We start from the raw sequence: 57,671 nt of genomic DNA, 5'->3' as shown, positions 1-57,671 counted from the left end.
CCGCATCACCTAAGTGATACCCGTAGCTTCGGTGTATGGTTTGAGCCCCGTTACATCTTCCGCGCAGGCCGACTCGACTAGTGAGCTATTACGCTTTCTTTAAAGGGTGGCTGCTTCTAAGCCAACCTCCTAGCTGTCTAAGCCTTCCCACATCGTTTCCCACTTAACCATAACTTTGGGACCTTAGCTGACGGTCTGGGTTGTTTCCCTTTTCACGACGGACGTTAGCACCCGCCGTGTGTCTCCCATGCTCGGCACTTGTAGGTATTCGGAGTTTGCATCGGTTTGGTAAGTCGGGATGACCCCCTAGCCGAAACAGTGCTCTACCCCCTACAGTGATACATGAGGCGCTACCTAAATAGCTTTCGAGGAGAACCAGCTATCTCCGAGCTTGATTAGCCTTTCACTCCGATCCACAGGTCATCCGCTAACTTTTCAACGGTAGTCGGTTCGGTCCTCCAGTCAGTGTTACCTAACCTTCAACCTGCCCATGGATAGATCGCCCGGTTTCGGGTCTATTCCCAGCGACTAGACGCCCTATTAAGACTCGCTTTCGCTACGCCTCCCCTATTCGGTTAAGCTCGCCACTGAAAATAAGTCGCTGACCCATTATACAAAAGGTACGCAGTCACCCAACAAAGTGGGCTCCCACTGCTTGTACGCATACGGTTTCAGGATCTATTTCACTCCCCTCTCCGGGGTTCTTTTCGCCTTTCCCTCACGGTACTAGTTCACTATCGGTCAGTCAGTAGTATTTAGCCTTGGAGGATGGTCCCCCCATATTCAGACAAAGTTTCTCGTGCTCCGTCCTACTCGATTTCATGGCCAAGAGATTTTCGCGTACAGGGCTATCACCCACTATGGCCGCACTTTCCAGAGCGTTCCGCTAATCTCAAAGCCACTTAAGGGCTAGTCCCCGTTCGCTCGCCACTACTAAGGGAATCTCGGTTGATTTCTTTTCCTCAGGGTACTTAGATGTTTCAGTTCCCCTGGTTCGCTTCTTAAGCCTATGTATTCAGCTTAAGATAACCATCTTATGATGGCTGGGTTCCCCCATTCAGACATCTCCGGATCAAAGTCTGTTTGCCGACTCCCCGAAGCTTTTCGCAGGCTACCACGTCTTTCATCGCCTCTGACTGCCAAGGCATCCACCGTATGCGCTTCTTCACTTGACCATATAACCCCAAGCAATCTGGTTATACTGTGAAGACGACATTCGCCGAAAATTCGCGATTAAACTCACAAATTTTACCTTAGCCTGATCCGTTACCAGTGAAAATAACGTTCAGTCTATCTTTCTATCACATACCCAAATTTTTAAAGAACGATCTAATCCAAAGACTAGAAATCAACATTCACCATCATCACGATGGAATGCTCATTTCTAAGCTTTCAACAAACAGAAGCAGTAGTGGTGGAGCCAAACGGGATCGAACCGTTGACCTCCTGCGTGCAAGGCAGGCGCTCTCCCAGCTGAGCTATGGCCCCGTATTTCTACAGGCGTTTCCCACACAAGCAAAATTGGTGGGTCTGGGCAGATTCGAACTGCCGACCTCACCCTTATCAGGGGTGCGCTCTAACCAACTGAGCTACAGACCCAATTTCGAGCTACTCAGGCCGACCTCACCCTGCTCTTTACACAAAGCATGGGGTGCGCTCTAACCAACTCAGCTACAACCTGATACAGGCTGCTTCTTTATCGTCTTCTTCAATGAATCAAGCAATTCGTGTGGGAGCTCATGCAGCAGCTGATGTCGTCGATTAAGGAGGTGATCCAGCCGCAGGTTCCCCTACGGCTACCTTGTTACGACTTCACCCCAGTCATGAATCACACCGTGGTAACCGTCCCCCCGAAGGTTAGACTAGCTACTTCTGGTGCAACCCACTCCCATGGTGTGACGGGCGGTGTGTACAAGGCCCGGGAACGTATTCACCGCGACATTCTGATTCGCGATTACTAGCGATTCCGACTTCACGCAGTCGAGTTGCAGACTGCGATCCGGACTACGATCGGTTTTATGGGATTAGCTCCACCTCGCGGCTTGGCAACCCTCTGTACCGACCATTGTAGCACGTGTGTAGCCCAGGCCGTAAGGGCCATGATGACTTGACGTCATCCCCACCTTCCTCCGGTTTGTCACCGGCAGTCTCCTTAGAGTGCCCACCATGACGTGCTGGTAACTAAGGACAAGGGTTGCGCTCGTTACGGGACTTAACCCAACATCTCACGACACGAGCTGACGACAGCCATGCAGCACCTGTCTCAATGTTCCCGAAGGCACCAATCCATCTCTGGAAAGTTCATTGGATGTCAAGGCCTGGTAAGGTTCTTCGCGTTGCTTCGAATTAAACCACATGCTCCACCGCTTGTGCGGGCCCCCGTCAATTCATTTGAGTTTTAACCTTGCGGCCGTACTCCCCAGGCGGTCAACTTAATGCGTTAGCTGCGCCACTAAGAGCTCAAGGCTCCCAACGGCTAGTTGACATCGTTTACGGCGTGGACTACCAGGGTATCTAATCCTGTTTGCTCCCCACGCTTTCGCACCTCAGTGTCAGTATCAGTCCAGGTGGTCGCCTTCGCCACTGGTGTTCCTTCCTATATCTACGCATTTCACCGCTACACAGGAAATTCCACCACCCTCTACCATACTCTAGCTCGACAGTTTTGAATGCAGTTCCCAGGTTGAGCCCGGGGATTTCACATCCAACTTAACGAACCACCTACGCGCGCTTTACGCCCAGTAATTCCGATTAACGCTTGCACCCTCTGTATTACCGCGGCTGCTGGCACAGAGTTAGCCGGTGCTTATTCTGTCGGTAACGTCAAAACAATTACGTATTAGGTAACTGCCCTTCCTCCCAACTTAAAGTGCTTTACAATCCGAAGACCTTCTTCACACACGCGGCATGGCTGGATCAGGCTTTCGCCCATTGTCCAATATTCCCCACTGCTGCCTCCCGTAGGAGTCTGGACCGTGTCTCAGTTCCAGTGTGACTGATCATCCTCTCAGACCAGTTACGGATCGTCGCCTTGGTGAGCCATTACCTCACCAACTAGCTAATCCGACCTAGGCTCATCTGATAGCGCAAGGCCCGAAGGTCCCCTGCTTTCTCCCGTAGGACGTATGCGGTATTAGCGTCCGTTTCCGAGCGTTATCCCCCACTACCAGGCAGATTCCTAGGCATTACTCACCCGTCCGCCGCTCGCCACCAGGTACAAGTACCCGTGCTGCCGCTCGACTTGCATGTGTTAGGCCTGCCGCCAGCGTTCAATCTGAGCCATGATCAAACTCTTCAGTTCAAACATCTTTGGGTTTTTAAGAAACCCTAAACTTGGCTCAGCAATCGTTGGTTACATCTTTGATTTCTCGCGGAGTAACTTGTGATGCTGATAATCTTGTTGACTATCAGTCTGACTCCACAAGCACCCACACGAATTGCTTGATTCAGCTGTTAAAGAGCGGTTGGTTAAGATCTTTCGTCTCAACCGAGGCGCGCATTCTACAGCAGCGCTTGTTACTGTCAAGTGATTATTTTCAGAAGTTTTCAAAGTTTCGCTTGGAAATCTTTAACAACTTCAACCACTTGCGCTTCCGATCTCTCGTTAGCGGGAGGCGAATTCTACAGCGTTACTCGCTGCTGTCAACACCTGTTTTTCACCGCTTTCGACCGAGACGATCGAACCGTCAAAAGAGCCAAACAACACCGCCCTTTCAACTCCTTCGGGCCTCGATGAACTGAAGCGTAACCGCTGTCGAAAACTGCGTAACTCTTTGTTTACCAAGGAGTTTTCCGTTTCGACTGCGCCGGAAGTGGGGCGAATTATAGACGTACAGAATCTGCCGTCAACCCTTAATTTGGCTTTTCTATCAGGACGTTCATAATCCCTGCGTATATATAGACGCGCTCACAACGAATGCGCAGTATATTGCCCAACTACAGAATAATACTCTCGCTTCCTACCTCGGACGATGCCACGCAATGAATGACCACCCCCGCAGCCTCGCCTCGATCCTGTTCTCGGTCGGCCTGCTTTTGATAGCCATGGCATCGATCCAGTCCGGAGCCTCCCTGGCCAAAAGCATGTTCCCTGTTATCGGCGCTCAAGGGACGACCACCCTTCGACTGATCTTCGCCAGTGTGATCATGCTGCTGCTATTGCGACCATGGCGAGCAAAGCTCACCGCAAAATCCCTGCGCACCGTTATCGTCTACGGCATGGCGCTGGGCGGCATGAACTTCCTTTTCTATATGTCCTTGCGCACTGTCCCCCTGGGTATTGCGGTAGCTCTGGAATTCACCGGTCCACTGGCAGTCGCCATTTATGCCTCACGTCGGGCGATCGACTTTCTCTGGATCGCTCTGGCGGCCATCGGTTTACTGCTGTTGATTCCGACCGGCGCCACAAGTGCAGGAATTGATCTGATCGGTGCAGGTTATGCCCTTGGTGCTGGCATCTGCTGGGCGCTGTACATTCTGTTCGGGCAGAAGGCCGGCGCCGACAACGGTGTGCAGACCGCAGCATTGGGCGTAATGATTGCTGCATTGTTCGTAGCCCCCATCGGCATTGTCCACGCTGGCGCTGCACTGCTGACACCCTCGCTGATTCCTGTGGCAATCGGAGTCGCCATTCTGTCCACCGCCCTGCCCTATACACTGGAAATGGTTGCCCTCACTCGGATACCGGCGCGGACCTTCGGCACATTGATGAGTATCGAACCTGCGTTCGGCGCGCTGTCCGGCCTGTTGTTCCTCCATGAATACCTTTCACTGTCACAGTGGATGGCTATCCTGTGCATCATTCTGGCTTCCGTCGGCGCGACCATGACCATGGGAAGTACCGCCAAGCCCGCGGTCGCAGCGGATTGAAACGAGATTTGACGAAAGTCTGGTATTTGCCGCTCAATTAGGCCATGTTTAGACCACGTAACTCAGTGTCAGACATGGATTTTTTCAGATAGGGATATCAGAACGCTTCAAGCGAAAGCGAATGCAGGCAGACCCGGGCACAAGATCCGGGGCCTCTATAAGGACAGCAATGAAACGAATTTTGATACTGATCGCCGTACTTGCAGTTGCGGGCTGCGCGGCGACCTCGAAATCCCAGATCAAACACGGCAAGAAAGGGCTGCATATCAACTGTTCGGGACTGTCGTCCTCCTGGGACAAGTGTTACACCAGCGCCGCCAACTCATGTGCGCCCAAGGGCTACAAAGTGATCGCCAAGTCGGGGGATGCGGTGGAAGAACCCGGTGATTATCCGTTCGGCCTCAACCCGGCCGGCTATACCAGCCGCAGCATGATCGTCATCTGCAAGTAACCCTCCCCTCTATCGGGTTTGCGTAGCCCGATAGGCGCTTCAGCCGGATGCTGCTAACGTTCGTCAATCAATGACCGTTCAGCAAAGGGCGATATCCATGACCACCGCCATCAATAACAAGAAAGTCGTATTGGTCGTCGGCGCAGGCGATGCCACCGGCGGCGCCATCGCCAAGCGTTTTGCCCAGGAGGGTTTCGTCGCTTGCGTCACGCGTCGCAGCGCAGACAAACTTCAGTCACTGGTAGACGCTATCGAGGCGAGTGGCGGCGAGGCTCATGGTTTTGCCTGCGATGCGCGCAAGGAAGAGGACGTGATAGCGCTCATCGAGCAGATCGAAACCGGGATCGGCCCCATCGAAGCGTTCGTTTTCAATATCGGCGCCAATGTGCCGTGCAGCATCCTCGAAGAAACCGCTCGCAAGTATTTCAAGATTTGGGAAATGGCCTGTTTCTCAGGGTTTCTCAACGCCCGTGAAGTGGCCAAGCGCATGGTCACCCGCCAACGGGGCACGATCCTGTTCACCGGCGCCACTGCCGGCTTGCGCGGAGCCGCGGGTTTCGCCGCCTTTGCCGGCGCCAAGCATGGGATTCGCGCCTTGGCCCAAAGCATGGCCCGAGAACTGGGACCGCTGAACATCCACGTCGCTCATGTCGTAGTCGATGGCGCCATCGACACCGACTTTATCCGCGATAATTTTGCGCAGAAGTACGCGACCAAGGATCAGGACGGCATCCTCAATCCCGAGCACATTGCTGAAAACTATTGGCACCTGCACAGCCAGCCACGGGATGCCTGGACCTTCGAGCTGGACCTGCGCCCCTGGAACGAACGCTGGTAAGCCCTCCCCAACAACAATAAGAAGAGCACATCGACCATGAGCAAAACCGTGGAGTTCTTTTTCGACCTCGGCAGCCCGGCCACTTACCTGGCTTATACCCAACTGCCGAAGATCTGCGAGCAGACCGATAGTCAGCTGATCTACAGACCGATGCTGCTGGGTGGCGTCTTCAAAGCTACTGGCAATGCTTCTCCCATCACCGTACCGGCCAAGGGTCGCTACATGTTTCAGGACCTGGACCGCTATGCCAAACGCTATGGCGTACCGCTGAAGTTCAACCCGCACTTTCCCATCAATACCCTGATGCTGATGCGCGCTGTCACGGGTATGCAACTGCGTCACCCCGAACGCTTTCAGGCGTTTATCAATTGCCTGTTTCACGCTCTTTGGGTTGAAGGACGCAGCCTCGATGATCCAGCGACCGTCGCCGCCGTATTGACACAAAACGGTTTTGATCCGAACGAAGTGCTGGCGCTGACCGCCGATGAGGACGTCAAGGCAGCCCTCAAGGAAAACACCGAGGAAGCGGTTCAACGCGGTGTATTCGGTGCGCCGAGCATGTTTGTCGAGGGTCAGCTGTTCTTCGGTCAGGATCGGCTGGACTTCGTCCTTGAAGCCCTGCGTGCGCAATAGCCAGGCATGACCCAGGCGCTGGAAACAGCGCCTGGGCTCAAGCCGATCAAATAGCCGCAGTCCGTGTGTTCAACCACTCAAGGGCTGCGCCATCGAGCAACGGGCTCAGGCGCTCGCGCACTTCGGCGTGGTAACCGTTGAACCATTGCTTCTCGTCTTCGCTCAGCAGCGATGGTTCCAAGCAGCGGGTGTCGATCGGGCATAGGGTGAGGGTTTCGAATTTCAGGAATTCACCGAATTCGCTCTTGCCCGCTTCGCGGTTCAATACCAGGTTCTCGATTCGCACACCCCAGCGACCCGGACGGTAAGTGCCCGGTTCGATGGACGTGATCATGCCCGGCTGCATCGCGGTTTGCGGTGCAGCCGCGGCCTGGTAGGCGATGACTTGCGGGCCCTCATGGACGTTGAGGAAGTAGCCGACGCCGTGACCGGTGCCATGACCATAGTCGACGCTTTCGGCCCAGATCGGCGCGCGGGCGATGGCGTCCAGCAACGGCGACAGGATGCCTCGTGGAAACTGTGCCCGGGAGAGTGCAATCACGCCTTTGAGTACTCGGGTGCAATCGCGCTTCTGCTCATCAGTCGGCGTTCCGACCGGAACCATTCGAGTGATATCGGTGGTGCCACCCAGGTATTGGCCGCCGGAATCGATCAGCAACAGGCCGTCACCCTCGATCACCGCATGCTCTTCTTCGGTGGCGTGGTAATGCGGCATCGCGCCGTTGGCGTTAAACGCGGCGATGGTATTGAAACTCAACGACACATAATCCGGTCGCCGGGTACGGGCCGCGGTCAGGTGTTCGTCGATGGTCAGCTCAGTGATGCGCTCACGACCCCATGCTGCTTCCAGCCAGGCGAAAAATTCGCACAGCGCCGCGCCATCCTGCTCCATGGCGCGACGAATGTGCTCGGCATCGGCCAGGCTTTTCTGCGACTTGGCCAGGGTGGTCGGGTTCAAACCTTCGAGCAGTTTCACATCGCTGTTCAGGTTATCCAGCAGACCCGCGGTAACCCGCGCCGGATCGACTTGCAGGCTCGCGCCACTCGGTACGGCGCGCAAGGCGTCAGCCACTTCGCTGTAGTCGCGCAGGGTCACGCCGTCTTGTTCGAGAATGGCGCGCAGCTCGGCGCTCACTTTGCTCAGGGCCACGAACAAGGTGGCCTGCTGTTGATTGATCAGGGCGAAGGATACGAACACCGGGTTGAATGACACGTCACCGCCGCGCAGGTTGAACAACCAGGCGATGTCATCGAGGGTGGCGATGAAATGCCAGTCGGCCCCCCGCTCTTTCAGCACTTCACGCAGCTGGGCGAGCTTTTCACCACGGCTGACGGTCGCCTGAGGCGGCAAGTGTTGATAGATCGGTTCGTTCGGCAGGCTCGGGCGGGCGCTCCAGACTTCGTTCAGCAGATCAATATCGGTGCGCAGACGTGCACCACGCTCTTCGAGTTTGCTACTCAAGGTACGTGCCGAAGCCACGGCCATCACCGCGCCATCGACCGCGACGACACCGCCTTCAGGGGTTTGCTCGGCCAGCCAATCGAGCGGGCCGGGTTGGCCCGGTTGCAGCTTGACCAGTTCGATGCCGCTACCCTTGAGTTCCTTGCTCGCTTGTTCCCAATAGCGGCTGTCGGCCCATACACCGGCAAAATCCGGTGTGACGATCAGCGTGCCCACCGAGCCATGAAAACCCGACAGCCACTGCCGCCCCTGCCAATATCCCGGCAGGTATTCCGACAGGTGCGGGTCGGCCGACGGCACCAGCAGAGCATGAATGCCCTCCCGGCTCATCAGTTCGCGGGTTTGCGCCAGGCGCTGGGGTACCAATCCATTGGTCAAAGGCTGTGTACTCATCGTGTCTCCTGCTAACCACTCATCATTATTATTCGGTGCCGATCGGAGTCGGCGCTTAAGGACCTGTCACCCAGAATGCCGGAGCGCTGGCGCAAGCTGCTTTAATCAGTTGTACCGCTTGATCGATATCCTGCTCGGTGGTGAAGCGCCCCAGGCTCAAGCGAATGGTGCGACTGGCCGAACGCGCGTCATGCCCCAGGGCCAGCAGCACATGGGACGGCGCATTGCTGGCGGAATTACAGGCCGAGGTCGCGGAAAATGCGATCGAGGTACTCAATGCCGCAGAACTGAACTCGCCTTCGTTGAAAGTCAGGCTCAGGGTATGGGGAATGCGCTGGGTCGGGCTGCCATTGAGACGCACGCCGGGAATGCTCAGCAGCGGCTCGAGCAAGCGTTCACGCAGACGCGTGATGGTGGCTTTTTCTTCATCGAACGAGGTGGCCGCCAACGCGAAGGCTGCACCCATTGCGACAATCTGGTGCGTCGCCAGAGTGCCGGAACGCAACCCGCCTTCGTGACCGCCGCCGTGGATCTGCGCCTGCAGGCGCTGTTGCGCCCGAGGACCGACATACAGCGCGCCGATACCTTTGGGGCCGTAGACCTTGTGCGCCGAGAACGACATCAAATCCACCGGCCACCGGGCCAGGTCGATTGCCACTTTACCCGCGCCCTGAGCCGCATCGACGTGGAACAACGCATCGCGATCACGCACCACTTGCCCGATGGCAGGAATGTCGTTGACGGTGCCCAGTTCGTTGTTGACCAGCATCAGCGACACCAGAAAGGTGTCCTCGCGCATCGCCTCGCTGACTGCTTGTGGGGTAATCAGGCCTTCGGCATCGGGCACCAGATACGTCACCGCAACGCCTGCGTCCTGCAATTGTTTTGCAGTGTCGAGAATCGCTTTGTGTTCGATCTGGCTGGTGATGATATGGCCGCCGGATACACCGCGGGCCTGGGCCACGCCCTTGAGGGCAAGGTTGTTGGATTCGGTGGCGCCGGAGGTCCAGACAATCTGCTCCGCCTGGGCGCCTACCAATTCGGCGACCTGGCGCCGTGCTTGCTCAACCGATTGCCGGGCCTGTTGGCCGAAGGCGTGGGAACTTGACGCCGGGTTGCCGAAGTTACCTGTGAAACCCAGACACTCGACCATGACCTTGATGACCCGCTCATCCACCGGCGTGGTGGCGGCGTAGTCAAAATACAACGGACGTTTATTCATAAAAGACTCGCAGAGCGTGTTCCGGGATCAGGAAGCTCGTCACTGGAAGTTTCAAAGCGCCGCCTCATGAGCGACGCCGAATTTTCAGAACGACAGCAATACCTGATCGGAGGCCATTAAAGAAGAACAACTTCATTTAAAAGTGCGTAGGAACGCTCCTGAAGTCGAGCTTAACAGGCATCGGGCCACCGGATGAAGCAATGCGTCAGCTAAAACTGTCGAGCAACAACGGATACATCGAAGCCACCAACAATAAGGCCATACCCCAGTTGAACAGCCGCAACCAGCGGCGATCGCGCAGCACATTGCGCAACAGCGTACCGCAGCCGGCCCACACCCCGACGCTTGGCAGGTTGATCAAGGCGAAGACCGCGGCAATCACAATCACATTGGTGAAATAGCCCTGCATCGGCGTGTAGGTGCTAATGGCACCGATGGCCATGATCCAGGCCTTGGGATTGACCCATTGAAACGCTGCCGCGCCCAAATAACTGATCGGCTTGCCCTCGCCTTGTTCACCCTCGGCTACCGGCCCGGAATGAGCAATCTTCCACGCCAGATACAGCAAATACGCCGCGCCGACATAGCGCAATACGGTGTATAGCACCGGATAAGTTTGAAACACCGCGCCCAGGCCGAAACCGACGGCGACCACCAGCACGAAAAAACCGCAGGTGATGCCCAGCATGTGGGGAATGGTGCGGTTAAAGCCGAAATTCACTCCCGATGCCAGCAACATGGTGTTGTTCGGACCTGGAGTGATCGAGGTGACAAGGGCAAACAGGGCAAAGCCCATCAGCAGGTCGAGCGAGAGTGTCATGGTGGCAGTCCATCAGGGTCAGTCAGGTATTGACCCTATCGCACGCCTTGAGGGAAACCCACGGACAGTTGCGTGAAAGTTCGAGCAGTACAGTCGTCGTTCAGCTTGGACGACCGTGGAGCTGTACCGTGCGTTCTGCGTTCATCTCGCCTTGTTTGTCGAAACTGAACGATTTTGCCGGCTGGCCAAGCAATTCGGCTTTCTTGGCGTGGTACTCGTCGAAAGACAAGCCGCGACGATTCAGGGCCTCCAGCGCCAGCTCCCGGGTTTCTTCGGCGGTATAAGGCCGCAGTTCCGGTGAAACATGGCTGGCACATCCGGCGAGAACGGAGACCGCGAGCAGCAAGAAAGTGGCGAGTAGAGGTTTCATTTCGGGTGTCCTGACATCTGTGTTCGGGGCAATGAACACAGGCTACCCGTACCGTTCGAAGGGCAGAAATCAACGCTCTCGATAGTGGGTATCAGGATCAAAAAGGATTGCAGTCTTTGGCAGCGCTACTGCTCGTCGGGCCCTCGGCCGTTGCGAAGGGGCTGACCTATAGTTATTCGACCGGAAATCGGCGAAGGAACACCTTAACCCCACAACAAAAGGAGAACCGTCATGAGCGTAAAACCTATTCCAGAGGGTTATCACAGCATCACCCCTTATCTGGGCATTCAGAAAGCTGCCGAAGCCATCGACTTCTACAAGAAAGCCTTTGGTGCCACCGAAGTCATGCGCCTGGCCATGCCCGATGGCGGCATCGGGCATGCCGAACTGCGTATCGGCGACTGCCCGATCATGCTTGGCACACCCTGCGACCAGGGTCCATTGAGCAACCCGGACAAGTCGCCGTCCGTTGGCCTGCACCTGTATGTGAACGATGTGGACAAGTCCTTTAAACAGGCCATCGATGCCGGTGCCACGCAGGTGTCCGAGGTCAAGGATCAGTTTTATGGCGACCGCTCGGGGACGTTGAAGGATCCCTACGGGCATCTGTGGTTTCTGGCCACGCGCAAGGAGGATTTGACTCAGGAACAGATTGAACAGCGGGCGAAGGAGATGTTTAAGCAGGGTTGAGATCTTCGGTGCCCGATCTGGCCCCATCGCCAGGCTCGCGATGGGGCCATCACATTCAACATCAATATTGACTGCTCACAGAAACACGAAACATTTACTTTCATATCCCCTTTCGGGATTTTCGATGCTCATACGTCTTATTTAGATGCAGTCGGTCGCGTAGGCAAAAGCCACGGCCGGACTTTTCATGGGCCGTAATGCTGGGAAGCCCGCAGCAGAGGTCCTCTCATCGAAACAAGACCTTTAATCATGTCGAAGAAATCCCGCTCAAAACTCTGGTTTCTGGTCCATGGCTGGCTGGCGCTGCCCATCTGGTTCTTTGTACTGATCGTTTGTGTGACCGGCACGCTGGCGGTGGTCAGTCAGGAAATCGTCTGGCTGGCCAACCCGCAAATGCGTGCCAGCCCGCCTTCGGACGATGCGCCGCTGCTCAACTATGACCAGATCGTCGCCGCCATCAAACAGGCCGAACCCCAAACGCTGGTTCAGAGCATCAGCCGTCCCGACGAGTCGCATTTCGCCCTCGATGTGGACGTCAGTTACCCGGACGGACGCTCGGTGACGGTCTATGTAAACCCCTACAGCGGGGTGATTCAGGGCACTGCACCGCAATTCAATTTCAAGGCGTTCACCCGCGCACTGCATGGTTGGTGGCTGGTGCCGTTCACCAACGGCTATAGCTGGGGCTGGTATCTGGTGTCGTTCCTCGGGCTACCGATGCTGGCATCGCTGGTGACCGGGCTGGTGGTCTACAAACGGTTCTGGAAGGGCTTCTTCCGACCGACCCTGCGCATTCGTCATGGCGCACGGATTTTCTGGGGCGACTTTCACCGGCTCAGCGGCATCTGGTCGATCTGGTTCATCGCGGTGATCTCGATCACCGGTACCTGGTTTCTGATCAAGGCGATTCTGTTCGATAACCAGATTTCGATTACCACCGAACCGGTGGTGTCGGTCGTCTCACGCGAAAGCGTGCCGTTGACCAGCACCGGTAAACCGGCCGCGATGATCAGCCTGGAACAGGCGATTAAGGTCGCTCAGGAACAAATCCCCGGACTTGAAGCGAGTTTCGTCAGCCTGCCGGGCAACGCCTACAGCCACCTCTCGGTGGGCGGAAGAAGCTGGTATCCGCTGATGTTCCAGACGGCCGAGGTCAACCCGTACAACGGCGATATTGCCAGCACACGGCTGCTGTCCGATCGCTCCAGCCTGGAATTCGTGACCGAGTCGATGCGTCCGTTGCACACCGGTGACTTTGGCGGGATCTGGATCAAGCAGATCTGGTTTTTCTTCGGTTTGCTCCTGAGCATGATGGTACTCAGCGGATTGCTGATCTGGACCAAACGCACCGCCCTGGCCACTGCCAATGCGTTCAAGCGCAGCAACAAGGTCGCGCGCCCGGTGTCGAGGCCGCAAACGGTCATGAGCAACCAGACTCCGGAGGGCAACCTGTGAGCAAGACGATCACCGCACCGCAGTCTTCGCCCGCGAGCCGGCTCTGGCGCAAATGGCGTTACCACCTCAACATTTTATTGCTGCTGATCCCTTTGGGCTTTATGCCCAAATACCTTGCGGACGCGTCACTGTTTCGCGGCGACAGCGGACTGGGGCAGCGGGAGATCGGTGAAATCCAGGTCGGTCCCTGGAGCCTGCGACTGGCCGAACTGCGCAATGAGGCGCCCCTGTTGACCGGTCCCGCCGGCTACATGAAAGGCTTCAATGCAGCGCTGTGCGAGCGCTGTCGCGATGAGGTCAAGGCGACGTACCTGCGCATCGGCAAACCCCGCAGCCTGCGCGCGGCCGGGGTGATTTTCTTTGGTACGCCCTACCGCATGGGCGCTTCGCTGCCGGTGCCTGAAAAGACCAAGACCGACGCCGAGCTGTGGATCACCATGGAAGGTTGGGACGGCGCCATGCATCAAGCGTCCATCCCCCTGAGCCAGGCATCCCCGGCCACCCTCGCCTGGCTGAACAAACAAGGAGGCAAACCATGATCAACGCTTTTCGCCCTCTAATAAGTGCCGCGCTATTGGTGCTTTGCGCCGGTTTCAGCGTCAGCGTCCTGGCCCATAACCCGATGTGCGAATGCAAGGCCATCGATGCCGAACAGATCCAGTGCACCGGCGGCTTCTCCGACGGCAGCGGCGCGCCGGGTGTGACCCTGGACGTGATCGGCTACGACGAAACCATTCTGGTGCCGGGCAAGCTCGGCGCCGATTCGACCCTGACATTCAAGAAGCCCGGTGCCGAGTTCTACGTGCTGTTCGACGCCGGTCCCGGCCACGTCGTCGAGATCGACCAAGCGGACATCCAGGCCCCATGACTACACCAACCACGCACATCGTCCGCCCGGCCGGTGCCGGCCATGAAACCCTCTATGTGTTGCTGTTGTGCCTGATGATCCTGGCGGTTGCCGGCTCGGTGGTCGCCTGGCGCGGCGAGACTCAGGAAGTGAGCAGCGTTGGCAGCCATCAACTGGATGCCCGTCGCGACCTGAGCGCCTCCGAGCAAGGCATCTATGCCGACCTACGGGTCACGTTGGATGAAATCCATCTGTTGCGTCTGGAACAGCAGGCGTTGCCCACGCCCGCCACCCTCGCCGATGAAGGTTTTGCGCCGTTTGCCCAAGACGCCAGTTCCGTCAGCCGCGGTGGCCATGCCTGGCAGTTGCTGAACACCAAGGCCTACTTCGGCCAGAGCCAGGCCCCTACCGTGGCCGGTTCGTTTCTGATGCGCTTGACCGCTGAAGACGACACCGCGCCGGACATCTGGCTCAACCGCGGCAGCGCCCTCACCGCCCCGAACGATCTCACCGACGCTGCGCTCAACGGCGCCGGCTGGCAGCAGATCGTCGCCCAATTCGATGCCGGCGTGACTCGCCAGCATCGGCATTGAACCCTCGCCTTCACTCGAGAGAAGACCGCTTGCCCATGCCTAGCTCATCTCAACGTCATTCCTTTTTGCGCTTGCTGCTGGTCGGCCTGTTTGCCTGCCTGCTGACACCTCTGGCTAATGCCGACTCAGCCAAACGCCTGCGCATCGGCATCACCCTGCACCCTTATTACAGCTACGTGGCCAACATCGTCGGCGACAAGGCCGAAGTGGTGCCGCTGATTCCGGCCGGTTTCAACCCGCATGCCTACGAGCCGCGGGCCGAAGACATCAAACGCATCAGCGGGCTGGACGTGATCGTGCTCAACGGCGTGGGCCATGACGACTTCGCCGACCGCATGATCGCCGCCAGCGAAACCCCGAACGTCAAGGTGATCGAAGCCAACGAAAACGTGCCCCTGCTGGCCGCCACCGGTGTTGCTGCCCGCGGTGCCGGCAAGGTAGTCAATCCGCACACGTTCCTGTCGATCAGCGCCTCCATTGCCCAGGTCAACAACATCGCCCGGGAACTGGGCAAGCTTGACCCGAGCAACGCCAAAACCTACACCCAAAACGCCCGCGCCTACGGCAAACGCCTGCGGCAGATGCGCGCCGATGCCCTGGCCAAACTGACCCAGGCGCCGAACGCGGAGTTGCGCGTGGCCACGGTGCATGCCGCCTACGACTATTTGCTGCGCGAGTTTGGCCTGGAAGTGACTGCCGTGGTCGAGCCGGCCCACGGCATCGAACCGAGCCCCAGCCAGCTGAAAAAGACCATCGATCAACTGCGGGAACTGGACGTGAAAGTGATCTTCTCGGAGATGGATTTCCCGTCCACTTACGTCGAGACCATCCAGCGTGAATCCGGGGTGAAGCTGTACCCGCTGTCGCACATTTCCTATGGCGAATACACCGCCGACAAGTACGAAAAAGAAATGACCGGCAACCTCAATACCGTGGTTCGGGCGATTCAGGAGTCTGGTGCATGACGGCTCAAGAAACCCTGACAACCGGGCCGACGCTGGATTTCGCCGAGGTCAGCCTGACGCTGGGGCGCACGACGATCCTCGACAAGGTGACCTTTGAGGTCCGGCCCGGCAGCGTGCATTCCCTGGTCGGCCCCAACGGTGGCGGCAAGAGTTCGCTGATCAAGACTTTGCTCGGGCAAATGCCGCATCAGGGTCGCTTGAGCCTGCAATGGCCCGGCGAACCGGGGACCATCGGCTACGTGCCTCAAGCGTTGGAGTTCGATCGCGGTTTACCGATGACCGTCGACGACTTCATGGCCGCCATGTGCCAGCGGCGTCCGGCGTTCCTCGGGCTGAGCAGGCATTACGCCGTGGCGATTGGCGAGGCCCTGGAGCGGGTCGGCATGCAGGACAAACGCAAGCGGCGCATGGGCGCATTGTCCGGCGGTGAGCGTCAGCGTGTTTTGTTGGCACAAGGGCTGATTCCGGCGCCGCAATTGCTGGTGCTCGATGAGCCGATGTCGGCGCTCGATGAGGCCGGCATTCAGGTGTTCGAACGGCTGCTGGGCGACTGGCGCCAGAGCGGCATCACCGTGCTGTGGATCGAGCATGATCTGGAAGCGGTCGGGCGCCTGGCGGACCGGGTCACCGGGCTCAATCGCCGGGTGCTGTTCGATGCCACGCCGAAACAGGCACTGACCCCGGAGCGACTGCTGACCTTGTTCTCGACCCATCCCCGGAGCACTGCCTGATGAGTTACGAAACCTTTCGTTTGATGGTCCAGGGCTGGGCCTCGTCGGGTTACCTGCCGGAAGCGCTGGCCTATGGATTTGTGGTCAATGCCCTGCTCGCCGGCCTGTTGATCGGCCCGGTGCTGGGCGGTTTGGGTACGCTGGTGGTGGTCAAGCGCTTCGCGTTTTTCTCCGAAGCAGTGGGCCATGCCGCACTGACCGGGGTGGCCATCGGCATTCTGCTCGGTGAACCCTACACAGGGCCTTATGGCAGCCTGTTCGGTTACTGCCTGCTGTTTGGCATTTTGCTCAACTACCTGCGTAACCGCACGGGGCTGGCGCCGGATACTTTGATCGGTGTGTTCCTTTCGGTGTCGTTGGCCCTGGGCGCCAGCCTGTTGTTGATTCTGGCGGGCAAGATCAACGTGCACATTCTGGAAAACGTGCTGTTCGGTTCGGTGCTGACGGTCAACGGCAACGACCTGCTGGTATTGGCCATCGTCGGTTCGCTGGTGATGGCGCTGGCCTTGCCGCTGTACAACCGCATCATGCTCGCCAGTTTCAATCCGCAATTGGCGGCGGTGCGCGGTGTGGCGGTGAAGACCCTGGATTACCTGTTCGTGATCCTGGTGACCCTGATCACGGTGGCGGCGGTGAAAGTCATCGGCGCGATTCTGGTCGGCGCCCTGCTGGTGATTCCAGCGGCGGCTGCGCGTTTGCTCAGCCAGTCGCTGAAGGGGTTCTTCTGGTGTTCGGTGCTGATCGCCACGGTCAGCACGTTGTGCGGAATCCTCGCGCCGATTGTTTTTGACCTGCCCATCCCGTCCGGCGCCGCGATCATCCTGGTGGCTGGTATCGCTTTCGCCCTGGCCGCCATCGCTCGCGGCATCGTCCCCAGTCTGAAAGGGAACCTCGGATAAATGTCTTTTTCTCTGCGTCAACTGACCCTGGCATTGACCTTCACATTGCCCCTGTGTGGGCTGGTAAACACACCGCTGCTCGCGGCTGACAGCGCCAAACCGTTGCGAGTGCTTGCCTCCCTGCCCATCACCTATGGCCTGGGCGAAGTCCTGCTCAAAGGCACCGATGTCAGCCTCGAGCGCGCCGCGCCGGCCAACCTGCCCGGCAGTCGGCAGACCGCTTACTTCACCGGCCGTGGCGCCCCGGCACTGAACAAACTGGCGATCGACGCCGATGCGGTGATCGGCTTGCGCTCGCTGTGGCCAGATGATCCGCTGTACCCGAACGCCCGTCGCAGCAACATCCGCATCATTGAAATCGACGCCGCCCGCCCGGTGGACGGCGCCCTGCCCGGCATCGCCGTACAGCCTGGCAGCAAGGTCGACGGTTTGAACAGTCAGCCTTGGCTGGCCAGCAACAACATGGGCCGCATGGCGGATGTCATGGCGGCGGATCTGGTACGCCTGGCGCCAGCGGCCAAACCGAAGATCGATGCCAACCTGGCCACGCTCAAGCAGCGCCTGCTCAAGCTCAGCGCCGACAGTGAGTCACGCCTGGCCAACGCCGACAACCTGAGTGTGATGAGCCTGAGCGATCATTTCGGCTACCTAATCGGCGGCCTTAATCTGGAGCTGATTGACCTCGATGCACGGCCGGACGCCGAGTGGACGCCCGAAGCCCTGACGCAATTGGGCGCAACGCTCAAAAACAATGATGTGGCGGTGGTGTTGCATCATCGGCAGCCGTCGGACGCGGTGAGAGCGGTGATTGACGAGGCTGGCAGTCGGTTGGTGGTGCTGAGCGTCGATGCGGCGGATCCGGTGGCCGAGTTGGAAGGGAATGTGGATTTGGTGATCAAAGGATTGAGTGGCGCGTAATTCTGGATGACCGCGTTATCGCTCATCGCGAGCAGGCGGCCTGACAGGCAACACAGAATCCAGACCAAGAAAAAACCCGCTGAGCCGGTAAGGTCAGCGGGCCTCTTTTTGCGCGGTGACTCAGTGAGCCACAGCCGCCTGCTCTGCCATTTTCTGGCGCAGGCTCAGTGGACGCATGTCGGTCCAGACTTCTTCGATGTAGGCCAGGCATTCCTTTTTCAGACCGCTCTTGCCCACGGTACGCCAGCCTTGTGGCACGGCTTTGTAGTCGGGCCAGATCGAGTATTGCTCTTCGTGGTTGACCACGACCTGAAAGAGGATGTCCTCGCGGTCGAATACTGACGTCATGCTGTCTCTCCATCGCTGTAGGGTGGGCTGCACAGTGGGTGCTGCCGTTATGTAGAAGGAACGTTCGAAGTGCCGAAAAATTTAGAGGCTGGCGGTGGCGGCGGCCATGGCCCTGCCGAAAATGTCGGCCACCCGATCGATTTCCGTGGCCGTGATCACCAGCGGCGGCAGGAAACGCACGACACCGCCGTGACGCCCGCCCAGCTCGAGGATCAACCCGCGCTTGAGGCATTCGCGCTGTACCAGCGGCGTCAGACGAGAAAATATCGGTGGATGACCTTGAGCGTCCGGCGCGCCGGTCGGATCGACCAGCTCGACGCCCAGCATCAAGCCGCGTCCGCGAATGTCGCCCAGTTGCGGGAAGTCTCGTTGCAGGATGCGCAAGTGTTCGCTCAAGCGTTCGCCCATGGCGGCCGCGTGCTCGCACACCTTGTGTTCGCTCAGGTAACGCATCACCGCAGAACCCGCGGCCATGGCCATCTGATTGCCCCGGAAGGTCCCGGCGTGGGCGCCCGGCAGCCAGGTGTCTAGCCATTCGCGATAGACCACCACTGCCAGCGGCAAGCTGCCGCCGATGGCTTTGGACATCACCACCACATCCGGAATGATCCCGGCGTGTTCGAAGGCGAACATCTTGCCGGTGCGGGCAAAGCCGCTCTGGATTTCATCGACGATCAGTGCAACGCCGGCCTTCTCGGTGATGCGACGCAAGCCGCGCAGCCAGTCGAGATCGGCTGGAATCACCCCGCCTTCGCCCTGCACCGCTTCAACGATCACGGCAGCAGGCAATTGCACGCCGGCCTCTGGATCATTCAACAGGTTTTCCAGGTAATTGAGATTGACCTGCACCCCCTGCGCGCCGCCGAGGCCGAACGGGCAACGATAATCGTAGGGATAGGGCATGAACTGCACGCCGCTGCTGAGCAACGCACCCAACGGTTTTTTCGGCCCCAGGCTGCCCATCAGGCTCAGCGCACCCTGGCTCATGCCGTGATAACCACCCTGAAATGACAACACGGTGCTGCGGCCGGTGGCGGTGCGCACCAGTTTCAGCGCAGCTTCCACGGCGTCGGTGCCCGTCGGGCCACAGAACTGGATTTTGGCTTCAGCGGCCAATGCCTGTGGCAACAGACCGAACAGGTCCTGGACAAACTGATCCTTGACCGGCGTGGTCAGGTCGAGGGTGTGCAACGGCAATTCATCGGTCAGCACTTGCTGGATCGCTTCGATCACCACCGGGTGGTTGTGCCCCAGGGCCAGGGTTCCGGCACCGGCCAGACAATCGATGAAACTACGGCCTTCAACGTCCTCGACATAAATGCCCTTGGCACGCTTGAGTGCCAGGGGAATGCGCCGCGGATAGCTGCGGGCATTGGATTCCTGCTGGCTCTGACGGGCCAGCAGCGGCGATTCGTTGAACTGATAAAGCGTCTCGGCAGGCGTCGGGACGGTCCGGGCCGGCTGATCTTCGATAAGGCTGGTAGCGACTGACATCTTTCGACCCCTCAATACGCTGTTGATAGTGACCAAAACTGCACACCGGGCAGGTGCGGTTCCCGTCACGGGGCGCACTTGCAGGTTTTCCTGTTCTGGAAACGCATCAGCACTTCAAGGATTTAGCCCCTCGATCAGCCTTTCTATAGGGGCGACGACAACACCTTGTGCATGGGAATGGCAAGGAGTCCCGCCACGGTGAAGGTTTCAGCACAAGCCCGGTACCCCAAACGGCGATAAAACGCTTCACCGGTACGGGTGCTGTTGAGCCGCGCCTGATGCAAACCCTGAGCGATCAACCACGTCTCGAGATCGTCCACCAGCGCCTGCCCGGCACCTCGCCGAAACCATTCCGGCTGCACGTAACAAAACGCGACCTTGCCACTGATCGCGGCCATGGCAACGCCGATTGGTTTGTCCTGCAGCAAGGCGATGTTCAGGTACAACCGCGGGTCGGCCAGCCACGGCTGTACGTGTTCGATGGTCTTGTTGTGGGTCCAGGTGGCAACGGTTCGCGGATCGTTGCGGTGGTCCAGCGCGCAGCCGACGCGGATGGAGCGCTCGACGATCCGGCTGATGATGCCGGCGTCGGCAGATGTTGCCTTGCAGATATGTATCGATGCATCCATGGCGCTGTTACCTCAATCCATTGAGTCAAAGCTGCCGGGGACGATAACGCTGTGGGGGGCGGGTGGCTAATTGGAGAGACGTTACATTTGGTGTGCGACACAGAACAAATGCAGGAGCTGTCGAAGGGGGTTTTGTATTGGTTAGACCGGTTGCAACGGCATCGTCAATTCAACCCGCAAGCCATCCGGCCGGCTGTCGAAATGCAAGGTGCAGCCGCAACGCTGGACGATGGCCTGGACAATCGCCAGGCCGAGGCCGCAACCGGTACTCTGGGCGTTGCGCCAGAAGCGTTGGGTCAGGTGTTGCAGGTCGTCTTCGGCAATTCCCGGGCCGTGGTCGCGCACCAAGAAGCGTACGCGATTGTCGGTGGTTTCCAGGCTCAGCTCCACCACCCCATCGCCTGGGGTATGGCGCAGGGCGTTGTCGAGCAAGTTGCGCAACGCGGCAATCGACAGTACCGCCGGCATTTGCACCGGGGCGCCAGAGAGTTTGACCGGCATCTGAAACTTGATCCGCTGACGATCACCACTGGCCGCATCCTGAATCGCCAGTTTCGCCACCTGCTCGGCGCTGCATTGCACGCCATCGTCGAATGACAAGCTGCCCTCGACGCGCGCCAGCAACAGCAATTGTTCAAGCGTGCGGTGCAGACGGTCGGCGCCCTCTTCGGCCCGGGCCAGGGACTGGTCCCGAGCGCTGCCTTCGGTCATGCGCGCCACTTGCAGATGGGTTTTGATCGCGGTCAGCGGGCTGCGCAACTCGTGCGCGGCATCGCCGGTCAGGCGCCGTTCGCGCTCGATGGTCTTGCCGATGCGCTGGAACAGCTGGTTCTGGGTTTCGAGCAGCGGTTGCAGTTCGCTGGGCAGCGGCTGGATCTGCAACGGCTCCAGAGAATCGGCGCTGCGTCGCATCAATGCATCGCGCATACGATTGAGCGGGGCCAACCCTTGGCCGATGCCGAGCCACAACAGGCACAGGCAGCCGAGCAACGCCACCCCGACCGGCACCGAGGCCGCCAGCAGAATGGACATGTTCAGCGCTTCGCGTTCGATCTGCCGGTCGGCGGTGGTAATGCGCACATCGCCGCGTGCCAGGGTAAAGCTGCGCCACGGCGCGCCGTCGATCATCTGATCGTGGAAGCCCATTTTCTCGGCTTCCAGCGCTTGCTCGGGATTGCTGTGGCTGCGGGCCAGAATCTCGCCACGCAACGAGCTGACCTGACAGGCCATGCCGCCAGGGATACTCAGCTGTTCAGCGCTGAAATGGGTCCCCTCGCCCTTGCTCGGCAACGCCGGCAGTTGCTCCAGCAGCCCGGCCACCATCCGCGCCGACGCCACCAGCCGCTGGTCCAGGGAAAACATCATCTGGTTGCGCAGATCACTGAGCATCCAGGCGGCGGCCAGGGCCCAGATCAGCGCAAACGCGGCGCCGAGGGTCAGGCTCAGGCGCAAACGCAGGCTCATCACTTCGATTGCTCTCCGCCATCGGCCGGCCCCAGGCGATAGCCCAAGCCACGCACGGTCTCGACGATGCCGTTGCCGAGTTTGCGCCGCAGGTGATGGATATGGACGTTAAGGGCGTTGCTTTCCAGTTCGTCGTTGAAACCGTAGACACTGTCCTTGAGTTGCTCGGTGGACAACACCCGGCCACGGTTATGCAGCAAGGCTTGCAACAGCGATTGTTCACGGCGAGACAAATCCACCGGCTGGCCGCCGAGCAGGGTTTCTCGGCTACTCGGGTCGTAGGTCAAACGACCATGTTCAATCAGATTGACGCTGCGACCCGCCACCCGTCGCAACAGCGTATGCAGACGGGCGGCGAGTTCGCGCAGGTCAAACGGTTTGAGCAAGTAGTCATCGGCACCGGCTTGCAGGCCGTCGACCCGGTCGGTGACCGAATCCCGCGCAGTGAGGATCAGCACCGGGATTTCGAGGCCATGGTGACGCAACTGCTGCAACAACTTGAGGCCATCTTCGTCCGGCAGGCCGAGATCGAGCACCATGACGTCGAACTCGGCCACCTTGAGCATCGCCCGGGCGGCGGAAGCAGTGGCCACGTGTTCCACCGTCAGGCCCTGGGCCGTGAGGCCGGCAACAATGCCGCTGGCAATCAGCTCATCGTCTTCGCAAACCAGTACGTGCATGGGAGCTCCATGAGCAAAAACGCGAGTCAAACAGATGTGGATTAAGCCGCAATTATGGCAAGCCCCGCGGCCGACGAGAAGCAGGCCTTTCGTTCAGTGGTCGTCCAGCGTACCAGATGGGTATTTGATGATCGCCTTAATCATTTTGGCACCCTCCTCTTAGTTGACTGAAACATATCAGCCTCAAACTGAAACAATCAACCCACAAAAAGCCATATCAAAGATCAATATCTAACGATAGTCTAACTCCGACATTAACACCCCACACCACCAGGCTCGAAGAGATGCCATTTATTTACTATAAACACTCTTCAGCCAACTGAAAGGAATCAGATCATGCCGACACTCAAGAATTTTGTTGCCGTCGATTGGCGCGCAGGAAAAGATAAAATTTACTTCTTCTTCAAAGACAGCAATACATACTCCAGATTTGATCTTGGCGAGAACAAGGTTGACGAGGGATATCCTGCCGAGATAACAGCCGATAACTGGGGAAGCTTTCACGCTCACGTCAAAGATCTGCGTTTCGGCTTTACAGTCACTGGGGTTGGGGGCCACCCGAACGGAGGTGATGACATTTTATGGCTGTTCTATTATGCCAATGGCACTCCGATGGTCTGTAAGTACGACCAGGATTACGACAAAGTCACCGGAACCTATCGTCTTGAAGATACGTTGTGGCACTCGCTACTTCCTTATTTCGACCGCATCGTGGCCGGCACATGGTGGGAAATATTCGGCTTCAAATATCTATTCAAGTTTTTGACGAATGACGGACACTACATCAACTTCAATTACACAACACAAAAAACATCAACAAAGCCCATCACACCTGACTCTTGGCCCGGATTGGGACCTTACAAAAACCGAATCATAACAGCCGTGCAAAACGACGCCCCGCTTTTCGACAGCTATTTCTATATCTTTCTGACCAACAACAGATACATCAGATACAACATAAAGGACAACAGGGCAGAGACGGGACCGACAACAATAGATGACGAATCCTGGCCAGGGTTGATACAAGACTGAGACCGCATCGGATTCCGCTTCCTGGGAGGATCATGCCTTGGGCCGGGGGGACCGCTGGCTTTTCTCCAGACGACGGGTGATTTCTCGCGCGTCATATATATATGTAACGCACGTCCTCCTTCTCACCTGAATAACCTGTGTGCGTACCACCCCAATTGTCCACTCACACAGGTATTGACTATGTATACACACTCATCCGCTTTGACAACTCTGTTCAGCTTGCTCAACACATTGAGCTCGCTGATTGCCCGGTTGACCAATGAGCAAGAAACCGCCAGAAAAAAGGGGCTGGAGCTCTACAACCTGGGGGAATACCGGGATTCGGAGGCTTATCTGACCATTGCCGCCACCGCTGGAGATCGTGAATCGCAGTACGCACTCGCAGAAGTCATCAGGCGCCGGGAAAACAACCTCAAGGAGGAGGATAAAACCCACGCCGACAGAGATTGGTACGCCCTGGCAGCAGCTCAGGGCGACGTCTACGCCCTGCTGCGATTGGCTGATGACGCGTCCCTTGAGCAAGCCAAAACACTTGCGCAAGGGCGTGCCGACAGCGGCGATGGCGAAGCCATGCTTCAACTTTATGAAATAACCAAGGATATCGCCTGGCTGAAAAAATCGGCTGAAGCAGGTTTTCTGGAAGGGCAATACATACTCGCCATCGTGTATGACAAGGACCACACCCTCATTCCGGATGCGATTGAACGCAGGTCCACTATCGACCGTTGGCTCAAACGTGCGGCCGAGGCGGGGTTCTCCCGAGCGATGCACTGGTACAGCAATCGCCCACCCATTAGCCATGATCTTCCCACCAGGAGAGAGTGGCTGATCAAAAGGGCGCAATTGAACGATGTAAACGCGGTGCTCGAGTACGGCTATGGGTTGGGTGGCGTCTATGAGGATGAGAATGGCGTCGATACCGAATATGGCTTCGAGAAGAACCTGATCAATAGTTACGGCCTCATTTGGCTGGTGCTCGATACCTCCCGGGAATCTCCGCGCTACAACACCGCGTTTAACAATCTTTCAATCATTGCGCAGGACATGTCCAAAGAAGACATAGAAGCCGGCAAGGCATTTGCCCAAGAGTGGAAGCGTACGCATCCCCCACTGTCGGAATTCAGATTGACCTACAGCGATCTTCAGTAAGCCATTAAGGATGATTCGCGCTGTGAATCCTGGATTCCAGCGCGAATCAGCCTGGCTAATAATCATGTCTTGCTCGTTAACACCGGGTTAATCGGCAGCCATCATCGTGCACGGCAATTGCAATGTTTAAGGCTTTGTCGATGCGCGGTTTTCTTGTTTTTCTTCTCTGGCTGTTTGCCAGCCTTGCTCAGGCGCAGCCGGGGAACAATCCATTCGACAGAAAACCCGACTTTCTACCCATCGAAAAAGCGTTCATCTTCACCTCCGAGCGCCTGGCGTCCGGTGAAACGCAATTGTTCTGGCAGATTGCCGACGGTTACTACCTGTACAAAAAACGCCTGAAGTTCGACGATTTGCCTGCGCAGTACAAACCGGTGTTGCCTGAAGGTGAAGCTCACAGCGATGAGTTTTTCGGTGAACAGCAGGTTTATCGCCAAGGCCTGGAACTGAAGATCCCGGCGGGTGCCAGCGGCCAGATCAAGGTGGGTTTCCAGGGCTGTGCCGATGCCGGGTTGTGTTATCCGCCCCACACTCAAGTGGTGTATTTAGGCAACACCACAATTCCGAGCCTTTTAAATGAGGCACCGGATCAAGCCTTGGCCAGCGACCTGCAACAAAGGGCGCTGGGCTGGAGCTTGCTGGTGTTCTTCGGCTTGGGCCTGCTGCTGGCTTTCACGCCTTGCTCGTTGCCGATGCTACCGATTCTGGCGGGATTGATCGTCGGCAGTGGCGCCACGCCCAAGCGCGGTTTTGCCCTGGCCGGCAGCTATGTGATCAGCATGGCGCTGGTGTATGCAGCGATGGGCGTGCTGGCGGCGCTGCTCGGTGCGAACCTTCAGGCGCTGCTGCAAAACCCTTGGTTGCTCGGCAGCTTTGCGGCGGTGTTCGTACTGCTGGCCTTGCCGATGTTCGGTTTCTTCGAGCTGCAATTACCGGTAGCGGTGCGTGATCGACTGGAACATGTTTCGCGCAATCAGCGCGGTGGCAACCTGATCGGTGCCGGTGTGCTGGGGGCCTTGTCCGGCCTGCTGGTGGGGCCGTGCATGACCGCTCCATTGGCCGGCGCCCTGCTCTATATCGCCCAGAGTGGCAATGCGCTGCACGGCGGGCTGATTCTGTTCGCCATGGGCATCGGCATCGGTATACCGCTGCTGTTGCTGGTGACCGTCGGTAATCGTTTCCTGCCCAAGCCCGGTGCCTGGATGAACCTGCTCAAAGGCGTGTTCGGCTTCCTGTTTCTCGCCACCGCGCTGCTGATGCTGCGCCCGGTGCTGGACGAATCGCTGTGGCTCGGGTTGTGCGGTTCCTTGTTGTTGATCGCCGCCTACAGCGCCTGGAAACAATCGCAAGGATTTGGCCGGGTTGCCCACCTGTTCGGCGCCAGTTCGCTGCTGTTGGGGCTGTGGGGCAGCCTGCTGGTGGTCGGCGCCGCCGGTGGCAGTGACGACCCGTACCAGCCGCTGCAGGTCTATAGCGTCAGCCGTGACGGCACCGGTGCAAGCTCCGTCGGTCACGACGCCTTCACCACGATCAAGGAACCAGCCGCACTGCAACGGGAGCTGGACGCCGCCCAGGCCCAGGGCCAATGGGTGCTGCTGGACTACTACGCCGACTGGTGTGTGTCATGCAAAATCATGGAAAAACAGGTCTTCGGCAAACCACAGGTGCTGCAAGCGCTCAGCGATGTGCGCTTGCTACGGCTGGACGTCACCGCCGACAATGCCGCCAGCCGCGAACTGCTCGGCCGTTATAAAGTGCCGGGGCCGCCAAGCCTGTTGTGGATCGGCCCCGACGGCGAAGAGCGCCGCAGCCAGCGCATCACCGGTGAGGTCGATGCTGGCACCTTCCTGCAACGCTGGACCACCACCCGAGACGCTCGTTAATGCTGACCTTTACCCTCGGCACCTTTGCCATCGCGCTTAATCACCTGCTGCTGATCAGTGCCCTGGCACTGGCGACTTTTGTCGGCTGGCGGGTGGCCAAGCGTGGCGGCGAGAACCCGGAGTCGGTGCTGTTCAGCCTGTTCCTGCTAGGCATGCTGACGGCCCGGGTCGGTTTCGTGATTGCCTACTGGGCGCAGTATCGCAACGATCCGTGGCAGATCATCGACCTGCGCGACGGTGGTTTCCTCGCCTGGCCGGGGGTGGTCGTGCTGTTGCTCGCCGCCTTGTATCGAGGCTGGCGTCGCCCGGGCATGCGTCGGCCGTTGGGCTTCGGCGTAGGCAGCGGTTTGGTGTTCTGGCTGCTGGCGACATTCTCCCTGAATATTTACGAACAAGGCACGCGTCTGCCGCAGATCACCCTGCGCAATGCCGCTGGGCAAACCATACAGCTCAGCGACTACCAGGGCGGTCCGCTGGTGATCAACCTTTGGGCCACCTGGTGCCCGCCCTGCCGCCGGGAAATGCCAGTGCTGGAAAACGCCCAGTTGCAACGCCCGGACCTGACCTTCCTGTTCGTCAACCAGACCGAAAGCATGCAAAGCGTCGCCACGTTCCTCGAAACCCAGGGCCTGAGCCTGACCAACGTGCTGTTCGATGGCAGCGGTCGATTGAGTCAGGCCGTGGGCTCCATGGCATTGCCGACTACGCTGTTCTATAGCCCCGACGGGTACCTGTTGGGCAGCCATCTGGGCGAACTCTCTGAAGCGAGCCTGGCCCGCGCCCTGGAAAACTTCGACACCCCGAACCCGGCCACCTCGGCCACGCCTTCAAGGAAACTGCCATGCTCCGCCTCCGCCACCTGCTGACGTTGACCCTGGGTGCTGCCCTGCTGCACTTGCCGTCGGTACAGGCCGAAGAACTGCCTGAAGCCATCAAGAAGATCGAAGCCAAGGGCGCCAAAATCGTCGGCACCTTCGACGCCCCCGACGGCCTGCGCGGTTACGCGGCGCAGTACCAGAACCGCGGCATGGCGCTGTATCTGACCCCGGACGGCAAGCATGTGCTGCTGGGCAATCTGTACGACGCCGACGGCAATGACCTGAGCAACGCGCCGTTGCAGAAACTGGTCTACGCGCCGATGGCCAAGGAAGTCTGGAGCAAGATGGAAGCGAGCAACTGGATCGGTGACGGCGACAAGAACGCACCGCGAGTCGTCTATTTATTCAGCGACCCGAATTGCCCTTACTGCAACATGTTCTGGGAACAGGCGCGGCCGTGGGTCAAGGCTGGCAAGGTGCAGCTGCGACACATCATGGTCGGCATCATTCGTGAAGACAGCCCGGGCAAATCCGCCGCGCTGCTGGCCGCCAAGGATCCGCAGAAAGCCCTGGAAGAACACGAGAAATCCGGCAAGGCCAGCTCGCTCAAGGCACTGAAAGACGTACCGCCGGCGATTCAGGCGAAACTGGCGGCGAACATGAAGTTGATGGAAGACCTGGAGTTGGCCGCCACCCCGGCGATTTTCTACATGGACGACAAGGGCCAACTGCAACAACAGCAAGGCGCGCCGTCGCCGGATAAATTGGTGAAGATTCTGGGGCCGAAGTAATCCCCACCGCCCCCATCGCGAGCAAGCTCGCGATGGCGTCAACAAGATCAATCAGTTCTTTCAGACAGAAACTTCAGCAGCGCCTCGGTGACAAATGCCGGGTTCTCCAGATTGGAGATATGCCCCGCCTGCGGCACCAGCACATACGGGCAACCGATCAATTCGGCCATCTCTTGGGTTTCCGACGGCGGCCGCGGTTTGTCCTGGTCACCGCACATCAACAGCGTGGTTTCAGGGTTCAGCTCGCCCAGGCGCGGCAACAGGTCATCACGACCAAAGGTAATCCGCCCCATCGGCACGATGCTTTCACGCAGACGGTCGGCCGGCAGCGCAGCCAGTTTCGTGCGCAAATCCTGATACAGCGCCGATTGCGGATCGATGCCCGGACGGAAGAAAATCGGCACCACGATGTCGAGCAACTGCGGCGAGATCTCACCGCTGTCTTCAATCTGTTTGAACAACGAGAAATAGTATTGGCGGGTCGGTTCCGGTTCGACGCCGACGTAGGTGTCCATCAGCACCAGCCCGTTGAGCCGCTGAGGTGCCGACAGCGCCAGTCGAACGCCCCACATGCCACCGACCGAAAGACCGACCAGCGTGACGCGATCGATGTCCAGATGATCGAGCAATGCCAGTGCCTGACGCGCCACATCATCCAGTGACTTTGTGCACTCGGGCATCCGCCCGGATTGGCCATGGCCCCACAGGTCCAGGGCAATGACCCGATAGTGCTGCGACAGCGCCGTAATCTGCGGTGCCCACATGGCCTGGTCCCACAGGTAACTGCCGGCCAGCAGAACCACAGGGCCCGTGCCTTGATCTATGTAGTGAAGCGCTTGTCCATCAACCGTTACGAAGGGCATCGACTGTCTCCCTGGTGAAATGAGATCCATAAAAAATGCACAGGAAGACTGAGCCGCATGGGACTGGCAGTCAACCCGCAGCATTGTGGTGTCTGTGATGACGCCTTCGCGACACCAGAGAACTACAGCCCCTCCAGCTCCGCCATCAGGTCATTCAACCGATCCACCTTCTCCTCGGTCATGTCGCTCACCGCCAACCCGTCGATGTACTCGGCCAACTCGGCAACCGTGCTGCACTCGAACATCGCCCGCAGCGGCACGTTGCGTTGCAGGGCTTTTTGCACCCGCGAGGCGATCTGTGTGGCCAGCAGCGAATGCCCGCCGAGTTCGAAGAAGTTGTCACGCACGCCCACCTTCTCGACCTTCAACACGTGCGCCCAAATATCCGCCAGGGTCTGCTCCAGCTCGTTGCCTGGCGCCTGATAGTCCTGGCTCTGCAACTGCCCGATCTCCAACACCGGCAAGGCCTTGCGATCAAGCTTGCCGTTGGCGTTGAGCGGCAGCTTGTCGAGCCACAACCAGTGCAGCGGCACCATGTACTCCGGCAATTCAGCGCGCAGGCGTTGCTTGATGCGCTCCAGTCGATCGCCTGGATTCAATGCCGACTCGGCCGCTACCAGGTAGCCGACCAAATGCTTGCCGTTGACGCCTTCCTGAACACTTACCGCGGCGCCACGAACTTCCGGCTGCTCGTGCAGACGGGCTTCGATTTCACCCAGCTCGATGCGGTAACCGCGGATCTTCACCTGATGGTCGATGCGCCCGACGTATTCCAGCACGCCGTCACTGCGACGTCGGGCCAGGTCGCCGGTGCGATACAGGCGATCCCCCGGCGCACCGAACGGGTTCGGCACAAACACTTGCGCAGTACGCAACGGATCGCTCACATAGCCACGACCCACGCCGATGCCGGCCACGCACAACTCACCCACCGCTCCCAATGGCACCAACTCCAGCGCGCCATCGAGCAGGTACAAACGATTGTTGTCGGTCGGCGTACCAATCGGCAGATAGCTGCCGCGAGTCGAGGCCAGGTCGACCCGGAAGAACGCCACATCGTCCGAGCATTCCGCCGGACCGTAAGCGTTCACCAGACCAATCTGTGGGTAACGCAGCAACCATTGATGCGCCAGTTCCGGCGGCATCGCTTCGCCCGTTGGCAGCATCCAGCGCAGGCCATCGAGGCTCATGCGGTCCTGGGCGAGCATGCCCTGAATCAGCGACGGCACGCTTTCCAGCACGCTGATGCCCTGGCTCTGAACGTGAGCCAACAAGCCTTGCGGATCGTGGGCGATGCTGTTCGGCACGATGTCCACTCGAGCACCGAACAACGGCGCCGCGAGGAACTGCCAGACCGAAATGTCGAAGCTTTGCGAGGCGGTCTGGGCGATCACGTCGGCGTCGCTCAGTTTCAGGTATGGCACCTTGCTCAACTGGTTATTGAGCATGCCGCGCTGCTCGACCATCACCCCCTTTGGCAGGCCGGTGGAGCCCGAGGTGTAAATCACGTAGGCGAGGTTGTCCGGGCCGCTGTAAATGCCCGGATTGGCCACCGAAACATCGCTCGCCTGCACGTCTTCCCAAACCAGCAATCGAGGTCGGTTGGCACAAGCGAACTCTTCCAGCAGCGTGACGGCTTGTTCACGGCACGCCTGAGTGCAAACCAGCAGTGGCGTGCGGCTCAGGTCAATGATCCGGCTCAGGCGCTGACTCGGCAGACCCGGGTCCAGCGGCAGGTAACCGGCTCCGGCCTTGAAGCTGCCGATGATCATGCCCAACAGATCAAGGTTACGTTCGGCCAGCAACGCCACCGGCTGATCGAACCCGACGCCCGCAGCGATCAAGGCATGACCGAGGCGGTTGCTGCGCTGGTTCAGCTCAACGTAGCTGTGCTGCTGATCCAGGCAACTGGCGGCAACTCGCTGCGGATGCTCAGCAACCTGCGCTTCGAACAATGAGACATAGCTCTGCTCCAGCGGGTACTCGTGTTCGCTCTGGTTGCAGCCATGAATCAGGAAGTCCTGTTCCTCTAGGCCCAGCAGCGGCAGATCGGCCATGTCGCCATGGAAGCCTTCGACCAGCGCCAGCAGCAGTCGCTTGAACTCACCGATCATGCGCTCGACCGTGGATTCATCGAAATAACGCTGGTCGTAGGACAGGTGCAAACCCAGGTCATCCCCCGGATAGCAGACCGCCGTCAACGGGAAGTTGGTGTGGGTGCGGCCCGAATCCGAAGTGGCATTGAGGCTTTGCGCACGGTCCAGCACTGAGACTTCCACCGGGGCGTTTTCAAACACGAACAGGCTGTCGAACAGTGGCTGGCCTTTAGGCAGCTCGCTGTTTTCCTGAATGCTCACCAGCGGCAGGTATTCGTACTCGCGCAGTTGCATGTTGCTGTCGAGCAAACCGCTGAGCCACTGACGAACGCTGCAATGCTGATCGTCTTCGGGCATTTTCACCCGCAGGGCGATGCTGTTGATGAACAGCCCGACGGTGCGCTGCATCTCTGGCATCTGTACCGGACGCCCGGCCACCGTGACGCCGAACAGCACGTCGCGATCGCCGCTCAAGCGACGCAGCACCAGCGCCCACGCCGCTTGGGCGAAGGTGTTGATGGTCAGCTGATGGGCCTGCGCCAGTTCGCGCAATTGCGCGCCATCGCGGGTATCGAGCCTTGTGTAGCAGTCGCCGACGATCATGCCGCCGCTGTCGCCGGCATGTTCACGCAGCATTGGCCGGTCGCTCGGAATCGGCGTGGTGCGCTCGAAACCTCGCAGGTTCTGCTGCCACCACTGCTGCGCTTCGGCCAGGCTCTGGCGTTGCAGCCAGCCGATGTAATCGCGATAACGCGGCGGCACAGCCAGTTGTGCTTCCCGGCCTTCGCCGAGGGCGGTGTAGATGTCGAAGAAATCATTCATCAACAGTGAACGGCACCAGGCATCGATGAGGATGTGATGGTTACTCATCATGAACCAGTAACGCGCCGCGCCCACGCGGATCAAGCGCAGGTGGAACGGTGCCTGATTGAGCAAATCGAACCCGGCCTCACGCTCGCTTTTGAGCAGCGCCTGCAACTTCGGTTCTTGCTCGGTTTCGGCAACCGCGCTCCAGTCCAGATATTCGATCGGTGTGCTGCCCGGTTTATGGATCACTTGCAGCATGTCTTCGCCGACGTTCCAGCAGAACGATGCGCGCAGGGCTTCGTGACGGGCGATCACCGCTTGCCAGGCTTGGGCGAAGCGCTCGGGGTCGAGTTCGCTGTTGATGCGGTAGCGGTCCTGCATGTAATAGAGGCCGGTGCCCGGTTCGAGCAAGGTGTGCAGCAGCATGCCTTCCTGCATCGGGGTCAGCGGGTAGACATCTTCGATCATCGCCGCCGGGACTGGCAGTGCGTCGAGTTGCGGCTGAGTCAGTCTGGCCAGCGGGAAGTCCGACGGTGTCAGGCCGCCCGCGTTGTCGCTCAGGCAGTGCTGGATCAGGCTGTGCAATTCGCCCAGATACGCCTCTGCCAGATCGGTGATGGTTTGCCGGTCGTGGCGTTCGGCGCTGAAGGTCCAGCGCAGCACCAACTCACCGCCATACACCTGACTGTCGACGCTCAGCTCATTAGGCAGCGGCGCATGTGGATCGTGTGCCGCGCCCACCGGTTCATCCAGCGGACGGAACAGCGCATCACTGCCGAAGCTCTGATCGAATTGGCCCAGGTAGTTGAAGGTGATCGGCGCCACCGGCAGCGCGGCCATGGTCTGACGGCACAGGCCATCGGCCAGGTAACGCAGCACGCCATAACCCAAACCCTTGTGAGGCACGGCGCGCAGTTGCTCCTTGATCGCCTTGATCGAGGCACCCTGCTCTGCCACAGGCGTCAAACGCAGCGGGTAAGCACTGGTGAACCAGCCAACGGTGCGGGTCAGGTCGATCTCGTCGAACAGGGTTTCGCGACCATGGCCTTCGAGTTGAATCAACGCCGATTCGTGACCGCTCCAGCGACACAACACACGGGCCAATGCGGTCAGCAGCAGGTCATTGACCTGGGTGCGATAGGCCGTCGGCGCCTGTTGCAGCAGTTGGCGGGTGCGCTCGCTGTCGAGGCGCACGCTGACGGTTTGTGCGTGACGATTCTGTTGACCGCCCTGAGGCCGATCACACGGTAACTCAGCGCTTGGGCCGGCCAATTGCGCCTGCCACCAGCTCAATTCTTCACGCAGGGATTCGCTGCCGGCATAAGCCTGCAACCGTGCGGCCCAGTCCTTGAAGCCGCTGGTTTTCGCCGGCAGTTTTACTGACTGTCGGGACTCGAGTTGACGATAAACCGTTTGCAGATCGTCCAGCAGCACCCGCCACGACACCCCATCCACCACTAAGTGGTGAATGGCAATGAACAGACGTTGTTGCCCCTCGGGATCATCCACCAGCAGCGCCCGCATCAGCGGCCCTTGCTCAAGGTCGAGGCTGCGCTGGGCATCGGCGAACAGTGCCGTGCATTTGTCCAGGCTCGGCACTTGCGCCTGCCACAGCACGGCGGCGTCGGAAACTGCCTGATGCTCGGCCTGCCAATGACCCGCGACCTCAGTGAAACGCAGGCGCAAAGCATCGTGTTGTTCGGTCACCGCCAGCAGCGCTTGCTCCAGACGATGAGGTTCCAGCGCTACGGTTGGCTCCAGCAGCAACGCTTGGTTCCAGTGCTGACGCTGCGGGATTTCAGTGTCGAAGAACCAATGCTGAATCGGCGTCAAACGCGATTCACCGCTCAGCAGGCCTTGCTCGGCGGTGATCTGCTCGGTGCGGGTTGCCACCGCAGCCAACGTCTGCACGGTCTGGTGCTGGAACAGGTCACGCGGGCTGAAGTGGATGCCCTGCTGCCGCGCACGGCTGACCACCTGGATCGATAGAATCGAATCGCCGCCCAGCTCGAAGAAGTTGTCGTTGAGGCCCACTTGCTGGACGTTCAGCACTTCGCACCAGATGCCGGCCAGGGTCAGTTCAAGCTCATTACTCGGCGCTACGTAGTGCTGACGATTCAACTCCGGGTCCGGTGCCGGCAGTGCGCGGCGGTCGAGTTTGCCATTGGCGGTCAGCGGCATGCTGGCCAGCAGGATCAGGTGCGTGGGCACCATGTAATCCGGCAACTGAGCTTTGAGGTGATTCTTCAAGGCTTCGCGCAGTGTGGCTTGTTGTGCTTCGTCCTGCTCGGCCACGTCGCTGACCAGATAGCCCACCAGTTGTTTGCCGCTCGGTGCATCGAGGGCCAGCACCACCGCTTCACGCACGGATTCATGTTCCAGCAGACGGGTTTCGATCTCGCCCAGCTCGATGCGGAAACCACGGATCTTCACTTGATGGTCAATCCGGCCGAGGTACTCGACCAGACCATCGGCGCGCTGACGAACAAGGTCGCCGGTGCGGTACAAACGTCCGCCGTTCACTGCAAAAGGGTCGGCGACAAACCGTTCGGCAGTCATGCCCGGACGCTGGTGATAACCCTGCGCCAGGCCGGCACCGCCGACGTACAACTCACCCGTCGCGCCTTGCGGCACCAACGCCAGATCGGCGTCGAGGATGTACGCCACCCGCGCGCCGATCACGCTGCCGATCGGCACGCTGCCCAGCCCTTCCTCCAATTGCTCGGGCGCCAGGCTGGCAAGCGGCATGACCACGGTTTCGGTCGGGCCGTAAGCGTTGAAAAACAGGCTCGGTTTGAACGCCGCGCGAATCCGTTGCAGGTGTTCGCCCGTCAGGGCCTCGCCGCCGGCGATGCACATGCGCACCGGCAGGGTTTCGCCCTGGGTCGCCAGCCATTGCGCCAACTGGCTGCCATAGCTTGGGGTGAAACCAAGAATGTTGATGTTGTGCCGACGAATCAGCCCGCAGATTTCTTGCGCATCCCACTGGCCTTGCGCACGCAGGACAACCTGCGCACCACTCAACAGCGGCACCAGCAGACGCTCGGTCGCGGCATCGAAGTTGATCGAGTAGAAGTGCAATTCGCAGTCATCGGGGCGCATGGCAAAGCGTTCGATCACGGCGCGGCAGTGCATGGCGATTTCACCGTGGGACACCACCACGCCTTTCGGTTTGCCGGTGGAGCCCGAGGTGTAGATCAGGTAGGCCTGATGTTGCGGCAGGCTGATAAACGGCAGCTCGCTGGCCGGGTAGTTGGCCAATTTCGCGCCGTCCTCTTCCAGGCACCAGCGGCCGACGCTGGCCGGCAATTCACCGAGCGCCGCGAACATCGCCGCATCGCTGAGCAGCAAACCGATGCCGCTGTCTTCGATCATGTAGTGCAAGCGATCCAGCGGGTATTCCGGGTCCAGCGGTACATAGGCACCGCCAGCCTTGAGGATCGCCAGCAGGCCGACGACCATCTCCAGCGAACGCTCCAATGCCAGGCCAACCCGAACCTGTGGCCCGACACCGCGCTCGCGCAGTATCCAGGCGAGGCGATTGGCGCGGCTGTCGAGCTCGGCGTAGCTCAGGGTTTGCCCAGCGAAGGTCAGGGCCGGCGCGTCTTTACGCATCAGCGCCTGTTCGCTGAACAGATGATGGATGCATTGATCGAGGCGATGTTCACCCGGCTCGATGCCGAGGCTGTCGAGCAGGTTTTGCTGTTCAGTGGCTTCGAGCAACGGCAGCTCGCTGAGGCGTTGTTGCGGGTCACTCAGCAACGCTTCCAGCAGGTTGCGCCAGTGCCCGGCCATGCGTGCAATGCGCGGCTCGTCGAACAAATCGGTGCTGTAGGTCAGGCAGCAACCCAGGCGATGGTCGAGGTCAGTGACTTCCAGGTTGAGGTCGAACTTGGTCGCTCGTGCATCGTTGGCCAGGTAATCGACGGTCATCCCGGCCAGGGTGCGGCTCTGCTGGAACTCCCAGCGCTGCACGTTGCACATCACCTGGAACAGCGGGTTGTACGCAGCGCTGCGCGGTGGCTGCAAGGCTTCGACCAAGTGATCGAACGGCAGGTCCTGATGGGACTGGCCTTCGATCACGGTGTGGCGAACCTGCTCGAACAACTCGCCGACAGACATCTGCCCGTCGAGCTGGCAACGCAGCACTTGGGTGTTGAGGAATGCGCCAATCAGCCCTTCGCTTTCCGGGCGAATGCGGTTGGCCACCGGCGCCCCGATGCGCAGGTCGGTCTGGCCGCTGTAGCGGTAAAGCAGCACCGCCAGCGCAGCCGTCATGGTCATAAACAGCGTCAGACCGTTTTGTGCATTGAAGGCTCGAACCCGCGCCGCGAGGTCATTGCTCAGGTCAAAACGGAACAGTTCGCCTTGATGGCTTTGCACCGGCGGACGCGGACGATCGGCCGGCAATTCCAGCAGCGGATGTTCGCGGCCCAGTTGCGCGGTCCAGTAATCGAGCTGGCGCTGACGCTCGCCGGACTCCAGCCACTGACGCTGCCACACGCTGTAATCCAGGTACTGCACCGGCAGTGGCTGCAGCGGTGATTCGCGGTCATCGACAAACGCTTCGTAGAGCGCGCTCAGTTCCCGGGCAAAAATGTCCATCGCCCAACCTTCGGTGACGATGTGGTGCAGGGTCAGGACGAAGTAATGCTCCTGCTCGGCGGTCTTGACCAGGCAAGCACGCAGCAGCGGTCCGGTTTCCAGATCGAAAGGCTTATGGGCTTCGTCATCGGCCAGTTGCTGGACCTGCCATTCGCGGCCATCGGCATCCAGCGTGGTGAAATCCTTCCAGTCCATGCGCAGGCCGGTGTCTGGATGCACCTGTTGCCGAGCCACGCCGTCGACGCTCGGGAACGTCGTGCGCAGGGTTTCGTGACGCATGATCAACGCTTGCAGCGCCGCCTCGAAACGCCCGACATCCAGCACGCCACGCAACCGCGCCATGCCGCCTACGTTATAGGCCGGGCTGTCCGGCTCCATCTGCCAGAGGAACCACATGCGTTGCTGGGAATAGGACAGTGGCACCGGTTGGCTACGGTCGACCTTCTCGATCGGCGGCTGTTTGTTGGTTTTGCCGCTGGCCTGGATCAAGCGAACCTGCTCGGCAAAAGCGCCCAGTTCGCTGTTCTCGAACAGCGTGCGCAGCGGCAACTCGACATCGCAGGCCTGGCGGGTGCGGGAGATGATTTGCGTGGCCAGTAAAGAATGACCGCCGAGGGCGAAAAAATCGTCGCGCAAACCGATCTGCGACTGGCCCAGCACTTCACGCCAGATGCCGGCGATCTGTTGTTCCAGGGCGCTGACCGGTTCGACGTGTTCGCGGACTTGCCACTGAGGTTCCGGCAAGGCACGACGGTCGAGTTTGCCGCTCGGGCTCAGGGGCATTTCTTCCAGACGCATGAGTTGCGCCGGGACCATGTATTCCGGCAGCTCAGCCGCCAGCGCGGCTTTCAGGCGTGTGGTTTGAGCATCGATGGTTTCGCTGGTTTCAGTGGCGGTGTAGTAACCGATCAACTGCCCGCCGGCCGCCGTTTCGCGCACCAGCACCACCGCTTGGGCGACGCCGGACTGCGCCAACAGACGCGCTTCGATTTCTTCCGGCTCGACACGAAAACCACGCAGTTTGACCTGTTGATCGAGGCGACCGAGGTATTCGATCACGCCATCATCGGTCCAGCGGGCACGGTCACCGGTGCGATACAGACGCGCGCCCTGCTCACCCAGCGGATCGACCACAAAGCGTTCGGCAGTCAGTCCCGGGCGACCGAGATAACCCCGGGCCAGACCGATACCACTGATGCACAGTTCACCCGGCACACCGGCCGGAACCGGGTTGAGGTCACTGTCGAGTACGCGGCACAGCACGTTGCCCAACGGTCGGCCAATCGGCGAGCGCTCGCCATCAGCCGTTGTGCAGTGCCAGTGGGTGACGTTGATCGCCGTTTCGGTCGGGCCGTAGCGGTTGTGCAGCTGCACCGCCGGCAAGTGTTCCAGCACGCGATTGCGCAGTTCGGCGGGCAAGGCTTCGCCGCCGGAAAACACTCGGCGCAGGCTGGTGCATTCGGCGCTGAGCAGTTCGTCGATGAACAACGCTAGCAATGGCGGAACAAAGTGCAGCGTGGTCACGCCGTACTGCTGAACAAGCTGCGCGATGCGGTGCGGATCGCGATGTTCGCCGGGGCCGGCAATCAGCAGACGTGCACCGGTGATCAGCGGCCAGAAGCACTCCCACACCGACACGTCGAAACTGATTGGCGCTTTTTGCATCAGCACATCGGTTTCGTTCAGACGGTAGGTGGCTTGCATCCATTGCAAGCGCTCGGCAAGGGCTGCATGCGTATTACCAACGCCCTTCGGCTGACCGGTGGAGCCCGAGGTGTAAATCACATAAGCGAGGTTGTCGCTGTGCAGGTGCAGACCCGGCGCCTGACTTGGCCAGTTCTCCAGATGCAGGGCGTCCATGGCAATCACGCTGACGCCATCGGTGGCCGGCAAGCGGTCGAGCAATTCGGTTTGGGTCAGCAGTAATTCAACACCACTGTCGCTGAGCATATAGGCCAGACGCTCGGCCGGGTAATCCGGGTCCAGCGGCACATAAGCGCCACCAGCCTTGCTGATCGCCAGCAAGCCGATCAGCAACTGCGGCGAACGTTCGGCGGCGATGGCCACGCACACGTCCGGGCCGACGCCTTTGTTCCGCAGGTAATGCGCCAGGCGGTTGGCCTGGGCGTGCAGTTCGGCGAAGTCCAGGCTGCCGCCGTCCCACAGCAACGCGGTGCGTTCCGGGGTCTGGCGCGCTTGTTCGTTGAGCAGTTCCGGCAACCATTGGCTGGCCGGTATGCAGGGTGCGGTGCTCCAGGCGGATTGCTGATCGTGCTCATGCGGGGTGAGCAATGGCAGGTCACCGATGGCGATGGTCGGTTGTTCGCAGACGGCTTGCAGCAGGTTGCTGAAATGCTCGGCCAGACGCTCGATCGTCGTCAGGTCAAATAACTCGCTGGCGTAGTCGAACGACAGGCTCAGACGCCCGTTGCGGTCTTCTTCGCTGTGCAGTTGCAGGTCGAACTTGGCTTCGCGGCTGTGCCAAGGCAGCTCTTCGGCGAGCAGCCCTGGCAAGCGACGCAGGGCACTGAGATCCCGTTGCTGATGGTTGAACATGACCTGGAACAGGCCTTGTTCGCGGGCTTGCGGGAAGGCCTCGAGCAGTTGTTCGAACGGCAAGTCCTGATGCGCTTGCGCGCCCAATGCGGCTTGACGGGTTTGCGCCAGCAACTCAATGAACGGCCGTCGCGAATCCACCTCGGCGCGCAGCACCTGGGTGTTGATGAAGAAGCCGATCAGCCCTTGGGTTTCCAGACGCGGACGGTTGGCATTCGGTATGCCGATGCGGATGTCGCGTTGGCCGCTGTAACGGTGCAACAGGCTTTGGAATGCCGTGAGCAATAGCATGAACGGTGTCGATTCATGGGCCTGGGCGGTCTGGCGGATGGCATCGCTCAGATGCTTGTCCAAACGCCGCGTGTGGCGGGCGGCGCTGTGCGTGTGCTGCACTGAACGTGGATGGTCGGTGGCCAGGCTCAGGGTCGGATGCTCATCACCCAACTGCTCTTTCCAGTAAGCGAGTTGACGCTCGCCCTCCCCTTGCGCCAGCCACTGGCGCTGCCAACTGCCGTAGTCAGCGTATTGCGTCGCCAAGGCTGGAAGGCTGGCGGTCTGGCCTTGAGAGGCGGCCGCATACAGGCGAGAGAATTCGTCGATCAACACGTTCAGTGACCAACCGTCGGCGATGATGTGGTGCATCGTCACCAGCAGTTGATGGTCCTCATCGTCGAGGCGCACCAGGGTGACCCACAGCAGCGGGCCTTTTTCCAGATCGAACTGTGTGCGGGCTTCGTCCTCGCGGATTTGCTGCGCGCGGGCTTCACGCTCGGCGGCTGGCAGGTCGCTGATGTCGATCACTTGCAGGTTGAATTCGCCGGCAGCAATGACCTGTTGCAAGGCTACGCCATCACGCTCGAAAAACCGTGTGCGCAGGGATTCGTGACGTTCGATCAGTTGCTGGAAACTGGCGTGCAAGGCGTCTGCGTCCAGTTCGCCACGCAGGTGCAAGGCACCGGGAATGTTGTAGGCGCTGCTCTGCGGGTCGAGTTGCCAGGTGATCCACAGACGGTTTTGTGCCAGGGATTGCGGCATGGCATCGGCGCGCGACAAGGGCATGATCGCACCTTGGGCGAGGCCGCCATCCTGTTGTTGCTGAGTGACCGCAGCAGCGAATGCGCCGAGGGTCGGCGCTTCGAACAACAGGCGCAGATTCAGCTCCAGCCCCAACTCTTCACGCAGGCGTGCGACCACTTGAGTGGCGGCGATGGAGTTGCCGCCGAGCAGGAAGAAGTGATCGTCGGCGTTGACCTGCTTGACCTGCAATTGCTCACACCAGATCTGGCCGATCAACGCTTGCAGCTCAGAGCCCGGTTCGGTTTCAGATGGGCTTGCGATGCCTGCCGAGGGGAATAGCGCGTAGCTGTCGAGGCTGCCATCCGCCAGGCGATTGCGGCAGGCGGAGCGTTGCAACTTACCGCTGGACGTCTTGGGCAGTGCGCCCGGATTGAGCAACACCACCACGCTCGGTGCTTGCTGATACGCCTCGGCCACCGCTTGGCGGATGGCTTTGATCAGCGCCTCGGGCGGCAGGATTCTCTGCACGCTGCGGCTGATTTCCGCGGCAATGCCGATGCCTTCCTGACCCTCGAGGTTGACCGCGAACGCGGCCACGCGACCTTTGCGCACCACCTCCACTTCGTGCTCGACGGTCTGCTCGATGTCCTGCGGATAGAGGTTGTGACCACGAACGATCAGCATGTCTTTCAGGCGCCCGGTGATGAACAGTTCACCGTCACGCAAAAAGCCCAGGTCGCCGGTGCGCAGCCAGGTGCGGCCCGCGTGCTGGACGAAGGTCTTGGCCGTGGCTTCAGGGTTGCGCCAGTAGCCATGGGCGATGCTCGGCCCGGCGGCCCAGACTTCACCGACCGCGTTGTCGGCGAGTTCTTCAAGCGATACCGAATCGACAATCAGCACCGCGTGATCCGGCTGGCTGATGCCGCAACTCATGATCGCGCTGCCTTCGCCCGGCTCGGCACGGTTCTGCGCCAGGGCCTGATCGTCCACGCGCAGGTTTCCAATGCCCTGGCCACGAGGGCTGCCGGCCACAAACAGCGTGGCTTCGGCCAGACCGTAGGACGCCATGAAACTGTCCGGGGTGAAACCACAGGCCGCGAACTTCTCGGCGAAGCGCTCCAGGGTGTCGAGGCGAATCGGCTCGGAGCCGGAATACGCCACGCGCCAGCCGCTCAGGTCGAGGCATTCCAGGGCCGATTCGCTGACCCGTTCGCTGCACAGTCGATAGGCGAAGTCGGGCCCGCCGCTGATGGTGCCGCCGTATTCGCTGATCGCTTCCAACCAGCGCAACGGGCGGCCGAGGAAGTACGCCGGCGACATCAATACACAGGGCACGCCGCTGAAAATCGGCTGCAGCAGGCCACCGATCAAGCCCATGTCGTGGTACAGCGGCAGCCAGCTGACGATGACGTCGTCGGGATTGAGATCAATGCCAAAGCCATGACGGATCAACAGTTCGTTGGCCACCAGGTTGCCGTGACTGACTTGCACGCCTTTAGGCAACGCGGTGGAACCGGAGGTGTATTGCAAGAAGGCGATGTGCTCGCCTTGCAGGTCCGGCGCGACCCAGCGTTCGGCCAGGGCACTGTCGAGGGTGTCGACACACAGCAGCGGTGGCGCCCCGTCGATTTGCAGCAACGCGTCGCGCAGGTTGGCGCTGGTCAGCAGCAAACGCGGCTCGGCATCGCTAATGATCGACAGCAGGCGCTCCTGGTGATGACGGCGGGTCGATTCCGGCGGATAAGCCGGCACCGCGATAACACCTGCATATAGGCAACCAAAAAACGCCGCGACGTAATCCGGGCCGCTGGGAAACAGCAGCACCGCGCGATCGCCGAACGACGCCTGGGCCTGCAATGCGCCGGCAATGGTTCGTGCCCGCTGATCCAGCTCACGATAACTGAGCACCACAGCCTGATCCTGGGTTTCGGCGAGAAAACGCAAGGCCACCCGGTCCGGCGTCAGGGCCGCGCGACGCTGAAGGGCTTGGACCAGTGTGCTGGGGAGTTCGAACGCGTCGGTCATGAGATTTCCTGCCTGAATTCGGCTTGCAAGTGGAATCGGTTTTCGTACGTCACACCCGTTCATGGGCATGCAGGACGCGGTCTTCGCCGACCGCGCAAGGCTTGGGAATGCGGTTTTGGCCGGGGCTTGCACCCGCAGCCATTCACCAATGAGAACGGATGAGGTATGGAAATAATTAGTCGTCAGGCTTGAGCGCCGGCAGGCTTGCGGTCAGGAAGCGAGACACTGCATTAATTCTCCTTCTCAATTGACAATCATTATCATTCAGCCTAATTTGTCGCTCGATGTGTAGGACGTCTCCTATCTCCCTGTCGTCCCACGACCCTATTTGCAGCAAGGTGATTTCCAATGACGGAACAAGTATCCACAAGCAGGTGCGATTCACCGCTACTTCAGGCCTTCGTCGACAACCGACTGATTCTGGTCAAGATTGCCGCCCGCATCACCGGCTGCCGATCTCGCGCCGAAGACGTGGTGCAGGATGCGTTCTTCCGGCTGCAGTCGGCGCCGCAAATCACCTCGTCAATCAAGGCGCAGCTCAGCTATCTGTTTCAGATCGTGCGCAACCTGGCGATCGATCATTACCGCAAGCAGGCGCTGGAGCAGAAGTATTCGGGCCCGGAAGAGGAAGGTCTGAATGTGGTGATTCAGGGCGCTTCGCCGGAAACCTCGCACATGAATTTCTCGACCCTGGAAAACATTGCCGATGCGCTGACGGAGCTGCCCAGCCGCACCCGTTACGCCTTCGAGATGTACCGCCTGCACGGCGTGCCGCAAAAAGACATCGCCAAAGAACTCGGCGTCTCGCCAACCCTGGTGAACTTCATGATTCGTGATGCGCTGGTGCATTGCCGCAAGGTGTCGGGTAATCGCGCGGATACCTTCGCGCGCCGCTAAAAGCTTCGCGGGCAAGCCTCGCTCAGGGGGGAAGCGATTCCTTGTAGGAGCGAGGCTTGCCCGCGAAGGCTGACTCAAGACCGCAACCGACCTTGAGCCATACACCTCACACCAACGCACACCGATCAAAAAACCGCTCACGCCCCAACACCATCAGCGCCGCGCGCTTGTGCGGGAAGTCGAATTCTTTTTCGCAGTGGAAACACTGGTTGTGCATATGCCCAATCATCTTCGCGTTGTCGGCGCGAGGCTCGGCGACCACCCGTTGAGTGCGTGGATCATCGAGAAACAGGTAATGCACCAGCGCCGATAGCCAGCTCGCCACCTTGTGCGGCCCGCGGTGATGTTCTTCGCCCACCAGCATGTGAATGCCACGGTCGTAATCGCCGGCATCGTAGAACGGCGCAATACGATCTTCCTTGGCCCAATAGGCTTCGAAATAGGCAAACGGCTGATCATCGAAGCAACCGATCAATGTCAAGGTGCGCGGGTCGGCTTCGAGCTTGCTCAGGTATTCCCGATGCTGCTCGAGACTGCCCTCCTCCTGCCAGAAACTCGCCACCCGCGGGCTGTTCTGCCAGCGGTTGAAACGCGCCAGGTCATGTTCGATTTCTACCGTGCGCAGGGAAACCCACGCACCGAGCCGCGCATCAAAGCGTCGATACACCTCGCCACGGGGTTTCACCGCCCGCAATGGATGGCGCTTGCCGCTACTGATGACCATTTGTTGCGGATAGCTGCCGGTGCGCGACTCACCCAGCCAAGGCTGAGGCAATTGCCAGAACAGCGTGCGTTCGCAGTGATACTGGCCGGTGACTTCGGTCGCGATCAGCAATCCGCTGAGCAAGGCTTCGGTGGGCACATCATCGAGTTGCCAGGTCAGACGCTGACACGCCGCGTCACGGGCAAACAGCCAATAGCAAGCCGCCCAGAATGCCTGACCGTCAGGACGGCCGAAGCGCTCCTCCAGCCGCAGATGCAACTCCGGCTCATGGGTCAGCCGCAGCTCGATCAACGGTTGCCCTTGCAGGCTGAGGCTAAGGCGGCTGGCGGTTTCATCGGCTACAAGACAGTTGCCTGACGGCAAGGCCAGGGTGGTCAGGTCATTCAGATTGGACATGGGTGGGGCTCACGGTAATCGTCGACAGTTAACTGAGGGGACGTGAGCCAGGCATGGAAATTTAACGAAAAACACCGCGAACCTTAACGAGCGTTCGCGGTGGCATGCACAGCCTGGGTCAGTTCCAGGCCATTGAGGTTGTGCAGGCGTTAGATCGACCTGACCCAGATTTCGCGGAAGGCATAGTCATTCCCGTTTCCGGTGGCGACATGGTTAACGATCTGCAACTCCATCTGCGACGCGCTCGCGGTAAAAGTGCCTTTGAGCGGCGCCCAGGCCATTGATGAGATTTCCGTCGCGGGTGCAATGATTTGCGATCCGCTGTTGAGTGACAGCACCGGAACTGAATATTTGTCATTCCATCTGCGCACGGTCAACCCGAACTCATAGGACCGCCCCACCTCCAGCTTCTGAAAGGTCTTTTTCAACACTGTCCCGGCAGAGTTGTTGGTGTAGGTGTTGTCGAATAATACGTAGATTCCCCCATCGTTGGTGATGGTGAGATCCCGTGGATCAGTCGCAGCCTCCCCCCTCATCCAGCCATTCCAGTTATTGGTGCCGTCTGTTGCCGAGAAGGTCGTTGTGTCATCGAAAGGCGCCCGAACCTCAAGACACAATGGCGGGAACAGTGCCGGGCAAGCACAATTGCCTCCATCCAGCTCGGCCTGAAAAACAAACGAGAGATGGCTGTGGTCTTTGAGGTTTTGCAAATACGCCCAGGCAATATTCCGACGCCAGCCCTCCTGGAACTCTTGCTGCGTGACGGGCTCGGCGTCGGCCACCCGCAGCATCACTGGCGAGCCGTCGGCTTGTTGACCGCAGACATGCAACGTCGCCTTTTGATTGACCACCATGAACGGCCAACGCGCCACCTCGACCGTGACACCGGCCGAATCATCAGGTTTTTTCAGAATGAGTACATTGTCGACAGCTTGCGCCACCACAGGAGAGGGAACGCAGGAGAGAGAAACCAACGAGGGGGTTGTCATGGCAGAAATCCTTTCTGGATGAGAGCCAACCCCTCCATGGGGTCGGACACAGGAAAGGAGCTAAGACCACGTTGGGCGAAGCGTCTACTGTCAGTCTGACCGTTCGAACAGCAGAACACGATTAGTCGATGAACGGTCGTCTGCTCCCCCCCTGAACTCAGAAACTGTCTCCTTCAGGGTTTGCCCACCGGCACCAGGGCAATCTTGTAAGGGTTAAAAATCTTCAGCATCTGGCCGTTGTTTCGCAGGCCTTGCAGCAACTTGCCGAATGCTTCGCCAGTAATCGGCGCCTGCGGGCGAATCAGTGCGTAATGGTGATAGACCTGATCGATGCGCTGCGACACCAGCAATTGCTCGCCGACTTTCTCGTTACGCAGCAGATAATCGAACAGATAGGAGCGAGTCACCAAGGCAATGTCCGCTCGCCCGCGCAGCACCATCAGCAGGTTGCTGTCGTGGGAATAGGTCAGCGTGGCGTTGTAGGTGTCGGCCAGGTACTTGGGATCGGCATTGAAATTGGCAAACTCGTAGTGATAGCCGCTGTACAGCGCCAGCCGCTTGCTCGCCAGGTCCTTGAAGTAATTCTCATCACGACCGGGTTGCTTCTGCGCGACAAAGATTTCTGCATCTTCCAGGCCCATGTCGACGTCGGTATGCGCAATGTCCTTCCAGCCCCACTCCGGGTTTTCGAAAATCGCCATATCGACCCGACCTTCCTTGAAGTCATTGAAACGTCGAGGAATCGAGGTGGGTACCAACACAAATTGATAATCGGTTTGCAACTGATTCAGCGCCTCCACCAGTTGCGGCAGCAGACCGGTGTCGGCACCGGACTCAGGGCGCACGGTATAGGGTGGAAAATGGGCGGCACCGACCCGCACCTGTTGCGCGGCTTGAGATGGCAACACCCAGCACACCGCAAGCGCCGCCAGCAAAAGCCGCGACGCCATTCGAATTAGTGAAGACATCAAAACAGCACACTCCCCGAAAAAATTATTTTATCAATGCATTCAAGCTAGGCGGTTTCGCCGACTTAGCCAGTTTTTGACCGAGATAGACGGCTCACTGTCGCTCTTCAAGCACCAGAATCAACGCCTCATCGGCCAATTGATCGAGGCTCATGCTGCCATCGGCGCGAAACCAGGTGGTGGTCCAGGACAACGCGCCCGTCAGGAAACGACGGGTGATGAACACATCGCCACGGATAAAACCGGCGTCCTTGGCCTCACCCAGCACCTGCAGCCAGATGGCTTCATAAATATCGCGCAGCGCCAGAACCTGCGCCTGGCCTTCCTCGGACAGTGAACGCCACTCATACACCAACACCGCCATGGCCTCGCCGCTGCCGCCCATGATCGACTGCAATTCACAGCGAATCAGCGCCAGCACCCGCTCGCGCACACTGCCGGCCTCGGCCAGGGCTGCACGCATCAATGCAGTGTTGTAGCGAATGGTCTCCTCCATCACTGCCCGCAGGATTTCGTCCTTGCTTTTGAAGTGATGAAAAATACTGCCTGACTGAATGCCCACCGCACTGGCCAGATCACGCACGGTGGTACGTTCATAACCTTTGTTGCGAAACAGATGAGCGGCCACTTGCAGCAGTTTGCCGCGGGCGCTGTCCGGGTCGGTCAATTGGCCGCTGTCGACCAATTCGCGCATCACCCTCAGGGCTTTTTGCTCGTCCACCCGTTCTCTCCTACAGTCGATCAATCAATTGCGCCGCTGGCCGCTAAAACAGCGGGGTTGCGCGGGCAATTTAAGCTGGCGGGGACGACCAAGCAAGCGCTTGGGCAGAAGATATTTCAGCCGTTTACAAACCAAGCGCTTGCTTGGTAGTCTCGAAGCACTTCTGTCGGAGGTGGTTATGGAATTGACTGCGCCTAAAACAATCCGCATCGGTTGCGCCAGCGCTTTCTGGGGCGATACCTCGACCGCCGCTGCGCAACTGGTGGAAGGCGGGCGGCTGGACTATCTGGTGTTCGATTATCTGGCCGAAATCACAATGTCGATCATGGCCGCGGCGCGGATGAAAGACCCGGGAGCCGGCTACGCCAGCGACTTCATCGACGTCCTCAGTCCCCTCCTCAACCAGCTCGCGGAACAGAAGATCCGCGTCATCAGCAATGCCGGCGGCGTCAATCCACAGGCTTGCGCCACAGCCCTGCAAACGGCCTGCGATAAAGCCGGGGTAGCGCTGAAGATTGCCGTGCTGTCGGGTGACAATCTGCAACCGCAGTTCAAACGCCTGAGCAGCCTTGGCCTCCATGAGATGTTCAGTGGCACGCCCCTGCCGCCGATGTGTGTGTCGACCAACGCCTACCTCGGCGCGCCGGGCATCGTCGAAGCCCTGCGTCTGGGCGCCGACATTGTGATTACCGGGCGCGTGGTCGACAGCGCCGTGGTCAGCGCCGCGCTGGTGCATGAGTTCGGCTGGTCGTGGCATGACTACGACAAACTCGCCCAGGCTGCATTGGCCGGGCACCTCATTGAATGTGGCGCCCAGTGCACCGGCGGCAATTTCACCGATTGGCGCGACGTGCCCGACTACGAACACATCGGCTTTCCGATCGTCGAAGTCGGCGCCGACAGCCAGTTTATCGTCAGCAAACCCGACGGCTCCGGCGGTCTGGTTACGCCCCTGACCGTTGGCGAGCAGATGCTTTATGAAATTGGCGACCCGCAGGCCTATTTGCTGCCGGACGTGGTGTGTGATTTCAGTCAGGTCAAACTGGTGCAGCAAGGCAAAAATGCGGTGCAGGTGCATGGGGCAAAAGGCTTGCCGCCGACCGATCAGTACAAGGTCAGCGCTACGTATCCGGACGGTTTCCGCTGTACCGCCAGTTGCCTGATCGCCGGGATCGATGCCGTGGACAAGGCCCGACGGGTCAGCCAGGCGATCATCAACAAAACCTCGGAAATCTTCAGCCAGCGCGGCTGGGCGCCCTACAGCGAAGTGAACATCGAACTGCTGGGCAGCGAAGCCACTTATGGCCCTCATGGCCAGCGCCACGACAGCCGCGAAGTGGTGATCAAACTCGCCGTGCGCCACCCAAGTAAACAGGCCTTGATTCTGTTTTCCCGGGAAATTGCTCAGGCCGCCACCGGCATGGCGCCGGGGTTGACCGGGATCGTCGGCGGGCGGCCGACGGTGTACCCGCTGATTCGGCTGTTTTCATTCCTGATCGACAAAACGGCCTGCACCCTGGAAATCGACCTCGCCGGTGAGCACCACCCGTGCGCCCTGCCCGCCCTCGATGTACTCGACCCGGATGACTTGCCGCTACCGTTCGATCCACCCAAAACCGCTGAACGCGCAGACGCCAGCGTGGCTCTGATCAAACTCGCCGTGGCGCGCTCCGGTGACAAGGGCAATCACAGCAACATCGGCGTCATGGCCCGCCACCCCGACTACCTGCCGTGGATAGCCGAAGCGCTGACACCCGAGGTTATTGTCGACTGGATGAGCCATGTCCTCGACCCGATCCACGGGCGTGTCGAACGCTGGTATTTACCCGGCACTCAGAGCTTTAATTTTCTTCTGGAGAACGCACTCGGCGGCGGTGGCGTGGCCAGCCTGCGGATCGATCCGCAAGGCAAGGCGTTCGCCCAACAACTGCTGGAGATCCAGATTCCGGTGCCGCAGCGCATCGCTGATCAGGTTTAGGGGGCGTTCTCAATTAGTTTCCCCGCCGCGCCGGGTCTGCTGTTGTGCAGGGCAAGGCGCGAGAAGCGTAGTTTGGTCATTCCAAATAAGCTTCGAGCAACACAGCCCTGCACAACAGCAGGCCCGGCCCTTCGGGTTGTGCCTTAAAGCGGGCCAGGCTGCGTTGCAGGCCTTGGAAAGGGAGCTACCATTCCCAGCGGCCTGCGCCTTGCCTGGCCCGCTTTAAGGCGACAACGCGGCGGGGAAACTAATTGAGAACGCCCCCTAGGAGGACCGTCGCCATGGCTTATGACTCGATTTACAAACCCGACCTGTTCGCTGGCCAAAACATCATCGTCACCGGTGGCGGCAGCGGTATCGGCCGTTGCACCGCCCACGAGCTCGCAGCCCTCGGCGCGCAGGTGCTGCTGGTGGGGCGTAATGTCGAAAAACTGAAAAAGGTCGCCGCCGAAATCACCGAAGACGGCGGTAAAGCCAGTTGGCAGGTCTGCGATATCCGCGATGAAGACGCCGTCACACAACTGGTCAGCGAGCTGATCCGTAAGCATGGACCGATTCATGGGCTGGTCAACAATGCCGGCGGGCAGTACCCCTCGCCGCTCGCGTCGATCAATCAGAAAGGTTTCGAAACCATCCTGCGCACCAACCTGGTGGGTGGTTTTCTGATGGCCCGTGAGGTGTTCAATCAGTCCATGAGCAAGCACGGCGGCGCCATCGTCAACATGCTCGCCGACATGTGGGGCGGCATGCCCGGCATGGGTCACTCGGGCGCGGCGCGCTCGGGCATGGACAACTTCACCAAGACCGCCGCGTTTGAATGGGGCTATGCCGGCGTGCGGGTCAACGCCGTCGCACCGGGCTGGGTCGCCTCAAGCGGCATGGACACCTACGAAGGTGCGTTCCGGGCCGTGATCCCGACCCTGTGCGAACACGTGCCGCTCAAGCGCATCGGCACCGAATCGGAAATCAGCGCGGCGATTGTTTTCCTCCTCAGCCCGGCAGCGGCCTTTGTCAGCGGCAGCACGTTGCGCATTGACGGTGCCGCCAGCCTCGGCGGGCGGGCGTGGCCGATGCGCAAGGCGCAGAACAGTCACTCGTACAACGGCTTTCACCGCGCCTATCTGCCCGAGGTGCTCAGACCCGACGCCTCCAAACCAGACGAACTAAAGGACAAGGAATAACCCATGCCGGTCATTCAGTCCCAGATCGACCCGCTCAGCGAACCGTTCGCCCATAACCGCGCGGCCATGCTGGCGGGTATCGAGCAAGTCCGCCAGCTCGAGCAGAACCTGCTGGACAAAGCCGCTGAAGCCAAGCCCAGGTTTGACCAGCGCGGGCAACTGCTGCCCCGGGAGCGGCTGAACCTGCTGCTCGACCCCGGCGCGCCATTCCTCGAACTGGCGAGCCTGGCCGGCTACAAACTGCACGACGACAAGGACGGCAGCGCGGCCGGTGGCGGTTTGATCGCCGGGATCGGTTATGTGTCTGGCGTGCGGGTGCTGGTGGTGGCGAACAACAGCGCGATCAAGGGTGGAACCATTTCCCCCAGCGGCCTGAAAAAATCCCTGCGCCTGCAACAGATCGCCATGGAAAACAAACTGCCGGTGATCACCCTCGCCGAGAGCGGCGGCGCCAACCTCAATTACGCGGCGCAGATTTTCGTCGAAGGTGCGCGCAGCTTTGCCAATCAGGCGCGGATGTCGGCCATGGGTTTACCGCAGATCACTGTGGTCCATGGCTCGGCCACGGCGGGTGGTGCCTATCAGCCGGGGTTGTCGGATTACGTGGTGGTGGTGCGCGGCAAGGCCAAGCTGTTTCTGGCCGGGCCGCCGCTGCTCAAAGCAGCGACCGGTGAAGTCGCCACCGATGAAGAACTGGGTGGCGCCCAGATGCATGCGCAAACCGCCGGCACCGCCGAATACCTGGCCGAAAACGATGCCGATGGCGTGCGTCAGGTGCGCGAGATCATGAGCCTGTTGCCGTGGAATGCGCGGTTGCCTTCAGTGCCTGCGCGGCATTGGGATGAACCGCTCTATCCGATCGACGAGTTGCTCGGGCTGATTCCCGACGATGCGAAAAAGCCTTATGACGTGCGTGAAATCATCGCGCGGATTGCCGACGCGTCGAACTTCCTTGAATTCAAGGGCGAGTTCGATCAGCAGACGGTTTGCGGGCATTTACAGATCCAGGGTCGAGCCTGCGGCTTCATCGGCAATAACGGCCCGATCACGCCCAAGGGCGCGAGCAAGGCCGCGCAGTTCATTCAGCTCTGCGACCAGAGCCAGACACCCCTGCTGTTTTTCCATAACACCACCGGTTTCATGGTCGGCACCGAGTCGGAACAACAAGGCGTGATCAAGCATGGCGCCAAAATGATTCAAGCGGTGGCCAATGCCCGAGTGCCCAAACTGACGATCGTTGTCGGCGGGTCCTACGGTGCCGGCAACTACGCGATGTGCGGCCGCGGCCTCGACCCGCGCTTCATCTTTGCCTGGCCCAACAGCCGCACCGCCGTGATGGGCGGCGCCCAGGCCGGCAAAGTGCTGCGGATCGTCACCGAAGCCAAACAGCTCAAGGACGGGTTGGTGCCCGATCCGAAAATGCTCGACACGCTGGAGCAGGTCACCGCGCAGAAACTCGACAGCCAGTCCACTGCGCTGTATGGCAGCGCCAACCTGTGGGACGACGGGCTGATCGATCCGCGGGATACGCGCACGTTGCTTGGGTATTTGCTGGATATCTGCCATGAGGCCGAAGTTCGTTCGCTGCAATCCAACAGTTTCGGCGTAGCCCGCTTCTAAACGGCGATCAGGAGAACAATAAAAAATGATTTTCACCCCGGAACACGAAGCACTGCGCCGCACCGTCCGCCAATTCGTTGATCACCAGATCAATCCTCACGTCGAGGAATGGGAAAAGGCCGGGCGCTTTCCGATCCATGAGATCTTCCGCAAGGCCGGCGACCTCGGCTTGCTGGGGATTTCCAAACCGGAAAAATTTGGCGGCATGGGGCTCGATTACAGCTATTCGATCGTGGCTGCCGAAGAGTTCGGCACCATTCATTGCGGCGGCATTCCGATGTCCATCGGCGTGCAGACCGACATGTGCACCCCGGCCCTGGCGCGTTTCGGCTCCGATGAACTGCGCGAAGAATTCCTCAGGCCGGCGATCACTGGCGAGCAGGTCGGCTGCATCGGTGTCTCCGAAGTCGGCGCCGGTTCCGACGTGGCCGGGCTGAAAACCACCGCCCGCAAGGACGGCGACGACTACGTGATCAACGGCAGCAAGATGTGGATCACCAACTCGCCGAGCGCCGACTTCATCTGCCTGCTGGCCAACACCTCGGACGACAAACCGCACATCAACAAGTCGCTGATCATGGTGCCGATGAACAGCCCCGGCATCAGCCTCAGCTCGCACCTGGACAAACTCGGCATGCGCAGCTCGGAAACCGCCCAGGTATTTTTCGACAACGTGCGCGTGCCGCAACGCAACCGCATCGGCCACGAAGGCGCAGGGTTCATGATGCAGATGCTGCAGTTCCAGGAAGAACGGTTGTTCGGCGCGGCGAACATGATCAAAGGCCTGGAATACTGTGTCGACAGCACCATCGAGTACTGCAAGGAACGTAAAACCTTCGGCAATGCGCTGATCGACAACCAGGTCATCCACTTCCGCCTGGCTGAACTGCAAACTGAAATCGAATGCCTGCGGGCGCTGGTCTACCAGGCCACCGAGCAATACATCAAAGGCCAGGACGTCACCCGTCTGGCGTCGATGGCCAAACTCAAGGCCGGGCGACTGGGCCGGGAAGTCAGCGACAGTTGCCTGCAATATTGGGGCGGCATGGGCTTCATGTGGGATAACCCGGTGGCCCGGGCTTATCGCGACGTGCGGCTGGTATCGATTGGCGGCGGTGCCGACGAAATCATGCTGGGGATCATCTGCAAACTCATGGGCATCCTGCCGGGGAAAAAGAAATGAGCATTCTCCCCGTTTGTCAGACCCTGTTACTCGAACTGCATAACGGTGTGCTGCACATCACCCTCAATCGCCCCGACAGCCGCAATGCCATGAGTTTGCAGATGGTCGCCGAGCTGCGCGCAGTGCTGGCCGCGGTACGCGATGACCGGCAGGTTCGCGCACTGGTGATCGGCGGTGCCGGCGGGCATTTTTGTGCCGGCGCCGATATCAAGGATATGGCCAATGCCCGCGCTCAAGGCCAGACGGCCTATCGCGAACTGAATCGCGCGTTCGGCACGCTGCTGGAAGAAATCCAGCACGCGCCGCAAGTGGTCATCACCGTGCTGCAAGGCGCAGTGCTTGGCGGTGGCTTCGGCCTGGCTTGCGTCAGCGACATCGCGATGGCCGATCATCAGGCGCAATTCGGCCTGCCGGAAACCAGCCTTGGCCTGCTGCCAGCGCAGATCGCGCCGTTCGTGGTGCAGCGCATTGGCCTGACCCAGGCCCGTCGACTGGCCCTGACCGCCGCACGGTTCGATGGCACCCAGGCGCGGCGCATGGGGCTTGTGCATTTTGTCGAGCATGATCCGCAAGCCTTGGCCGAGCGCCTTGATGAGGTATTGGCCCATGTGTTGTGTTGCGCGCCGGAGGCAAATGCGATGACCAAAAAACTCTTGCTGGCGAGTGCGGTGCAACTCTCGGATGGCCTGCTGGATCAGGCGGCCGAGTGGTTCAGCGAAGCAGTGACCGGGGATGAAGGGGTCGAGGGGACCATGGCTTTTGTGCAAAAGCGTAAACCGGGTTGGGCCATTTAAGAGCTTCGCGGGCAAGCCTCTCTCCTACAGGGCTATCACGCAGTCCGTAGGAGCGAGGCTTGCCCGCGAAGAGGCCCTCACATTCACTGCAAAACCAAGGGAATAACCCATGCCCGCCTTCAGCAAAATCCTGATCGCCAACCGCGGTGAAATCGCCTGCCGCATCCAGCGCACTGCGCAAGAGCTGGGTTACCGCACTGTCGCCGTATTCAGCGACGCCGACGCCGATGCGCTGCACGTGCAGATGGCCGACGAAGCCGTGAATATTGGCCCGCCCCCGGTGCAGCAGTCTTATCTGAACATCCAGGCCATCATCGACGCCGCCCGGCGCACCGGTGCCGATGCGATCCACCCCGGTTACGGCTTCCTCTCGGAAAACGCAGAATTCGCCCTCGCCTGCCAACAGGCCGGCGTCATCTTCATCGGCCCCAGCCCCGAGGCCATCGAACTGATGGGCAGCAAGCGTCTGTCGAAACTCGCCATGATCAAAGCGGGCGTGCCCTGTATCGAAGGCTATCAGGGCAACGAACAGGATGATGCGACCCTGAGCCGCGAAGCCGAACGCATCGGCTACCCGCTGATGATCAAGGCCAGTGCCGGCGGTGGCGGTCGTGGCATGCGCCTGGTGCACAGCGCCGGTGATTTGCTGGAGCAGATCAGTACCGCGCGCTCCGAAGCGCTGCACGGCTTTGGCAGCGACGAACTGATTCTCGAGCAAGCCTTGATCGATCCGCGTCACGTCGAGGTTCAGCTGTTCGGCGACCAGCACGGCAACCTGATCTACCTCGGCGAGCGCGATTGTTCGATCCAGCGCCGGCATCAGAAAATCATCGAAGAAGCGCCCTGCCCGGTGATGACTGCGCAATTGCGCCAGGCCATGGGCGAAGCGGCGCTCAAGGCCGGGCGCGCGGTGAATTACGTGGGGGCTGGCACCGTGGAATTCCTGCTGGATTCACATGGCCGGTTTTACTTTCTGGAGATGAACACCCGATTGCAGGTGGAACACCCGGTGACCGAACTGATCACTGGCCTCGATCTGGTGGCCTGGCAGTTGCACGTCGCCGAAGGACAGCCGCTGCCGTTGCGACAGGAGCAAGTGCAGCTCAACGGGCATGCCATGGAAGTGCGCTTGTACGCCGAAGATCCGGCCCAGGAATTTCTGCCGCAAACCGGACGAATCACGGCCTGGGAGCCTGCATTGCAGAGCCGCGTGCGGATCGATCATGGCTTGATCGAAGGCCAGTCTGTCAGCCCGTTCTATGACCCGATGCTGGGCAAGCTCATCGCTCACGGTGCCACCCGCGAAGAAGCCCGGCGCAAGTTGCTGCGGGCGGTGCAAGACAGCGTGCTGCTGGGCGTGCAGAGCAATCAGCGCTTGCTCGCCAGTCTGCTGGAACATCCGCAGTTCATCAGCGGCCAATTCAGCACCGGGTTCATCCCCACGCACTTTGCCGATCATCCCTGCCTGCATCCCCCTGTGCCGAGTGCCGAAGCACTGGCCATCGCTGCGGCATTGTTTTACCAGGCTTGCGCGCAGGCTCACCGCGCCCCGCTGGCCGGTTGGCGTAACAATGCCAGCGTGCCCCTGCACTATCGAATCGGCCTTGGGGATCAGGATTGGCCGGTGCAATTGAACGCTGAACCTGGCGAACCTTGCCGCATTCAGGTCGGCGCTCGCACCCTTGAATTGAAGGTTATCCAGTGCGACGGCCACTGGGCCACGCTGGAAATCGATGGCATCCGCCAACGTCATGCCTACCGCTTCGAAGCCGGGCAACTCTGGTTATTCACGCGCCCCGGCAGCCTGCGGCTGGTCGATCGGACCCTGGCGCCGGTCAGCGGACAGGCCAGTGTCAGTTCCGGAACGCTCAAGGCACCGATGGACGGGGCGATCGTCGATGTTCTGGTCAGTGAGGGCAGCCCGGTCAGCAAAGGTCAGCTGCTGGTGGTACTCGAAGCGATGAAAATGGAGCATCCGCTCAAGTCGGGTATCGATGGGGTACTCAAACGCCTGCAGGTCAGGGTGGGCGATCAGGTGAAAAATCGTCAGATTTTGTTAGAGGTCGAATAAGCCGCTAGGCGGATCCGCCGGGTTTGGCTACGCTCAAGCCCTATCAGGACGCGGATACCAGGAACCCTGAAATGCCTCACTGGCTGGTCATTGATCTGGAAGCCACCACCGATGAGGGGGGCTGGCCAGTAACGGAAATGGAAATCATCGAAATCGGAGCCACCCTCGTGGACCGCAAAGGCCGAGAACTGGATTACTTCCAGTGTTTCGTGCGCCCATTGCGCCGGCCCTTGCTGACGCCGTTTTGCCGGGAACTGACCCACATCACCCAGGCCAATGTCGATGCCGCACAGCCCCTTAAGGAAGTCTGGCCATCGTTCGAGCGCTGGCTCGGCCAACATCACTCGCGCCTTGAAGGCTGGGCCAGTTGGGGCGATTACGACCGCAAACAACTGCTTCAGGAATGGCAGCGCCTGCAACTCGACAGCGCCCTGAGCCGGGTGCCGCACATGAACCTCAAGCAACGCTTCGCCAAGGCTCGTCGGCTCGAGCGCCCACTGGGGCTTATTGGAGCCCTGCAACTGGCGGGCCTGCAGTTCAACGGTCAGCAGCATCGGGCGCTGGAAGACGCACGCAATACCGCGCGCCTGTTACCGTTGATTTTCCCCGTCAATCCTTGAGTGCAGGAGGTGACGCCTATCGACACCTTGTGCATACTGGCCGGCCCTTTTAAGCCCTTTTCGAGGAATCGCCCATGTTTAAAGTCAACGAGTACTTCGACGGCACCGTCAAGTCGATCGCCTTTGGCACCGCTGAAGGTCCGGCAACCATCGGCGTCATGGCACCGGGCGAATACGAGTTCGGCACCAGCCAGCGTGAAATCATGCACGTGGTGTCCGGCGCCCTGACTGTCAAACTGCCTGACAGCAACGACTGGGAAACCTTCGCCGCCGGCAGCCAGTTCAACGTACCCGCCAACAGCAAGTTCCAGTTGAAAGTGGCCGTCGACACCGCTTATCTGTGCGAATACCGCGGCTAAACCCCTGGGTTTTCACAGCGACAAAAAAATGCCCGTGTCCGAAAGGACACGGGCATTTTTCGTTTTGAAGGGCTTTTATTCGAGGATCGTCACCGGCATGCCGACTTCCAGGTGGCCATTGCCGTCGTTGACCAGATTCTGACCGAACATCGCGCCGTCGGCCTCGGTGCGGTATTTCTGCAAGGTCGCCAGCGGTTCACGATCTTCGCTGCGTTCGCCGGTCTGCGGGTCGATGGTGGTCAGAATGCAACGTGAGCACGACTTGACCACACGGAACTCGACATCGCCAATGCGGATGCGCTTCCAGCCATCCTCGGCATAGGCCTCGCTCCCCTCGATCACCAGATTGGGCCGGAAACGCAACATCTCCAGCGGCCGCCCGACCTTGCTCGACAAGTCTTCCAGCGACGCCTGACCAATCAGCAACAACGGAAAGCCGTCGGCAAACGCCACCTGATCATCGTCCTTGCCGTAGCCGGCCTGGGTGGTCCGCGCGCGATCGAGCGGCACTTGCACCAGACGCGTCGGTTTGCCGATGAACTCACTGACCCAGGCAGCCGCAGCAATACCTGCATCGGGGACGCGCAAGGTGTCGCGCCAGATGGTCACGCCACGTAGATCCGCATTAGCGTCTGGCAACACAATATCGATTGATGAATGGCCCGGGGCACTGAGGGTCAAGCCGCCGTCGGTATTCCACAACGCCGACAGTTGACTCATTTTCGCCACCGCGCGCTGGGTCAGAAAGCGCCCGCTG

43 protein-coding genes, 2 tRNA genes and 2 rRNA genes (2 of these 47 only partly in view) are annotated in these 57,671 nt (G+C 59.8%); 27 read left to right on the top strand and 20 right to left on the bottom strand.

The features are described 5' to 3' along the window. The 4 genes from ACZ9BB_RS04270 to ACZ9BB_RS04255 all read right to left on the bottom strand — a co-directional run. A 23S ribosomal RNA gene (locus tag ACZ9BB_RS04270) occupies positions 1-1,175 on the bottom strand (it extends 1,717 nt beyond the left edge of the window). A 237-nt stretch (positions 1,176-1,412) separates the two neighbouring features. Next, a tRNA-Ala gene (locus ACZ9BB_RS04265) sits at positions 1,413-1,488 on the bottom strand. A 34-nt stretch (positions 1,489-1,522) separates the two neighbouring features. Then, positions 1,523-1,599, bottom strand: a tRNA-Ile gene (locus ACZ9BB_RS04260). Positions 1,600-1,762: 163 nt separating this feature from the next. After that, positions 1,763-3,301 (bottom strand): 16S ribosomal RNA (locus tag ACZ9BB_RS04255). The 16S and 23S rRNA genes sit together here with 2 tRNA genes alongside, the layout of an rRNA operon. 680 nt (positions 3,302-3,981) lie before the next feature. Here ACZ9BB_RS04255 and rhtA point away from each other — a divergent pair. The 4 genes from rhtA (at position 3,982) to ACZ9BB_RS04235 (ending at position 6,791) form a co-directional block, all read left to right on the top strand. Beyond that, positions 3,982-4,869, top strand: a complete 888-nt coding sequence (gene rhtA / locus ACZ9BB_RS04250; RefSeq protein ID WP_476212679.1) for a threonine/homoserine exporter RhtA — start codon at positions 3,982-3,984, stop codon at positions 4,867-4,869. Positions 4,870-5,038: 169 nt separating this feature from the next. After that, positions 5,039-5,320 carry a hypothetical protein gene (locus ACZ9BB_RS04245; protein ID WP_476212678.1) on the top strand — a complete coding sequence of 94 codons (282 nt, stop codon included), beginning with the start codon at positions 5,039-5,041 and terminating at the stop codon, positions 5,318-5,320. 97 nt (positions 5,321-5,417) lie between these two features. Next, positions 5,418-6,158 (top strand): SDR family oxidoreductase, encoded by a 741-nt coding sequence (locus tag ACZ9BB_RS04240; protein WP_476212677.1) that lies wholly within the window; start codon positions 5,418-5,420, stop codon positions 6,156-6,158. A gap of 36 nt (positions 6,159-6,194) precedes the next feature. Then, the gene (locus tag ACZ9BB_RS04235) at positions 6,195-6,791 is read left to right on the top strand and encodes a 2-hydroxychromene-2-carboxylate isomerase (protein WP_476212676.1); all 597 of its coding nucleotides are present in this window, start codon (positions 6,195-6,197) and stop codon (positions 6,789-6,791) included. A gap of 46 nt (positions 6,792-6,837) precedes the next feature. Here ACZ9BB_RS04235 and ACZ9BB_RS04230 read toward each other — a convergent pair whose 3' ends face one another. The 4 genes from ACZ9BB_RS04230 to ACZ9BB_RS04215 all read right to left on the bottom strand — a co-directional run bounded on the left by ACZ9BB_RS04230 (position 6,838) and on the right by ACZ9BB_RS04215 (position 11,058). Further along, positions 6,838-8,646 carry an aminopeptidase P family protein gene (locus tag ACZ9BB_RS04230; protein ID WP_476212675.1) on the bottom strand — a complete coding sequence of 603 codons (1,809 nt, stop codon included), beginning with the start codon at positions 8,644-8,646 and terminating at the stop codon, positions 6,838-6,840. 55 nt (positions 8,647-8,701) lie between these two features. Further along, positions 8,702-9,868: a cysteine desulfurase family protein gene (locus ACZ9BB_RS04225; RefSeq protein WP_476212674.1), complete on the bottom strand. Its 1,167-nt coding sequence runs from the start codon at positions 9,866-9,868 to the stop codon at positions 8,702-8,704. A gap of 205 nt (positions 9,869-10,073) precedes the next feature. Then, the gene (locus tag ACZ9BB_RS04220) at positions 10,074-10,688 is read right to left on the bottom strand and encodes a LysE family translocator (RefSeq protein WP_476212673.1); all 615 of its coding nucleotides are present in this window, start codon (positions 10,686-10,688) and stop codon (positions 10,074-10,076) included. Positions 10,689-10,788: 100 nt separating this feature from the next. Then, positions 10,789-11,058: a hypothetical protein gene (locus ACZ9BB_RS04215; RefSeq protein ID WP_476212672.1), complete on the bottom strand. Its 270-nt coding sequence runs from the start codon at positions 11,056-11,058 to the stop codon at positions 10,789-10,791. 231 nt (positions 11,059-11,289) lie between these two features. Here ACZ9BB_RS04215 and ACZ9BB_RS04210 point away from each other — a divergent pair, with 231 nt between their 5' ends. The 9 genes from ACZ9BB_RS04210 to ACZ9BB_RS04170 all read left to right on the top strand — a co-directional run bounded on the left by ACZ9BB_RS04210 (position 11,290) and on the right by ACZ9BB_RS04170 (position 18,156). Continuing rightward, the gene (locus tag ACZ9BB_RS04210) at positions 11,290-11,748 is read left to right on the top strand and encodes a VOC family protein (protein ID WP_192344136.1); all 459 of its coding nucleotides are present in this window, start codon (positions 11,290-11,292) and stop codon (positions 11,746-11,748) included. 249 nt (positions 11,749-11,997) lie between these two features. Then, positions 11,998-13,203 carry a PepSY-associated TM helix domain-containing protein gene (locus ACZ9BB_RS04205; RefSeq protein WP_476212671.1) on the top strand — a complete coding sequence of 402 codons (1,206 nt, stop codon included), beginning with the start codon at positions 11,998-12,000 and terminating at the stop codon, positions 13,201-13,203. Further along, on the top strand, positions 13,200-13,742 hold the full coding sequence (locus ACZ9BB_RS04200) for a thiamine pyrophosphate-binding protein (RefSeq protein ID WP_476212670.1): 543 nt from the start codon (positions 13,200-13,202) through the stop codon (positions 13,740-13,742). The genes ACZ9BB_RS04205 and ACZ9BB_RS04200 overlap by 4 nt, the downstream gene beginning before the upstream one ends. After that, positions 13,739-14,071, top strand: a complete 333-nt coding sequence (locus tag ACZ9BB_RS04195) for a hypothetical protein (RefSeq protein WP_476212669.1) — start codon at positions 13,739-13,741, stop codon at positions 14,069-14,071. The genes ACZ9BB_RS04200 and ACZ9BB_RS04195 overlap by 4 nt, the downstream gene beginning before the upstream one ends. Continuing rightward, positions 14,068-14,643, top strand: a complete 576-nt coding sequence (locus ACZ9BB_RS04190; protein ID WP_476212668.1) for a DUF6162 family protein — start codon at positions 14,068-14,070, stop codon at positions 14,641-14,643. Before ACZ9BB_RS04195 ends, ACZ9BB_RS04190 begins: the two co-directional genes overlap by 4 nt. A 35-nt stretch (positions 14,644-14,678) precedes the next feature. After that, the gene (locus tag ACZ9BB_RS04185; RefSeq protein ID WP_476212667.1) at positions 14,679-15,608 is read left to right on the top strand and encodes a metal ABC transporter substrate-binding protein; all 930 of its coding nucleotides are present in this window, start codon (positions 14,679-14,681) and stop codon (positions 15,606-15,608) included. Further along, positions 15,605-16,339, top strand: coding sequence for a metal ABC transporter ATP-binding protein (locus tag ACZ9BB_RS04180; protein WP_476212666.1), 735 nt, complete (start codon positions 15,605-15,607; stop codon positions 16,337-16,339). Before ACZ9BB_RS04185 ends, ACZ9BB_RS04180 begins: the two co-directional genes overlap by 4 nt. Beyond that, positions 16,339-17,238 carry a metal ABC transporter permease gene (locus ACZ9BB_RS04175; RefSeq protein WP_476212665.1) on the top strand — a complete coding sequence of 300 codons (900 nt, stop codon included), beginning with the start codon at positions 16,339-16,341 and terminating at the stop codon, positions 17,236-17,238. Before ACZ9BB_RS04180 ends, ACZ9BB_RS04175 begins: the two co-directional genes overlap by 1 nt. Further along, entirely contained in the window at positions 17,239-18,156 is a 918-nt protein-coding gene (locus tag ACZ9BB_RS04170; RefSeq protein WP_476212664.1) for a metal ABC transporter substrate-binding protein, read from the top strand. Positions 18,157-18,276: 120 nt separating this feature from the next. Here ACZ9BB_RS04170 and ACZ9BB_RS04165 read toward each other — a convergent pair whose 3' ends face one another. The 5 genes from ACZ9BB_RS04165 to ACZ9BB_RS04145 form a co-directional block, all read right to left on the bottom strand. Continuing rightward, positions 18,277-18,504: an MbtH family protein gene (locus tag ACZ9BB_RS04165; RefSeq protein WP_223483848.1), complete on the bottom strand. Its 228-nt coding sequence runs from the start codon at positions 18,502-18,504 to the stop codon at positions 18,277-18,279. A gap of 81 nt (positions 18,505-18,585) precedes the next feature. Further along, a complete protein-coding gene (locus tag ACZ9BB_RS04160) occupies positions 18,586-19,998 on the bottom strand; it encodes a diaminobutyrate--2-oxoglutarate transaminase (protein ID WP_476212663.1) in 1,413 nt (470 codons plus the stop codon). 143 nt (positions 19,999-20,141) lie between these two features. Further along, positions 20,142-20,627 carry a GNAT family N-acetyltransferase gene (locus ACZ9BB_RS04155; RefSeq protein ID WP_476212662.1) on the bottom strand — a complete coding sequence of 162 codons (486 nt, stop codon included), beginning with the start codon at positions 20,625-20,627 and terminating at the stop codon, positions 20,142-20,144. A 141-nt stretch (positions 20,628-20,768) separates the two neighbouring features. After that, positions 20,769-22,091: an ATP-binding protein gene (locus tag ACZ9BB_RS04150; RefSeq protein ID WP_476212661.1), complete on the bottom strand. Its 1,323-nt coding sequence runs from the start codon at positions 22,089-22,091 to the stop codon at positions 20,769-20,771. Further along, positions 22,091-22,771, bottom strand: a complete 681-nt coding sequence (locus tag ACZ9BB_RS04145; protein WP_063341057.1) for a response regulator — start codon at positions 22,769-22,771, stop codon at positions 22,091-22,093. Before ACZ9BB_RS04145 ends, ACZ9BB_RS04150 begins: the two co-directional genes overlap by 1 nt. A gap of 336 nt (positions 22,772-23,107) precedes the next feature. On the opposite strand from ACZ9BB_RS04145, the gene ACZ9BB_RS04140 reads away from it, so the two are divergent. The 5 genes from ACZ9BB_RS04140 to dsbG all read left to right on the top strand — a co-directional run bounded on the left by ACZ9BB_RS04140 (position 23,108) and on the right by dsbG (position 28,444). Beyond that, a complete protein-coding gene (locus tag ACZ9BB_RS04140; protein ID WP_476212660.1) occupies positions 23,108-23,803 on the top strand; it encodes a hypothetical protein in 696 nt (231 codons plus the stop codon). A gap of 180 nt (positions 23,804-23,983) precedes the next feature. Then, positions 23,984-24,952 (top strand): tetratricopeptide repeat protein, encoded by a 969-nt coding sequence (locus ACZ9BB_RS04135; RefSeq protein WP_476212659.1) that lies wholly within the window; start codon positions 23,984-23,986, stop codon positions 24,950-24,952. A 140-nt stretch (positions 24,953-25,092) separates the two neighbouring features. Beyond that, positions 25,093-26,835: a protein-disulfide reductase DsbD gene (dsbD, locus tag ACZ9BB_RS04130; RefSeq protein ID WP_476212658.1), complete on the top strand. Its 1,743-nt coding sequence runs from the start codon at positions 25,093-25,095 to the stop codon at positions 26,833-26,835. Next, complete coding sequence (locus tag ACZ9BB_RS04125; protein ID WP_476212657.1) at positions 26,835-27,701, top strand: TlpA family protein disulfide reductase; 867 nt, start codon at positions 26,835-26,837, stop codon at positions 27,699-27,701. Before dsbD ends, ACZ9BB_RS04125 begins: the two co-directional genes overlap by 1 nt. Continuing rightward, entirely contained in the window at positions 27,677-28,444 is a 768-nt protein-coding gene (gene dsbG / locus ACZ9BB_RS04120; protein WP_476212656.1) for a thiol:disulfide interchange protein DsbG, read from the top strand. Before ACZ9BB_RS04125 ends, dsbG begins: the two co-directional genes overlap by 25 nt. A gap of 47 nt (positions 28,445-28,491) precedes the next feature. Here dsbG and ACZ9BB_RS04115 read toward each other — a convergent pair whose 3' ends face one another. Both ACZ9BB_RS04115 and ACZ9BB_RS04110 read right to left on the bottom strand, forming a co-directional pair. Then, positions 28,492-29,307, bottom strand: coding sequence for an alpha/beta fold hydrolase (locus ACZ9BB_RS04115; protein WP_476212655.1), 816 nt, complete (start codon positions 29,305-29,307; stop codon positions 28,492-28,494). Positions 29,308-29,429: 122 nt separating this feature from the next. Next, positions 29,430-42,413, bottom strand: coding sequence for a non-ribosomal peptide synthetase (locus tag ACZ9BB_RS04110; protein WP_476212654.1), 12,984 nt, complete (start codon positions 42,411-42,413; stop codon positions 29,430-29,432). 348 nt (positions 42,414-42,761) lie between these two features. On the opposite strand from ACZ9BB_RS04110, the gene ACZ9BB_RS04105 reads away from it, so the two are divergent. After that, positions 42,762-43,310, top strand: coding sequence for an RNA polymerase factor sigma-70 (locus tag ACZ9BB_RS04105; protein ID WP_007894994.1), 549 nt, complete (start codon positions 42,762-42,764; stop codon positions 43,308-43,310). A 106-nt stretch (positions 43,311-43,416) separates the two neighbouring features. On the opposite strand, the gene ACZ9BB_RS04100 is transcribed toward ACZ9BB_RS04105, so the two are convergent. From ACZ9BB_RS04100 to ACZ9BB_RS04085, 4 genes are all read right to left on the bottom strand, one after another. Next, positions 43,417-44,430, bottom strand: a complete 1,014-nt coding sequence (locus tag ACZ9BB_RS04100) for a GNAT family N-acetyltransferase (protein WP_476212653.1) — start codon at positions 44,428-44,430, stop codon at positions 43,417-43,419. A gap of 149 nt (positions 44,431-44,579) precedes the next feature. Beyond that, positions 44,580-45,419, bottom strand: a complete 840-nt coding sequence (locus ACZ9BB_RS04095; RefSeq protein WP_454187310.1) for a sugar-binding protein — start codon at positions 45,417-45,419, stop codon at positions 44,580-44,582. Between the two features lie 173 nt (positions 45,420-45,592). After that, positions 45,593-46,387, bottom strand: coding sequence for a substrate-binding periplasmic protein (locus tag ACZ9BB_RS04090; protein WP_476212652.1), 795 nt, complete (start codon positions 46,385-46,387; stop codon positions 45,593-45,595). A gap of 94 nt (positions 46,388-46,481) precedes the next feature. Then, positions 46,482-47,108 carry a TetR/AcrR family transcriptional regulator gene (locus ACZ9BB_RS04085; RefSeq protein ID WP_476212651.1) on the bottom strand — a complete coding sequence of 209 codons (627 nt, stop codon included), beginning with the start codon at positions 47,106-47,108 and terminating at the stop codon, positions 46,482-46,484. Between the two features lie 178 nt (positions 47,109-47,286). Here ACZ9BB_RS04085 and ACZ9BB_RS04080 point away from each other — a divergent pair, with 178 nt between their 5' ends. The 8 genes from ACZ9BB_RS04080 (at position 47,287) to ppnP (ending at position 56,914) form a co-directional block, all read left to right on the top strand. Then, positions 47,287-49,086, top strand: a complete 1,800-nt coding sequence (locus ACZ9BB_RS04080; RefSeq protein ID WP_476212650.1) for an acyclic terpene utilization AtuA family protein — start codon at positions 47,287-47,289, stop codon at positions 49,084-49,086. 281 nt (positions 49,087-49,367) lie between these two features. Further along, positions 49,368-50,267 carry an SDR family oxidoreductase gene (locus tag ACZ9BB_RS04075; protein ID WP_476212649.1) on the top strand — a complete coding sequence of 300 codons (900 nt, stop codon included), beginning with the start codon at positions 49,368-49,370 and terminating at the stop codon, positions 50,265-50,267. A 3-nt stretch (positions 50,268-50,270) separates the two neighbouring features. Further along, entirely contained in the window at positions 50,271-51,887 is a 1,617-nt protein-coding gene (gene atuC, locus ACZ9BB_RS04070; protein ID WP_476212648.1) for a geranyl-CoA carboxylase subunit beta, read from the top strand. A gap of 25 nt (positions 51,888-51,912) precedes the next feature. Next, positions 51,913-53,070, top strand: coding sequence for a citronellyl-CoA dehydrogenase (gene atuD, locus ACZ9BB_RS04065; RefSeq protein WP_476212647.1), 1,158 nt, complete (start codon positions 51,913-51,915; stop codon positions 53,068-53,070). Further along, the gene (locus ACZ9BB_RS04060) at positions 53,067-53,864 is read left to right on the top strand and encodes an enoyl-CoA hydratase/isomerase family protein (RefSeq protein WP_476212646.1); all 798 of its coding nucleotides are present in this window, start codon (positions 53,067-53,069) and stop codon (positions 53,862-53,864) included. The genes atuD and ACZ9BB_RS04060 overlap by 4 nt, the downstream gene beginning before the upstream one ends. Before the next feature lie 109 nt (positions 53,865-53,973). Then, the gene (locus ACZ9BB_RS04055; protein WP_476212645.1) at positions 53,974-55,935 is read left to right on the top strand and encodes an acetyl/propionyl/methylcrotonyl-CoA carboxylase subunit alpha; all 1,962 of its coding nucleotides are present in this window, start codon (positions 53,974-53,976) and stop codon (positions 55,933-55,935) included. Between the two features lie 71 nt (positions 55,936-56,006). After that, a complete protein-coding gene (locus ACZ9BB_RS04050; protein ID WP_476212644.1) occupies positions 56,007-56,555 on the top strand; it encodes a 3'-5' exonuclease in 549 nt (182 codons plus the stop codon). A gap of 74 nt (positions 56,556-56,629) precedes the next feature. Beyond that, positions 56,630-56,914, top strand: coding sequence for a pyrimidine/purine nucleoside phosphorylase (ppnP, locus tag ACZ9BB_RS04045; protein WP_007973461.1), 285 nt, complete (start codon positions 56,630-56,632; stop codon positions 56,912-56,914). A gap of 75 nt (positions 56,915-56,989) precedes the next feature. Here the strand turns inward: ppnP and ACZ9BB_RS04040 are convergent, their stop codons facing one another. Further along, positions 56,990-57,671, bottom strand: partial view of an MOSC domain-containing protein gene (locus ACZ9BB_RS04040; protein WP_476212643.1) — the 3' portion only. Its footprint extends 122 nt past the window's final position; the window shows 682 of its 804 coding nt (coding positions 123-804); its start codon lies off the right edge, out of view — the gene reads right to left on this strand; its stop codon occupies positions 56,990-56,992.

The sequence above is a fragment of the Pseudomonas sp. TE3552 genome (assembly GCF_056278945.1).
This window is presented reverse-complemented; position numbering and strand designations above follow the sequence as displayed.

Coding starts and splice junctions, on each gene's coding strand:
- ACZ9BB_RS04215 (WP_476212672.1), bottom strand. CDS start 11,058: ATGAAACCTCTACTCGCCACTTTCTTGCTGCTCGCGGTCTCCGTTCTC.
- ACZ9BB_RS04160 (WP_476212663.1), bottom strand. CDS start 19,998: ATGTCAGTCGCTACCAGCCTTATCGAAGATCAGCCGGCCCGGACCGTC.
- ACZ9BB_RS04185 (WP_476212667.1), top strand. CDS start 14,679: ATGCCTAGCTCATCTCAACGTCATTCCTTTTTGCGCTTGCTGCTGGTC.
- ppnP (WP_007973461.1), top strand. CDS start 56,630: ATGTTTAAAGTCAACGAGTACTTCGACGGCACCGTCAAGTCGATCGCC.
- ACZ9BB_RS04105 (WP_007894994.1), top strand. CDS start 42,762: ATGACGGAACAAGTATCCACAAGCAGGTGCGATTCACCGCTACTTCAG.
- ACZ9BB_RS04090 (WP_476212652.1), bottom strand. CDS start 46,387: ATGTCTTCACTAATTCGAATGGCGTCGCGGCTTTTGCTGGCGGCGCTT.
- ACZ9BB_RS04060 (WP_476212646.1), top strand. CDS start 53,067: ATGAGCATTCTCCCCGTTTGTCAGACCCTGTTACTCGAACTGCATAAC.
- ACZ9BB_RS04125 (WP_476212657.1), top strand. CDS start 26,835: ATGCTGACCTTTACCCTCGGCACCTTTGCCATCGCGCTTAATCACCTG.
- ACZ9BB_RS04240 (WP_476212677.1), top strand. CDS start 5,418: ATGACCACCGCCATCAATAACAAGAAAGTCGTATTGGTCGTCGGCGCA.
- ACZ9BB_RS04075 (WP_476212649.1), top strand. CDS start 49,368: ATGGCTTATGACTCGATTTACAAACCCGACCTGTTCGCTGGCCAAAAC.
- ACZ9BB_RS04235 (WP_476212676.1), top strand. CDS start 6,195: ATGAGCAAAACCGTGGAGTTCTTTTTCGACCTCGGCAGCCCGGCCACT.
- ACZ9BB_RS04170 (WP_476212664.1), top strand. CDS start 17,239: ATGTCTTTTTCTCTGCGTCAACTGACCCTGGCATTGACCTTCACATTG.
- ACZ9BB_RS04080 (WP_476212650.1), top strand. CDS start 47,287: ATGGAATTGACTGCGCCTAAAACAATCCGCATCGGTTGCGCCAGCGCT.
- ACZ9BB_RS04220 (WP_476212673.1), bottom strand. CDS start 10,688: ATGACACTCTCGCTCGACCTGCTGATGGGCTTTGCCCTGTTTGCCCTT.
- ACZ9BB_RS04095 (WP_454187310.1), bottom strand. CDS start 45,419: ATGACAACCCCCTCGTTGGTTTCTCTCTCCTGCGTTCCCTCTCCTGTG.
- ACZ9BB_RS04230 (WP_476212675.1), bottom strand. CDS start 8,646: ATGAGTACACAGCCTTTGACCAATGGATTGGTACCCCAGCGCCTGGCG.
- atuC (WP_476212648.1), top strand. CDS start 50,271: ATGCCGGTCATTCAGTCCCAGATCGACCCGCTCAGCGAACCGTTCGCC.
- ACZ9BB_RS04175 (WP_476212665.1), top strand. CDS start 16,339: ATGAGTTACGAAACCTTTCGTTTGATGGTCCAGGGCTGGGCCTCGTCG.
- ACZ9BB_RS04140 (WP_476212660.1), top strand. CDS start 23,108: ATGCCGACACTCAAGAATTTTGTTGCCGTCGATTGGCGCGCAGGAAAA.
- rhtA (WP_476212679.1), top strand. CDS start 3,982: ATGAATGACCACCCCCGCAGCCTCGCCTCGATCCTGTTCTCGGTCGGC.
- ACZ9BB_RS04150 (WP_476212661.1), bottom strand. CDS start 22,091: ATGAGCCTGCGTTTGCGCCTGAGCCTGACCCTCGGCGCCGCGTTTGCG.
- ACZ9BB_RS04245 (WP_476212678.1), top strand. CDS start 5,039: ATGAAACGAATTTTGATACTGATCGCCGTACTTGCAGTTGCGGGCTGC.
- ACZ9BB_RS04180 (WP_476212666.1), top strand. CDS start 15,605: ATGACGGCTCAAGAAACCCTGACAACCGGGCCGACGCTGGATTTCGCC.
- ACZ9BB_RS04135 (WP_476212659.1), top strand. CDS start 23,984: ATGTATACACACTCATCCGCTTTGACAACTCTGTTCAGCTTGCTCAAC.
- ACZ9BB_RS04050 (WP_476212644.1), top strand. CDS start 56,007: ATGCCTCACTGGCTGGTCATTGATCTGGAAGCCACCACCGATGAGGGG.
- ACZ9BB_RS04155 (WP_476212662.1), bottom strand. CDS start 20,627: ATGGATGCATCGATACATATCTGCAAGGCAACATCTGCCGACGCCGGC.
- ACZ9BB_RS04055 (WP_476212645.1), top strand. CDS start 53,974: ATGCCCGCCTTCAGCAAAATCCTGATCGCCAACCGCGGTGAAATCGCC.
- ACZ9BB_RS04165 (WP_223483848.1), bottom strand. CDS start 18,504: ATGACGTCAGTATTCGACCGCGAGGACATCCTCTTTCAGGTCGTGGTC.
- ACZ9BB_RS04225 (WP_476212674.1), bottom strand. CDS start 9,868: ATGAATAAACGTCCGTTGTATTTTGACTACGCCGCCACCACGCCGGTG.
- ACZ9BB_RS04100 (WP_476212653.1), bottom strand. CDS start 44,430: ATGTCCAATCTGAATGACCTGACCACCCTGGCCTTGCCGTCAGGCAAC.
- atuD (WP_476212647.1), top strand. CDS start 51,913: ATGATTTTCACCCCGGAACACGAAGCACTGCGCCGCACCGTCCGCCAA.
- dsbD (WP_476212658.1), top strand. CDS start 25,093: ATGCGCGGTTTTCTTGTTTTTCTTCTCTGGCTGTTTGCCAGCCTTGCT.
- ACZ9BB_RS04205 (WP_476212671.1), top strand. CDS start 11,998: ATGTCGAAGAAATCCCGCTCAAAACTCTGGTTTCTGGTCCATGGCTGG.
- ACZ9BB_RS04110 (WP_476212654.1), bottom strand. CDS start 42,413: ATGACCGACGCGTTCGAACTCCCCAGCACACTGGTCCAAGCCCTTCAG.
- ACZ9BB_RS04115 (WP_476212655.1), bottom strand. CDS start 29,307: ATGCCCTTCGTAACGGTTGATGGACAAGCGCTTCACTACATAGATCAA.
- dsbG (WP_476212656.1), top strand. CDS start 27,677: ATGCTCCGCCTCCGCCACCTGCTGACGTTGACCCTGGGTGCTGCCCTG.
- ACZ9BB_RS04210 (WP_192344136.1), top strand. CDS start 11,290: ATGAGCGTAAAACCTATTCCAGAGGGTTATCACAGCATCACCCCTTAT.
- ACZ9BB_RS04190 (WP_476212668.1), top strand. CDS start 14,068: ATGACTACACCAACCACGCACATCGTCCGCCCGGCCGGTGCCGGCCAT.
- ACZ9BB_RS04145 (WP_063341057.1), bottom strand. CDS start 22,771: ATGCACGTACTGGTTTGCGAAGACGATGAGCTGATTGCCAGCGGCATT.
- ACZ9BB_RS04195 (WP_476212669.1), top strand. CDS start 13,739: ATGATCAACGCTTTTCGCCCTCTAATAAGTGCCGCGCTATTGGTGCTT.